The sequence below is a fragment of the Microcoleus sp. LAD1_D5 genome (assembly GCF_036702115.1).
Taxonomy (GTDB): Bacteria; Cyanobacteriota; Cyanobacteriia; order Cyanobacteriales; family Microcoleaceae; genus Microcoleus.
In genome coordinates, this window is the sequence record NZ_JAUBSA010000002.1 from 115,344 (window position 1) to 173,014 (window position 57,671).

At 47.0% G+C, this 57,671-nt stretch carries 46 protein-coding genes (1 of these 46 only partly in view); 22 read left to right on the forward strand and 24 right to left on the reverse strand.

What is annotated here, in order from left to right; all coding sequences use genetic code 11:
• On the reverse strand, nucleotides 1-223 hold the 5' end (the start) of the coding sequence (locus QUA70_RS01570; RefSeq protein WP_333335518.1) for a proton extrusion protein PcxA. It extends 1,142 nt beyond the left edge of the window; 223 of the gene's 1,365 nt are visible here — the first part of the coding sequence; it begins with the start codon at nucleotides 221-223; its stop codon lies beyond the left edge, outside the window.
• 52 nt (nucleotides 224-275) lie between these two features.
• Here QUA70_RS01570 and QUA70_RS01575 point away from each other — a divergent pair, with 52 nt between their 5' ends.
• From QUA70_RS01575 to QUA70_RS01585, 3 genes are all read left to right on the forward strand, one after another.
• On the forward strand, nucleotides 276-2,486 hold the full coding sequence (locus tag QUA70_RS01575; protein WP_333344844.1) for a recombinase family protein: 2,211 nt from the start codon (nucleotides 276-278) through the stop codon (nucleotides 2,484-2,486).
• Nucleotides 2,487-2,867: 381 nt separating this feature from the next.
• Complete coding sequence (locus QUA70_RS01580) at nucleotides 2,868-6,176, forward strand: Ig-like domain-containing protein (protein ID WP_333344846.1); 3,309 nt, start codon at nucleotides 2,868-2,870, stop codon at nucleotides 6,174-6,176.
• 34 nt (nucleotides 6,177-6,210) lie between these two features.
• The gene (locus tag QUA70_RS01585; protein WP_333344847.1) at nucleotides 6,211-9,306 is read left to right on the forward strand and encodes an Ig-like domain-containing protein; all 3,096 of its coding nucleotides are present in this window, start codon (nucleotides 6,211-6,213) and stop codon (nucleotides 9,304-9,306) included.
• A 250-nt stretch (nucleotides 9,307-9,556) separates the two neighbouring features.
• Here the strand turns inward: QUA70_RS01585 and QUA70_RS01590 are convergent, their stop codons facing one another.
• From QUA70_RS01590 to QUA70_RS01605, 4 genes are all read right to left on the reverse strand, one after another.
• Entirely contained in the window at nucleotides 9,557-10,261 is a 705-nt protein-coding gene (locus tag QUA70_RS01590; protein ID WP_333330790.1) for a rhomboid family intramembrane serine protease, read from the reverse strand.
• Between the two features lie 496 nt (nucleotides 10,262-10,757).
• Nucleotides 10,758-11,855 (reverse strand): DJ-1/PfpI/YhbO family deglycase/protease, encoded by a 1,098-nt coding sequence (locus QUA70_RS01595; RefSeq protein WP_333330793.1) that lies wholly within the window; start codon nucleotides 11,853-11,855, stop codon nucleotides 10,758-10,760.
• A 181-nt stretch (nucleotides 11,856-12,036) separates the two neighbouring features.
• Entirely contained in the window at nucleotides 12,037-12,795 is a 759-nt protein-coding gene (locus QUA70_RS01600) for an SDR family oxidoreductase (protein ID WP_333330796.1), read from the reverse strand.
• Nucleotides 12,796-13,053: 258 nt separating this feature from the next.
• A complete protein-coding gene (locus QUA70_RS01605; protein ID WP_333344849.1) occupies nucleotides 13,054-16,914 on the reverse strand; it encodes a PAS domain S-box protein in 3,861 nt (1,286 codons plus the stop codon).
• 241 nt (nucleotides 16,915-17,155) lie between these two features.
• On the opposite strand from QUA70_RS01605, the gene QUA70_RS01610 reads away from it, so the two are divergent.
• The 3 genes from QUA70_RS01610 to tatC all read left to right on the forward strand — a co-directional run bounded on the left by QUA70_RS01610 (nucleotide 17,156) and on the right by tatC (nucleotide 21,498).
• The gene (locus QUA70_RS01610) at nucleotides 17,156-19,330 is read left to right on the forward strand and encodes an EAL domain-containing protein (protein ID WP_333330801.1); all 2,175 of its coding nucleotides are present in this window, start codon (nucleotides 17,156-17,158) and stop codon (nucleotides 19,328-19,330) included.
• A gap of 177 nt (nucleotides 19,331-19,507) precedes the next feature.
• Nucleotides 19,508-20,452 (forward strand): NAD(P)-dependent alcohol dehydrogenase, encoded by a 945-nt coding sequence (locus QUA70_RS01615; protein WP_333330803.1) that lies wholly within the window; start codon nucleotides 19,508-19,510, stop codon nucleotides 20,450-20,452.
• 200 nt (nucleotides 20,453-20,652) lie between these two features.
• The gene (gene tatC / locus QUA70_RS01620) at nucleotides 20,653-21,498 is read left to right on the forward strand and encodes a twin-arginine translocase subunit TatC (protein ID WP_333330806.1); all 846 of its coding nucleotides are present in this window, start codon (nucleotides 20,653-20,655) and stop codon (nucleotides 21,496-21,498) included.
• Between the two features lie 117 nt (nucleotides 21,499-21,615).
• Here tatC and QUA70_RS01625 read toward each other — a convergent pair whose 3' ends face one another.
• The 3 genes from QUA70_RS01625 to QUA70_RS01635 all read right to left on the reverse strand — a co-directional run bounded on the left by QUA70_RS01625 (nucleotide 21,616) and on the right by QUA70_RS01635 (nucleotide 22,621).
• Complete coding sequence (locus QUA70_RS01625; protein WP_333158710.1) at nucleotides 21,616-21,924, reverse strand: carbon dioxide-concentrating mechanism protein CcmK; 309 nt, start codon at nucleotides 21,922-21,924, stop codon at nucleotides 21,616-21,618.
• Between the two features lie 84 nt (nucleotides 21,925-22,008).
• Nucleotides 22,009-22,245 carry a hypothetical protein gene (locus QUA70_RS01630; protein ID WP_333330809.1) on the reverse strand — a complete coding sequence of 79 codons (237 nt, stop codon included), beginning with the start codon at nucleotides 22,243-22,245 and terminating at the stop codon, nucleotides 22,009-22,011.
• Nucleotides 22,246-22,303: 58 nt separating this feature from the next.
• Complete coding sequence (locus tag QUA70_RS01635; RefSeq protein ID WP_190740162.1) at nucleotides 22,304-22,621, reverse strand: DUF3067 family protein; 318 nt, start codon at nucleotides 22,619-22,621, stop codon at nucleotides 22,304-22,306.
• A gap of 214 nt (nucleotides 22,622-22,835) precedes the next feature.
• Here QUA70_RS01635 and petC point away from each other — a divergent pair, with 214 nt between their 5' ends.
• From petC to QUA70_RS01665, 6 genes are all read left to right on the forward strand, one after another.
• Nucleotides 22,836-23,378 carry a cytochrome b6-f complex iron-sulfur subunit gene (gene petC / locus QUA70_RS01640; protein ID WP_333283247.1) on the forward strand — a complete coding sequence of 181 codons (543 nt, stop codon included), beginning with the start codon at nucleotides 22,836-22,838 and terminating at the stop codon, nucleotides 23,376-23,378.
• Between the two features lie 179 nt (nucleotides 23,379-23,557).
• A complete protein-coding gene (petA, locus tag QUA70_RS01645) occupies nucleotides 23,558-24,547 on the forward strand; it encodes a cytochrome f (protein ID WP_333330818.1) in 990 nt (329 codons plus the stop codon).
• A gap of 105 nt (nucleotides 24,548-24,652) precedes the next feature.
• Entirely contained in the window at nucleotides 24,653-25,504 is an 852-nt protein-coding gene (locus QUA70_RS01650; RefSeq protein WP_333330820.1) for an alpha/beta fold hydrolase, read from the forward strand.
• A gap of 111 nt (nucleotides 25,505-25,615) precedes the next feature.
• Nucleotides 25,616-26,059, forward strand: coding sequence for a photosystem II protein PsbQ (gene psbQ, locus QUA70_RS01655; RefSeq protein ID WP_333344851.1), 444 nt, complete (start codon nucleotides 25,616-25,618; stop codon nucleotides 26,057-26,059).
• 142 nt (nucleotides 26,060-26,201) lie between these two features.
• A complete protein-coding gene (locus QUA70_RS01660; protein WP_333344853.1) occupies nucleotides 26,202-27,254 on the forward strand; it encodes an FAD-dependent oxidoreductase in 1,053 nt (350 codons plus the stop codon).
• A 51-nt stretch (nucleotides 27,255-27,305) separates the two neighbouring features.
• Nucleotides 27,306-27,788, forward strand: a complete 483-nt coding sequence (locus tag QUA70_RS01665; protein ID WP_333344855.1) for a hypothetical protein — start codon at nucleotides 27,306-27,308, stop codon at nucleotides 27,786-27,788.
• 159 nt (nucleotides 27,789-27,947) lie between these two features.
• On the opposite strand, the gene QUA70_RS01670 is transcribed toward QUA70_RS01665, so the two are convergent.
• From QUA70_RS01670 to QUA70_RS01700, 7 genes are all read right to left on the reverse strand, one after another.
• Entirely contained in the window at nucleotides 27,948-29,090 is a 1,143-nt protein-coding gene (locus QUA70_RS01670; protein WP_333344857.1) for an IS4 family transposase, read from the reverse strand.
• A 110-nt stretch (nucleotides 29,091-29,200) separates the two neighbouring features.
• Nucleotides 29,201-29,482 carry a hypothetical protein gene (locus tag QUA70_RS01675; protein WP_333344859.1) on the reverse strand — a complete coding sequence of 94 codons (282 nt, stop codon included), beginning with the start codon at nucleotides 29,480-29,482 and terminating at the stop codon, nucleotides 29,201-29,203.
• Nucleotides 29,470-29,652, reverse strand: coding sequence for a hypothetical protein (locus QUA70_RS01680; RefSeq protein WP_333153339.1), 183 nt, complete (start codon nucleotides 29,650-29,652; stop codon nucleotides 29,470-29,472). Before QUA70_RS01680 ends, QUA70_RS01675 begins: the two co-directional genes overlap by 13 nt.
• 55 nt (nucleotides 29,653-29,707) lie before the next feature.
• Nucleotides 29,708-30,259 (reverse strand): hypothetical protein, encoded by a 552-nt coding sequence (locus QUA70_RS01685; protein ID WP_333344861.1) that lies wholly within the window; start codon nucleotides 30,257-30,259, stop codon nucleotides 29,708-29,710.
• Nucleotides 30,260-30,352: 93 nt separating this feature from the next.
• Complete coding sequence (locus QUA70_RS01690; protein ID WP_333344863.1) at nucleotides 30,353-35,119, reverse strand: phosphorylase family protein; 4,767 nt, start codon at nucleotides 35,117-35,119, stop codon at nucleotides 30,353-30,355.
• A 135-nt stretch (nucleotides 35,120-35,254) separates the two neighbouring features.
• The gene (locus tag QUA70_RS01695; protein ID WP_333344865.1) at nucleotides 35,255-35,671 is read right to left on the reverse strand and encodes an NUDIX hydrolase; all 417 of its coding nucleotides are present in this window, start codon (nucleotides 35,669-35,671) and stop codon (nucleotides 35,255-35,257) included.
• 288 nt (nucleotides 35,672-35,959) lie between these two features.
• A complete protein-coding gene (locus QUA70_RS01700) occupies nucleotides 35,960-38,590 on the reverse strand; it encodes a M1 family metallopeptidase (protein WP_333344867.1) in 2,631 nt (876 codons plus the stop codon).
• Between the two features lie 224 nt (nucleotides 38,591-38,814).
• Between QUA70_RS01700 and QUA70_RS01705 the strand changes: the two genes are divergently transcribed.
• Both QUA70_RS01705 and cas6 read left to right on the forward strand, forming a co-directional pair.
• Nucleotides 38,815-39,897 (forward strand): class I fructose-bisphosphate aldolase, encoded by a 1,083-nt coding sequence (locus tag QUA70_RS01705; RefSeq protein ID WP_333344868.1) that lies wholly within the window; start codon nucleotides 38,815-38,817, stop codon nucleotides 39,895-39,897.
• Between the two features lie 192 nt (nucleotides 39,898-40,089).
• On the forward strand, nucleotides 40,090-40,971 hold the full coding sequence (gene cas6, locus QUA70_RS01710; RefSeq protein ID WP_333330847.1) for a CRISPR-associated endoribonuclease Cas6: 882 nt from the start codon (nucleotides 40,090-40,092) through the stop codon (nucleotides 40,969-40,971).
• Here the strand turns inward: cas6 and QUA70_RS01715 are convergent, their stop codons facing one another.
• A complete protein-coding gene (locus QUA70_RS01715) occupies nucleotides 40,972-41,298 on the reverse strand; it encodes an antibiotic biosynthesis monooxygenase (RefSeq protein WP_333330851.1) in 327 nt (108 codons plus the stop codon). It abuts the gene before it with no gap.
• Between the two features lie 428 nt (nucleotides 41,299-41,726).
• Between QUA70_RS01715 and QUA70_RS01720 the strand changes: the two genes are divergently transcribed.
• Together QUA70_RS01720 and QUA70_RS01725 are read left to right on the forward strand one after the other, a co-directional pair.
• Nucleotides 41,727-42,194 (forward strand): response regulator, encoded by a 468-nt coding sequence (locus tag QUA70_RS01720; protein ID WP_333330854.1) that lies wholly within the window; start codon nucleotides 41,727-41,729, stop codon nucleotides 42,192-42,194.
• 250 nt (nucleotides 42,195-42,444) lie between these two features.
• Nucleotides 42,445-42,738 (forward strand): DUF2103 domain-containing protein, encoded by a 294-nt coding sequence (locus tag QUA70_RS01725; RefSeq protein ID WP_190732612.1) that lies wholly within the window; start codon nucleotides 42,445-42,447, stop codon nucleotides 42,736-42,738.
• Here QUA70_RS01725 and QUA70_RS01730 read toward each other — a convergent pair.
• Nucleotides 42,727-43,353 carry a HEAT repeat domain-containing protein gene (locus QUA70_RS01730; RefSeq protein WP_333330857.1) on the reverse strand — a complete coding sequence of 209 codons (627 nt, stop codon included), beginning with the start codon at nucleotides 43,351-43,353 and terminating at the stop codon, nucleotides 42,727-42,729. The genes QUA70_RS01725 and QUA70_RS01730 overlap by 12 nt on opposite strands.
• A gap of 70 nt (nucleotides 43,354-43,423) precedes the next feature.
• On the reverse strand, nucleotides 43,424-44,146 hold the full coding sequence (locus QUA70_RS01735; protein ID WP_333344870.1) for a LuxR C-terminal-related transcriptional regulator: 723 nt from the start codon (nucleotides 44,144-44,146) through the stop codon (nucleotides 43,424-43,426).
• A 92-nt stretch (nucleotides 44,147-44,238) separates the two neighbouring features.
• Here QUA70_RS01735 and QUA70_RS01740 point away from each other — a divergent pair, with 92 nt between their 5' ends.
• Entirely contained in the window at nucleotides 44,239-44,943 is a 705-nt protein-coding gene (locus QUA70_RS01740) for a DJ-1/PfpI family protein (RefSeq protein WP_333330861.1), read from the forward strand.
• 21 nt (nucleotides 44,944-44,964) lie between these two features.
• On the opposite strand, the gene QUA70_RS01745 is transcribed toward QUA70_RS01740, so the two are convergent.
• The 6 genes from QUA70_RS01745 to QUA70_RS01770 form a co-directional block, all read right to left on the reverse strand.
• Nucleotides 44,965-45,798 (reverse strand): HEAT repeat domain-containing protein, encoded by an 834-nt coding sequence (locus QUA70_RS01745; RefSeq protein ID WP_333330864.1) that lies wholly within the window; start codon nucleotides 45,796-45,798, stop codon nucleotides 44,965-44,967.
• 242 nt (nucleotides 45,799-46,040) lie between these two features.
• On the reverse strand, nucleotides 46,041-46,337 hold the full coding sequence (locus QUA70_RS01750; RefSeq protein WP_333044054.1) for a phycobilisome linker polypeptide: 297 nt from the start codon (nucleotides 46,335-46,337) through the stop codon (nucleotides 46,041-46,043).
• 115 nt (nucleotides 46,338-46,452) lie between these two features.
• On the reverse strand, nucleotides 46,453-47,322 hold the full coding sequence (locus QUA70_RS01755) for a phycobilisome linker polypeptide (RefSeq protein ID WP_333330868.1): 870 nt from the start codon (nucleotides 47,320-47,322) through the stop codon (nucleotides 46,453-46,455).
• A 217-nt stretch (nucleotides 47,323-47,539) separates the two neighbouring features.
• Nucleotides 47,540-48,355 carry a phycobilisome linker polypeptide gene (locus QUA70_RS01760; protein WP_333330871.1) on the reverse strand — a complete coding sequence of 272 codons (816 nt, stop codon included), beginning with the start codon at nucleotides 48,353-48,355 and terminating at the stop codon, nucleotides 47,540-47,542.
• Nucleotides 48,356-48,505: 150 nt separating this feature from the next.
• Entirely contained in the window at nucleotides 48,506-48,994 is a 489-nt protein-coding gene (cpcA, locus tag QUA70_RS01765; RefSeq protein WP_172185445.1) for a phycocyanin subunit alpha, read from the reverse strand.
• A gap of 102 nt (nucleotides 48,995-49,096) precedes the next feature.
• Nucleotides 49,097-49,615, reverse strand: a complete 519-nt coding sequence (locus tag QUA70_RS01770; RefSeq protein ID WP_333037001.1) for a phycocyanin subunit beta — start codon at nucleotides 49,613-49,615, stop codon at nucleotides 49,097-49,099.
• 393 nt (nucleotides 49,616-50,008) lie between these two features.
• Between QUA70_RS01770 and QUA70_RS01775 the strand changes: the two genes are divergently transcribed.
• The 5 genes from QUA70_RS01775 (at nucleotide 50,009) to QUA70_RS01795 (ending at nucleotide 57,553) form a co-directional block, all read left to right on the forward strand.
• Entirely contained in the window at nucleotides 50,009-50,347 is a 339-nt protein-coding gene (locus tag QUA70_RS01775; protein WP_333330875.1) for a hypothetical protein, read from the forward strand.
• A gap of 246 nt (nucleotides 50,348-50,593) precedes the next feature.
• Entirely contained in the window at nucleotides 50,594-53,416 is a 2,823-nt protein-coding gene (locus QUA70_RS01780) for a cation-transporting P-type ATPase (protein ID WP_333330878.1), read from the forward strand.
• Between the two features lie 242 nt (nucleotides 53,417-53,658).
• Nucleotides 53,659-54,912 (forward strand): DNA replication/repair protein RecF, encoded by a 1,254-nt coding sequence (locus QUA70_RS01785; RefSeq protein WP_333344872.1) that lies wholly within the window; start codon nucleotides 53,659-53,661, stop codon nucleotides 54,910-54,912.
• Between the two features lie 147 nt (nucleotides 54,913-55,059).
• Nucleotides 55,060-55,458 carry a photosystem II protein Psb27 gene (psb27, locus tag QUA70_RS01790; RefSeq protein ID WP_333330881.1) on the forward strand — a complete coding sequence of 133 codons (399 nt, stop codon included), beginning with the start codon at nucleotides 55,060-55,062 and terminating at the stop codon, nucleotides 55,456-55,458.
• 451 nt (nucleotides 55,459-55,909) lie between these two features.
• The gene (locus QUA70_RS01795; RefSeq protein ID WP_333344874.1) at nucleotides 55,910-57,553 is read left to right on the forward strand and encodes a family 10 glycosylhydrolase; all 1,644 of its coding nucleotides are present in this window, start codon (nucleotides 55,910-55,912) and stop codon (nucleotides 57,551-57,553) included.
• Nucleotides 57,554-57,671: the final 118 nt, after the last annotated feature.

A 57,671-nucleotide genomic window follows, 5' to 3' on the forward strand; every position in this document is an offset into this window, starting at 1 on the left:
TGAGGTATTTTTGCAGTTCGGATTTAAAGTAAGACAGGGTGCTTTGTCCGTAATCTCCCGATCGCTCAGAGATTCCTTGACCGCCAAAATGCTCGTCTTCGATCGCCTTAATTGCTAATGCAGCATCGTAAGCCTGTTCTAGGGCCCTCTCAGGCGTTTCTCGATACCATTGGTGAACGCTGTAGAGATATTTTACAATCCTGTCCCAGGGAGAAGTATTCATAGCTAAAGCTTGCTAGTTGGCTGTAAACATTATTGATTAAAGTATTCATGGTATGGTAACAAATTTACATAAATTGGGAACTGCCACCGAGGATTCAATTTGGATTGTCGGAGCCGCCCGCAGTGGCAAAACCGCTCGTTTAGTCGAGCAGTTCTGCATTTGGAGCCAAACTGTCAAGCCTCTACCCGCAACACTTTTAGGGATCGGGAGTTCCGGGCGGCGACGGGCTGGACAAACTGCCCCAGCAATTTTAGTCTTAGCAGCTAATGGAGACAACCGGCTAGAATTGGCCGATCGCATCGCCGTCGCTACCGAAGGAAAATATACCTTTCACTCCACAACGCCCTTCGGTTTTTTTGAGCAGGAGGTATTGTTATTTTGGCCCCTGCTAGTTCAGTCGCTGGATTTGAGAGCTCAATTTCCCCTACGGCTACAACCTGAAACAGAACTGGAACTTGCCACGAGACTCTGGCGTCGCGAACTAGACGAAGGGATTTTGCAACAAACAGGGGTAAGTCCAACTCGAATGGTGCGTCGAACTCTAGACTTATTACAACTTGCTGCTGTCAGCGGTACGCCCAGAGAAGAAATTCCCAGCATTCTACAACAGGGATTTGCTGGGGAAGGCGGCTCGAATAACCTGTGGACTAGCATGGGAGAGTTGCTGGAAAGGTGGCGGGAATGGTGCTTGACGCGGGGGTTTCTGACTTACGGGATTGTTTGCGAACTCTACTGGCGCTATTTGTTGCCGGATGCCACTTATCAGCAGCATTTGGCCTCTAGATACCAAGCTGTGATCGCAGACGATGTTGACGATTATCCGGCTATCAGCGGTCATTTGTTCGATCGAATGCTCGACCAAGGTGCAGCGGGGGCGTTCTCCTACAATCGGGATGGAGGAGTGCGTTTGGGCTTGGGGGCGGACACGGAATACCTGGCCCGACTCGAAAGCCGCTGTCAAAGCGTGGAAAATTTGGACGCAAAAGCAGGTTTAGCCCCAGAAATTGGGGATTTAGCGGTAAGTTTAGCAGTTAATTCTGAGGGTTTTTATCCTTTAGGCTTGAGTTTGCCCGGTAAAGTTCGATCGCTCCAAACCACTTCCCGCGCTCAACTTCTGCGAGAAACCGCCGAAATCATCGTGGATGCGGTGCAGTCACAAGCCGTGGAACCGCAGGAAATCGCCGTAATTGCTCCGGGGATGGATGCGATCGCCCGCTACAGTTTAACGGAAATTCTGGCGCGAGATGGTATCGCCGCCGTATCTCTCAACGATCAGCGTCCCCTCTCGACTACCCCAGAGATTCGAGCTTTGCTGACTTTGTTAGCCTTAGTTTATCCGGGACTCGGCCGTTTAGTCGATCGAGACGGCGCAGCCGAAATGCTGGTAGTGTTGGGCAGCCAGAAACACAGTTCATTGGAAACAGAAGATTCCAACTCCACGTTCAATCTAAAATCTCAAATCCAAAATCAAAAATCGATCGACCAAGTGAGAGCAGGTTTAATCGCCGATCACTGTTTTTGTCCAGATATCGATCGACCTCAATTGCTGCCAATTACAGCCTTTCCCCGGTGGGATAGACTGGGACACCGAGCAGCCAGGGCCTACGAGCACATTGTCGAGTGGATCGAACAACAGCGATCGCAACAGCAGGAGCGGCTGTTGCCGAGTCCAATTGCCCTGCTCGATCGAGCCATCCAGAAATTTCTCATGAACGACAGATACCTCCCCTACGATCGCCTAGCAGCCCTGCGCGAGTTAATGGAAACCGCCACCCACTATTGGGAAATCAACGGGCGAATGCAGCGCGTAGAACCAATAAATGGTGGCGACTCAGAAACGATCGCCCGGTTCATCCAGTTGTTGCGCCAAGGAACCGTCACTGCCAACCCCTTTCCAGTAAGTCCAGAAGGCCCAGCAGCCAGAGCCGTCACCCTCGCCAACATCTTCCAGTACCGCAGCAGTCGCCGCGCCCACAAATGGCACTTTTGGCTGGATGCCGGCTCGCCCCTGTGGCTCAGTGGTGGTGCGGCGACATTGTTTGGTGCTCCCTTATTTTTGCGATCGCAACAGGGGCGTCCCTGGGAAACCGAAGAGGAAACGGCTGCCGACCAACAGCGGCTGCGGCGAATTCTGTTAGATTTGTTAAGTCGCTGTTCCCTGCTTTACCTTTGCCACAGCGAACTATCCGTCAGTGGACAAGAACAAACCGGGCCGCTTCTGCCCCTAATTAACAGCTCTGTTTCTTGTCAGCAGTCAGCATAAGGCATTCGGCTTCGGCAGGCAAGAGGCACATCTGTATTCAGTATTCGACATTCGGAAAGAAAAAATTATGACAGCGAAGATTTTTATTTTTTCTGATTCTGGATAAATACACCAGGCTGACTCCAAGACCGACTTCTAGGTTCTATCGAAATGGCGCGATATTAAAGTATACCCAAGATAGGCAGCAAAACCTGCAATCATTAATATTTTGAGCTCAAAAGATGCCCAGCTTAAAAAATATCTCTAGCCGTTGCAGTTTTGATTTAGTATGTTAGAAATGATCGGGATTATTAATCAATTTTAAGCCAGATTTGTGGCAACAAACTGATACTAATCAGTTCTTAAAGTTAATCGGGATCGTCGTTTAAAGGAGCCAAAATAATGCCAAGTGCAGTGCCAGTAGTAATTATACCAACACCAACACCAACACCAGAACCAGAACCCACTCCAACACCAGAACCCACTCCAACACCAGAACCCACTCCAACACCAGAACCCACTCCAACACCAACTCCGACGCCGACGGGAACTCCAACTCCCTCCGGGGACGATACATTTGGCGGCATAGACGACACATTGGGCGGAGGCCAAGGTACGTCGCCCGCAATCATCGGCGGCGTAGTCCGCGGCACAGAAGCCAACGACTCCTTAGTTGGCAGTCCCGGCCCCGACGTGATTTCCGGGCTGCAAGGCAACGACAACCTGCAAGGAGCCGGCGGCGACGATTTAGTATTTGGCAACGACGATGACGACGTGCTGTTCGGCAATGAGGGCAACGACGTTCTTGATGGCGGTTCAGGACTCGATACCCTTTACGGAGGCAAAGACAACGACTGCCTCGACGGGGGAAATAACCCCGACCTGCTGTATGGCAATGACGGCAACGACACGGTAATCGGAGGCGAAGGCAGAGACACGGCTTACGGCGGCAAAGGCAGCGACAGCTTGCGCGGAGGCTCTGGCGACGATAGTATGTTGGGCGATCGAGGCGACGACATCGTGTGGGGCGACCAAGGTAACGACTCGCTCTTCGGTGGCGACGGCGAAGACTTGGTATTTGGCAACGAAGGAGGCGACTGGCTCTACGGCAACGCCGGCGGGGACACAATTTTTGCCGGCGACGGCGACGACATCGTATTCGGCGGTGACGGTGACGACATCATAGACGCCGGTGCTGGCAACGACGTTATTTGGGGCGAAGCAGGCAAAGACGTAGTGGCAGGAGGCGAAGGCAGAGATGTCTTCGTCATCGGTGCCTTCAGTTCCCCCAGTGGCAGCAGCAGCGACGGCACTAACGCGGCATTTCTCACCACAGGCGGCCCAGATCTCGCCGATGCCGACATTTTCACAGACTTTCGCCAAGGCGAAGATTTAATCGGGTTAAGTGGCGACCTCAAGTTTGAAGATTTGGTAATCTTCCAAAGCACTGAGACCAAAGCCGGCAGTACCATTATTCGCAACGGCGTCAGCGGCGACTTTTTAGCAGTATTGCCCGGAGTGGACAGCAGAACCCTAGGGCGAAGCTCATTTGTAATTGCCCCCACAGTTCCCGGCAGCGCAACTCCACTTCCCCTGCCGACGCCGACAGACAGTCCGACGCCGACGCCGACAGCAAGTCCGACACCAACGCCGACAGCAAGTCCGACACCGACGCCGACAGCAAGTCCGACACCGACGCCGACACCGACGCCGACACCGACGCCGACACCAACGCCGCCAGACGAGCCGGTGCCGACGTTCCCGACACCTACAGCAAATCCGACGCCGACGCCGACAGGAAGTCCGACGCCGACAGGAAGTCCGACGCCCATCCTTAACCAGCCTCCAAGAGCAGTTAACGACAACTTCACCACGGTTGCGGGTCAAGAACTCAGTTTCAACGTTCTGTTGAACGACACTGACGCGGAAAAAAGCGCTCTGACTGTCACGACTTTTACTCCAACAGGCAAGGGCAGCCTGCTTCCCGTGGGCGGCGGCGCATTCAAATACACGCCGAATCCGGGCTTCTCGGGTAGTGACAGCTTCAGCTACTCGATCTCAGATGGCAACGGCGGCACAAGTCAGGCGGTAGCAACCATCAACGTTAGCAACCCGCCACAGCTAGTAATTAACGACGGTGTGGTGGTTGCCAAAAGTGCTCCTATCCAGACAATTACTGCCGCCGATTTGTTAGTCACAGATCCTGACAACACCCCCCTGGAAATCGTTTACACGATTACTAAAGCCCCCGATGCTACCAGAGGTTTTGTCCAAAGGGGTAGCACCTTTCTCAACGTCGGCGGCAAATTCACGCAAGACGATATCAACAACAACATCGTCAAATACAACTTGCTGGCGACAGGTGGCAGCGACAGTTTCACGTTTACAGCCTCCGACGGATCTGCAACTCTCGGGCCGGCATCCTTCAGCATCACGGTGGTAGATAATATTGTCGATCGCAGCGCACTCCCGGCCAGCAGCTTTACAGGCAGCAACCTCAGTGACTTCATCCTCGGCGGGGCCGGCGACGATACCCTCGCTGGGGGCGAGGGCAACGATATCATGGACGGCAGTGGCGGCAACGACCTCCTATTCGGTGAAGCAGGCAACGACTCGCTGGTGGGTGCGATCGGCAACGACACCGTTGACGGCGGACTGGGCAACGACACCCTCGACGGCCAAGACGGCATAGACTCGCTGAGTGGCGGACTGGGCAACGACCTGATGTTCGGCGGCAATGACAATGACATCCTCTTGGGCGGTGACAACAACGACACCATTGACGGCGGAACAGGCAATGACTCGATATTGGGAGAATCCGGCGAGGACTCGATACTTGGTGGCGCCGGGATTGACACCTTACTTGGTGGCATTGGCGACGACTCCCTCGACGGCGGTGCAGGCGACGATATCCTCGACGGTGGACTGGGCAGAAACTTGCTCGACGGCGGTATCAATAACGATTCCATATCCGGCGGCGACAACGATGACACGATTTTGGGTGGACAAGGCAACGACACGGGACTCGGAGGTTCGGGCAATGACTACGTGTTGGGCGAGGCCGGCACCGACTCGCTGTTAGGCGAAGCGGGCGACGACACTCTCGACGGCGGTGCCGGCAGCGACTGTCTCAGCGGCGCCTTCGGCAATGACTTGGTATTAGGCGGCGATGACAACGACTCGCTTTCCGGCGGTGCAGGCAATGACATTTTGGGCGGTGGCAACGGTTCTGACTTGCTCACGGGCGATGCTGGCGATGATTTCTTCTACTACGAAACTCCCAGCGAAGGCGTGGACGTGATTGCTGACTTTAACGCTAACGGCAGCGAGACTGACAGATTTTTGTTCAGGTCGTCAAATTTCGCAGGTTTAACCAACTCAGGAACTACTCTCGATTTCACCAGTTTTATCGTCAGGAATATCGGGTCTAGTGGCGACAACATTAGCAAGCAATCAGTCATTTTGTTTGAATCTAAATTTGACAACGCTCAAGCAGTAAATGCAGTGTTGAAAAATCAAAACGGTTCGAGCAAAACGGGAGCTTTCTTCGTGTACCTGAACAATACTTTTAACAAGTACGTTCTCGGGTTTGACCCGAATGTGGCAGATGACAGTCTTCCAGCTTTCGATTTGGGAGTGTTGAATTCTATTCCTACAGTGCCCGGAGCGCTCAGCACCGTCATTACTGCATCTGACTTTAAGTTTATTTAGTAGTTTTTGAGTAGCGTCGCAAGGAGTCGGAACAATGGCAAGTGCAGTACCACTAATTTTTCTCGAAGGGCGGCTACCCGATGAGAACGGGGATAGTTTGGATAGCGGCACGGTGCCGTCGCCTACGCCGTCGCCGGAGACGGACCCGACGATGACGGGGACTTCGACAACGATGACGGGGACTTCGACAACGATGACGGGGACTTCGACAACGATGACGGGGACTTCGACAACAATGACGGGGACTTCGACAACAATGACGGGGACTTCGACAACGATGACGGGGACGGGCCCGGACATTTCGATCACCCCGGTGCCGCGGCCACCTCTGACAGTTCCCACGCCTCCCCCACAGCCACTTTTTGTCGATGGCTTAGTTGTCGCAAATGAGGGCAGTAACTATTTAATCGGCAGCTTGTTCAATGACACGATTTCCGGGGGTGCCGGCGACGACACGCTTCTGAGTCGGGACGGGGACGATATAGTCAAGGGCGAGGACGGTAACGATTCTCTCAACGGCGGCGCTGGTAAAGATATCGTTGAGGGTGGGCGCGGCAATGACACGGCGCGGGGCGGCAAAGACGATGACTTGGTTTCTGGTGACCAAGGCGATGACCTAGCTTTTGGCGACCAGGGCAATGATATTGTCTTGGGTTCTGAAGGCAACGACACGCTGTACGGCGGTAAAGGCAATGACTGTCTGCGCGGTGGTGGCGAGGACGACCTGATTTTTGGCGACAAGGGCAGTGACACCCTTTTTGGTGAGACGGGTAATGACTGCCTGATCGGTGGCGCTGGCAATGATATTTTGTTGGGCCAGGAGGGCGGGGATGTAATCACCGGCGGTGTGGGTAACGATACTGGTGATGGCGGCGAGGGTGATGACCTGATCTTCGGGGGCGACGGCAATGATTCTTTGTCTGGGGGGCCTGGGGATGATATTCTTTCGGGCGATCGCGGGTCTGATACTCTGACAGGAGGCGACGGATCGGATATCTTTGTTCTCGGTAGGGTGGGCACGTCGCCTGGTGGCAACGGGTTTCTCACTACTGGCGGCCGCGAAATCGGCGATGCTGATGTAATTAGAGATTTTAATGCGGGAGACTCGATCGGTCTGGCTGGAGGTTTGAACTTTACAGAGTTAGAAATTTTCCAGGGCCAAGGCTCAAATTCTAGCAACACGATTATTAGGGACAGGCAAACTGGGGAATTTTTGGCGGTGTTGATTGATGTTCGATCGAACTCGCTAGATGAATCTCGGTTCACTACAGCTCAAATACCGCGCGTAGACGACAATCCCTTCACCATTGAGGGGACAACCACGAGTCCCACAACGGGGACAACCACGAGTCCCACAACGGGGACAACCACGAGTCCCACAACGGGGACAACCACGAGTCCCACAACGGGAACAACCACGAGTCCCACAACGGGAACAACCACGAGTCCCACAACGGGAACAACCACGAGTCCCACAACGGGGACCACAACGAGTCCCACAACGGGAACAACCACGAGTCCCACAACGGGAACAACCACGAGTCCCACACCAGCGACCACAACTCCAACACCAGCGACCACAACTCCAACACCAGCAACCACAACTCCAACACCAGCGACCACAACTCCAACACCAGCGACCACAACTCCAACACCAGCGACCACAACTCCAACACCAGCGGGGACAACAACGAGTCCCACAACGGGGACAACAACGAGTCCCACAACGGGGACAACAACGAGTCCCACACCAACAACGGGCACATTGCCGACACAGGTTCCGAGTCCGAGTCCGACTCCGACTGCGGGCGGGACAATTCCGAGTCCCAGTCCTTCCATAGTCCCCACTCCAACTGCGGCGCCCCCAACTCCTCCGCCTTTGGGCGGGGGGCCGACTCCGCCGAGTTTTACATCTCCGACTCCTAACCAGCCGCCGATCGTGGAAGCTGGCAAGACGGTGACTGGTTTGCAGAATTTGCCTTTGTCTCTGAGCATTTCGGCGCCCAGCGACCCGGAGGGCCAGCCACTGTCGATCGCGGTAGTCGGACTTCCCAATCCTACTTTTGGTCAGGTAATTACCGGTACGAACCCCCTCACCGTGAACCAAAAGTTAACCGTTCAGGATTTACTCGGGCTGAAATTCCAACCTGGAACAAATGTGATCGGGCAAGCCGGTTCTTTCAGCTACAGCGTAGCTGACGACCAAGGCGGCACGGCAGCAGCCTCAGTGGCGATTAACATCAATTCTTTTGATACCTCCGTAACTGTTCCAACTATCCTGCCGCCGATTGCTGTGGAGGATGGCATCGTATTTACCAATACGAATAATTTGCTGCCGACTTTCATCGACGTACTGGCGAACGATTCCAGCCCGCAAAAAGGGACGCTCAACATTATCAATGTCAGCACACCGCAACTGGGGATAGCTGTAAATCTTGTCTCTCAAGTGCAATTCATCCCCGGCAACGTAGCGGGTACAACTGCTTTCACCTACAGCGTCAGCGACGGATTCGGGACAATTCCGGGCGTAGGTACTGTCACCGTTCAAATCTTGCCTGCAGATAGCGGGCCTAACAATTTGGTTGGGGGTTCTTTGCCGGACAATTTGAACGGTTTGGCGGGCAGCGATACTATTGATGGTCAAGGCGGCAACGATACGATTAACGGCGGTTTGGATAATGACGTGCTCGTAGGCGGCCTCGGTGCAGATACCATGACGGGGGGCGGCGGCAGTAATCAATTCCGCTATACCAGCCCTGCACAAGGTGGGCCGGCTTTTGATGCGGCTTCTTCGGCGGCGATCGAGGCTGCGATCGCGGCGGGCGGATACGATGTGATTACTGATTTTAGCGGTCTCGGTGTGCCGATCGCCGATCAGTTTAATTTTGCCCCCGGATTTGCCAATCTCAGCAATGGCAGTCAAGTTCTGCTGAATGTGCAGACAACTGTTTCTGCAAATATTCTGGGAGGAACTGCTTTCTTGTTTGCCTACGATTCCGGCGGCAATACTTACATCATTTATGACGGCAATGGCAATAACGTCACCGGTGCTGATTCTCGCATTTTGGCGAAGTTAAATGGTGTAACTGGGGTTTCTTCTCTTTCGGGATTTGACTTCACGTTTATCTAAAAAGATAAGAGGTTTGAAACCGCAGATTAACGCAGATAAACGCCGATTGTGTTGGCTTTATCTGCGTTAATTTGTGTGTAGCTGAGGTAAAATTAAATCTCATTCTTTTGAGGAAAAGTCCCAAAAAAGAGCCAAGTATAGCACCGAAATTTGAGAAAAATCAGAGGTTTGAAACCGCATAAAAACGCAGACAAATGCCGATTTATTGGCAGTTTATCTGCGTTTATTTTGGTTCATCTGCGGTGAAAAATTAAATCTGATTATCTTCAGAAAAAAGTCCCAACAAAGGGCCGAGAATAGCGCCGAAAACAAAGCCGCCGGCGTGGGCCCAGTAGGCAACTCCCCCGGATTCCATGCCGACACTTGCCGGGGCATTTAAGGAAGCCAAGCCACTCAATGCTTGCTGTGCAAACCAAAATCCTAGAAAGAAGAAAGCGGGGACTCTGACAGTGGTAATAAAGATTCCCAAGGGTAGCAGTGTCAGAACTTTGGCTTGGGGATATCTGAGAATGTAAGCTCCCATCACGCCTGCGATCGCGCCGCTAGCACCTAGGGACGGAATGGCAGATGCTGAGGAAAAAAACCACTGAGTTAGTGATGCTAAAACGCCGCAAGTAAGGTAAAATATTATAAACTTGACGTGTCCTAAACGGTCTTCTACGTTGTTGCCAAAAATCCACAAAAATAACATATTTCCCGCAATGTGGAGAAAGCCTGCGTGCAGGAATTGGGAGCTAATTAGTGTTGTCCATTCGGGGAATGGCGAAACTGGCAGAGCAACCTGACACATATTGCTTAACTGGCAAGGAATTACGGCCCAAGAGTAGAAGAATTGGGTTAATTGTCGATCGCCCAAACTGAGTTCGTACAAAAATACTAATATGTTTGCGGCAATCAGCCCGTAGGTGACGTAGGGAGTGATAGTAATGGGATTGTCATCGCGTAAGGGAACCACAGCCTTTTTTTCCTCATCAAAATATTGGCAACACAGTAGCGCATTTATTGCCCAGATGTCTCCTGTCTAAAGGAAGAGGGAACAAGTCAATCGATTTTAGATTTTAGATTTTAGATTAAAGAATTGAATAATTAAAGAATTAAATAATTGAATAATTGAATAATTGAATAATTGAATAAAGCGACTTGACGGATGTATCCGGGGGCTGCTTATCGGATACTATATTTTTTATTTGTGCACGGATGAATCCGGGGGCTTGTACCGCCCCCGGATGCCGCAAGGTTCCTTCAAGCCCCGTGTCCCGCTGAAACAAAAATAGAACCCATTAAATAAAACCCTCCACCTTGCAGTTAGTTGAATATCTGCTTTTTAGTGTTGGGTTTTATTTTACCGCAAAGGCGTGTATTGTAGGATTGCAGAGCAAGTTTGTAGTGGCGATATTGGTACGGGTTTTCACCTCTCAACAAAACTACAAACTTATTTATCCCCTTGCTAATTACATTTTTACAGCGGGGCTAGTCGAAGGTTTAGGCGACTTAATTTCCTGGGAAACTGCACGGGCGCGGAAGAGTTTAGCAACGACTTGCTCACACTTAGACAAATCCGATTCTATCTCTGTCAAAATGGCCGTAGATACAGGATCTGTGAACTTCACCCGCAGGTTGTTGATATCGACAACACCGGTTTGCAACTCACCTAGAGTGCTCCGCAGCAAGAACGTTTCATCGGTTCCTTGCATCGAGGTTTTTAATTTAGCGTATTTGTCAGCAATTTGGGCAGGAATTGAGGGTTTTTCACCAAAATCGTTGAGGCGACTTTCGAGAGCGATGATGTGGTGCTGTTTGTTTTGAATCATTTCTCTCAAGAGCGATCGCAAATCGCTGTCTTGGGTTTTTTCCGCATAATTTTGAAAGGCTTCGCAAGCATAGCGTTCCCCTGCGAGGGCGGTATTCAAACCTTTAACAATGTCGCCTTGTGTTGAACCTCCCCAACCATTAGCTAGTTTCCACCATTCTGCATTTGTGTCAGTTTCTTCTGGCAAACCGACTTCTTTTCCGCCGTAACCAAGTCGAGCCAGAATTGCGGTGGTAAATATTGCTAAATCTCCCGGTTGGCGGGAAGTGATCAAGTTGCCGTCAACTACCAAAGCTTCGTTGATGTAGTTAGCTCCGGCATTGCTCATGTCTTTTTTAATTGACAAGAAACCTGTGGCTTTTTTGTCTTTTAACAAGTCGGCTTCAATCAAAAGTTGCGGGCCGTGGCAAACAGCAGCGACGATTTTTCCTTGCTCAAATGCTTCTCGTACAAAACGTACTGTATTGGGATTAGTCCGCATCATATCAGGAGCCATACCGCCGGGAATTATCACTGCATCGAATTCTGCGGGTACTGCTTCTGTGGTAGTTCCGTCAGCCTGCTGGGCAACTTTTCCTTGTTTCCCTGCATACTTTTCGTTTGTCCGGGAACCGAGGACAACTACTTCAAATCCTGCTTGTTTTAAGGCGTTGTAAGGAACTAAAAATTCGGAATCTTCAACTCCATTTTCGATGAGTATGGCAACTCGTTTGGTTTGGGCTTTGTTATCGGCTGTCATAATCAGTTTCCCTTAATGTAGCATTTTTTATTAACCTAATTCATTTGTTGCTGTTTTCGCGTCTGGCTAAAGTGATAAATTAGTTGATAGCAAAATGTGTGCTGGTGAGTCTTTGGAGGTAGGCTTCTGTGCGTAATACTCACCCTACAATGAGAGGTTTTCTGCAAGTTGTGCGATCGCCTCAATGCACGTAAGAGGCTCCATTAATGTCGATCGTTGTCCCGGTAGCGTGTGACGCCAAGCCCGACGCTAAAAACGCGATAACATTGGCAACATCTTGAGGAGGAGCGATTTTGCCGATCGGGATATCGCGAATAATATCAGCTTCGCCGAACTCCTGAATAAACTTATCTGCCATTTCTGTACTGACAAATCCCGGTGCAACTGTAAAAGCCAAAATATTCTCAGCCGCAAACCCTCTAGCAATGCTGCGAGTTAAAGCAACAATAGCACCTTTTGACGCGGCGTAGTGCAGATAATTCGGGTCATCGCCACGAAAAGCAGCGCGACTTGCTATATTAATAATTGTACCGCCCTTGCGAGTTTTAAAATAAATAATTGCTTCCCGGCACAAATCAGCCACCGCAACTAAATTAACTTGTACAGTTTGCTGCCAAGCTGACGACCAAATATCGAACTCGTCCTCTATACCTGCTGACTGCATAATCCCCGCATTATTAACTAAAATATCAATATGACCCCGCCATTTTAAACCATCTCGCCACAAAGTCGAGGCCGCGTTTTCCACCATCAAATCTGCTGCCAATAAATAACAGCGATCGCGCGCAACACTTGCTGCGATCGCTTCAGCTTCTTTTTGACTGCGAAAGTAATGCAAAATCACCTCAGCCCCAGCATTAACCAGAGTCCGCACCGTCACTGCACCAATCCCTTTCGAGCCGCCAGTTACTAAAATTACCTTTCCGGTTAAATCAATCATTTCTGTCTCTCTTTTCTCTTTCTCTGTGGCCTCTGCGCCCTCTGCGGTTAATAAAAAAAATAAATCGCCTTTACACCAAAAATATAATTGCTATATGATACAGCACATTCCATCTAATGTGTATGCCATTGCCTCATGCTGATAGATATTTGCAACACATATCTCCAAAAACTTCCAAATCTTTTCCCAGGTTGGTTTCTCTTGGAAATATAGCCACTGCTGAAAGCACTATAGCTTCTTTGTCCTTAAACTCGATAGCTAAAGTGGATTCGGCAGCAGAGGTCGAATCAGCTCCATAATTCGATCAGAATTAAAATTATTGATATAATCCGTTAGTGCCTTGGATAAACCTGCTTGAGATTCGGGAATTTGTACAATTAATTCGTTCATAACTTCGGTATCGAGATAGTAAGCGGCGTGATACATTTGTTCTAACCACTGAGGGGGCATCATGGATATATCTTCTACAGAAAGCGTTTCAACCAATAGTTTTTGTGGAGTTTGTCCTAGGACTTCGTAGATATATTGCACTCCCAAATATTTAGCAAGTTTGTCAAAGATGTCTCTCTGCTGAAATGGCTTGCTTATAAAATCGTTACAGCCAGCCCTAAGAACTTTCTCTCGCTCTTCTTCCAAAACACTGGCAGTTAAAGCAATAATGACAGTTTCTTGGCTCTGAGGGCCTTCTCTAATATATTTAATAGCAGTGTAGCCATCCACGATCGGCATTCGCAAATCCATCAGAATCAGGTGCGGCTGCCAACTCTCCCACAGTGAGAGTGCCTCCACTCCCTGTTTTGCTTCTCTTACCTCAAAACCAACCGAGGTAAGGATCTCGACTAACAAGCGGCGATTTTCTTCTAAATCTTCAACAATCAGAATCCGGTAAGTTGGTTGTCCGGAAGCTAAACCAATTACTCTTTGATTACTTGATTCTGGGGGTACGGATTCTGCTTGAGGTAACTTTACAGGAATCTCAAAGGAAAAAGTGCTACCTCGGTGCAAAGTGCTTTTAACGCGAATTTTACCGCCCATGAGTTTGACGAGTTTTTGACTGATGGCTAAACCAAGCCCGCTGCCTTGACTCAAATTATTCCCAGCTTGGGATTGCACAAATACCTTAAATAAGCTATCAATTTCTGTGGGCGCAATTCCTACGCCTGTATCCTCAACTTCAAAACATAGGTGACAGGATGTTTTGTCTCTTTGTGTTGCTTTTACCCGTAGGGTGACGCTTCCTTGGTTGGTAAACTTAATCGCATTACCGAGCAGATTGACCAAGACTTGATAGAGTTTTTTCTCGTCGCTATGCACAAATTTAGGAAAGTCGGGAGCTAGCTCGAAAATTAGTTGTACTTCTTTAGATTGGACTTTAACTTGGAACATTTCTTCAATAGAAGCCAGCAAATTTGTCAAATCAAAGTCAGAAAGATTGAGTGTCATCCGTCCGCTCTCTATTTTGGATAAATCTAAAATATCGTTAATCAAGTCCAATAAATGTCTACCGCTACGATTCACAATCTGTAAACGTTCTTGAAGAGAAGGAGTCAGATTGCTCTCATAGCTCATCAATTGCGTGAATCCCAAAATTGAGTTGAGGGGGGTGCGGAGTTCGTGGCTCATATTGGCGAGGAAGACAGTCTTCGCTTGGTTTGCTTCATTTGCCTGCTGAAATTCCAACTCAGCTTGTTTGCGATCGCCAATGTCAATTAAATATCCCAAGATTTCTACTGGTGTACCTGAAGCATCTCGAATTAGCCTAAGCTGACCCAGCATCCAGCGATAAACCCCATCGGAGCGACGAAAACGGTATTCGTGGAAGTAAAAATCATTAACGAATAAATTTGCTAAGCCATTAAGCACGGGTTCTACATCATCGGGGTGTAAGTGATTCACCCAAAATTTAGAATCTTCTAAAAACTCCCTGCTTTCGTAGCCCAATACATCTTTGATATTTTCGCTGATGAACGTTGCGCTATAATCGCCAGCAGGTTTACTGCTAAAAATGACAACGGGGCTGTAGTTTAGAAGAAAGTTAAGGCGATTTGTGGTAGCTTGCAAGGCTTGCTCAGCCAGTTTTAGCTCTGTTGCGTCCTCCTGAACGGCAACATATACAGTTCCGTATTCAGGATGCTCAAACATGGATGTATGAACTCTGCACCAAAAGAGAGTTCCATCTTTCTTTATATTGTGGACTTCATATTTCGCTTCCCCGCTCTGTTCAATTTGAGTGAGGATATCTAGAACGGTTACCTCTGGTGTAACCTTTGTATCGACATAATTCAAGACACCAACGGATTGACCTATGAGTTCGCCCTCTGTGTAGGCAAACATAGCGTCAAAGGTAGGATTGGTGTAGACTATCGTGAGGTCTGAGGCTTTAATCAAACACACTCCTCCTCCCATGTTATTCATGATAACGCTTTGAATTTCTAGCGTTTTTTGAGCTTCTTTTCGAGCCGTAATTTCTTGAATTTGAGAAATAAAATGCAGTGGATTTCCCTGTCCATCTTGTACTAGCGATCCATTAAGAATAATCCAAATAATATGTCCTTGTTTATGGAAATACCGTTTTTCCAGTTGGTAAGTTGAAATTGTTCCTGCTAATAGTTGATGTGCATAACTAAGATCCCCGTCTAAATCGTCAGGATGGGTAATGTCTTGGAAAGTTAACGCTAACAACTCTTCTGAGGAGTAGCCAAGAATCTGACATAAGGCAGGATTGACTTTAATCCAGTGCCCATCAAGTGAAACGATCGCCATCCCGATAGAGGCATCTTCAAACGCATGGCGAAACTGCTCTTCACTGTTTCGTAAAGCCATCTCAATTTGTTTGCGATCGCTAATATCGCGCAGAATAACAGTAAATACCGTTTCCTCTCCCATTTCCAGCCTAGAAATAGAGGCTTCAGCCGAAAACTGCGTTCCATCTCGACGACGGCCCAAAATCTCGCCTCGTTCTCCCATTCTTCGCGCTCTGGTAGAAGAGTGTGCAAATTGTTTGATATGCTGCGGATGTGCATCTCTAAACTGTTCTGGCAGCAGTAAATTCAGTGGCTCCCCTAAAATATCCTCCATTTTATAGCCAAACATCTTTTCTGCCCCTTGATTAAACAGGGTAATGCGTTGAGTGCGATCGACTGAAATAATTGCATCATTGGCGATTTCTAGAATTCCCGCAAAACGAGCCTGCGATTTTTGTAAAGCATCTGTTCGTTCAGCCACAAGAATTTCTAAAGTTTCGTTAAGTTTTTTAATTTCTTTTTCCGCTTGTTGGCGCTTGTAATCTATCTGGTTCAAAAAGCGAGCCGTCCCCAAGATGAGAATTGAGAACGTGAAAACCATAACAGTTGAACGCAATGTATAGCCAAAATTAGCGTTATACCAGCCTAAATTTTGTCCCTGAAGAGTGAACCAGTTCACTGTCACTGGAAAGATTGTCCCCCAAGGCAGCAACCACCGAACCATTACTCCGCCGACCAGGGGACTGGTTACTACTTGCATTAATCCTTCCTTGGGGCGGAGCCATAAAATTCCTCCATAGAGGATGAAAAAGGTGACGATCGTGTCTAGGGGTTGAGTCGTCCTAATTGTGACCAACCCTTCAAGAATATCGACATTGAATAGGTGTGCAAATAAAGCTAGTAGAGAAATTAAAGCTGCAACACTACTAAAAATTTGAGCCAACCAAGTGTCCCGTTGGGAATTTTGCCCTAACAGTAACAGTGCTAGTCCCATCAGCACAAAATTGAGGGCGGTATTTACTCCCATTCTTCCCGGATAAGGAGTCGCTGAAGACACGAAATCTCGGAAAAGCCACTCATCAATACCCAGCTTCCAACCAAAAATATACTGGCTCAGCGTCAGCACACCGATGATAATTATGAATCCGGCCATCCCTTGAGCGATGCGATTGTGCAGTCGGGTTCTTTGGTACTGCAACAATCTCAAGGATACTCCAGCCAGCAAAAAGCAAAGTGCCGTGTTTGCTTTCATGGTCGAAGTCATACCGGGAAAACCACTTTTGAGTAGCCAGATGTCAAATTGCCAACCAAGCAGCACGAGACATCCGATAGCAATGACGAGTAGGCTTGCCATTTGAGAAATGCGCTTGTTCATAAATCGGCTGCTTGGGTTGAAACACTCTTCTGATGTTAGGCGAAGCCAAGAAGGGCAACCACGGGGGGACTGCCCCTACTCGAACAATTCACATTTGTAAAGCTGCGCCCCCTTGCCAGCCCACTATCTCGGGGATCGCAGAACTTCTTTCGGCGTAAAGTGACCTTTATAACGTAATAATTCAACTATACTATTTGTGCATAGGCTTATATTCCTCTAGCAGGAAACTAGGGAAATCTGTATGATTGTCGATAGAACTAGCGATAGGATTAGCGATCGAGCTACAAACTACCGAGGCAATATTTTAATTGTTGATGATTTGCCTGATAACCTGCGTCTTCTCAGGGATACTTTGAGGGCAGAGGGTTATAAAGTTCGCAGTGCTATAACAGGGGCAATGGCTATCCGAGCCGCCCAATTGCCATCGACGGAGCTAATTTTACTCGACATTAAATTGCCAGATATTGATGGCTATGAAGTGTGTAAACAATTAAAATCTGACCCTCGCACCGCCGACATTCCCATAATTTTTTTGAGTGCGCTAAATGAAACTTATAATAAGGTGCAAGGGCTTGCTGCGGGAGGGGTAGATTATATTGCTAAGCCATTTCAACTCGAAGAAGTATTAGCTCGTGTCGAAACCCACCTAACTATCGGAAGGCTGCAACAAAGACTCCAAAAGCAGAATTTACGTCTTTTGAGAGAAATTGAAGAACGGCAACGTCTCGAAGAGTCTCTCTTTGCCGAAAAGGAATTGGCTCAAGTGACACTGCAATCAATTGGTGATGGGGTTATCACTACAGATGCCCAAGGTAATGTGAGATATTTCAACCCTATAGCTGAGCGACTGACAGGCTGGCAAACTCATGAGGTTCAAGGACTTGCTTTCTCTAAATTATTCCTAATTGTTGATCAAGTAACGCGAGAGCCAGTAGAGAATCCTATAAACAAGGCTCTATTAGAGGAGCGAATTGTGACCTTAGCTAACAATACTATTCTGGTTGCTCATGATGGAACCGAGTATCCCATTGCTGACTCGGCTGCACCGATTCGAGACCGCCAAGGTCAAATTATTGGGGCAGTTATCGTCTTTCATGATGTTACTGAATCGCGCTATCTCACCCGTCAACTCTCTTGGGAAGCGAATCACGATGCCCTGACGGGGTTAATCAACCGTCGAAGATTTGAGCAGCAGCTAGTTGAGGCGATCGCCTCTGTTCAAGATAGCAATCACCAGCACGCTCTCTGTTATTTAGATTTAGATCAGTTCAAAGTCGTTAACGATACCGTCGGTCATATTGCTGGCGATGAGCTCCTGCGCCAAATCACCGCACTTATTCAACAGGGAGTCCGTGCTAGTGATATGCTGGCTCGCTTGGGAGGTGATGAATTTGGTATTTTGCTCACTCAATGTCCACTATCTCAAGCAGCTAAGATTGCGGAAAATCTCAAAGACCTAGTGCATCAGTTTCGGTTTATTTGGAATGGCAAAACCTTTATCATCGGAGTCAGCATTGGAGTTGTTGCTATTGACCAAAACAGCCAAGATTTGAGGGAGCTTCTGGGAGCGGCTGATGCCGCTTGTTATGCCGCCAAAGCTAGAGGCCGCAACTGTGTTCATATTTATAGTCTAGATGATAGCGAACTAATTAAACAACGTGGTGAGAGGCAGTTGATTTCCAAAATCAGCCGAGCGCTGGAAACCAATCGTTTTTGTCTCTATTACCAAAAGATTGTCTCTATTACCACTAAACCATTAGTAGAGCATTATGAGATTTTGCTCAGAATGCGGGACGAAAATGGAGAAGTAGTATCTCCCAATGAGTTTATTCCCGCCGCCGAGCGTTATGGCTTGATAACTGAGATCGATTGTTGGGTTATCGAAAAATTTTTCTCTAATTATCACAATTTACCGAAGAAAGATGTTGTTAATCAAGGCTTGTATACGATCAATCTTTCTGGGGCTAGCATTAGTAACAATCAGTTTATGAGGTTTTTAATCGAACAATTTTCTCGCTACCAAGTCCCCCCACAAACCATTGGTTTTGAAATCACGGAAACCGCAGCGATCGCAAACTTTGAGCAAGCCAGATATTTCATGAGCGAACTCAAAAAGATTGGCTGTTGCTTTGCTTTAGATGATTTTGGCAGTGGGTTGAGTTCGTTTGCTTATCTGATGAATTTACCAGTGGATTATCTAAAAATTGATGGTGCTTTTGTCAAGAATATTAGTCATAATTTGATTTCTCAAGCGCTGGTTGAAGGCTTTAATCGTATTGCCCATGCGATGAATCTGCAAACTATAGCTGAGTTTGTCGAAGACGAGGCGATCTTAGAAAAATTGCGGGAGATTGGAGTAGATTATGCTCAGGGTTATGGGATCGCTCGCCCTGTTCCTATTAACTTTAATCGCTAGCCATCGCACTCAGCCAGCGAACCCATTGCCTCACGCCTGCGCCCTGTCTGGAGGTCTCCAAGAGTCGATCGCCCGCTGCTACAAGGCTGGCTCAATTTACTGTGTCACATTTAGATCGAATGTGCTGTAATTGTAAAGGATTGAGTGTTCTATTGGAAATAAACCGGAAAATTTGCCATGAAAGCAGTTGCGTTCGATCGCTACGGTTCCGCCGAGGAGTTGCAGTACCGAGAATTGGAAAAGCCGATCGCCAAATCCAACGAATTGTTAGTGCGAGTTCGCGCTAGCAGCGTCAATCCCGTTGACTGGAAAATCCGGCAAGGACACCTGCAACTATTAACAGGATATAACTTTCCTCGAATAGTCGGTTCTGACATATCGGGAGTTGTCGTGGAAGTCGGCCGGGAAGTCACCAAATTTCAGCCAGGAGATGAAGTTTATACTTTCTTAAATCCCCTAACTGGCGGTGCTTGTGCCGAATACGCTGTCGTGCCAGAATCGAGTGCCGCAATTAAACCGAAAAACATCACTCATGCAGAAGCAGCAGCAGTACCGATCGCAGGTTTAACTGCTTTGCAATCGCTCAGGGATTTGGGTCAAATTCAAGCAGGAAACAAAGTATTGATTAACGGCGCTTCCGGCGGAGTTGGCACTTTTGCCGTGCAAGTTGCGAAAGCAATGAATGCGGAAGTAAGAGGAGTTTGCAGCGGTAAAAATAGAGAATTTGTCAAGAGTTTGGGAGCCGATTTTGTTCTGGATTACGCAGAAGTTGACTTTACTCAACAGCCCGAAAAATATGATATAATCTTGGATGCTGTCGGGACAAGAACATTTGCTGAATGCGAAAAAGTGCTGCAACCAGAGGGAATTTATATCTCGACTTTGCCGAGTTTAGAGAACCTCGCACCGATGTTAACAAGCTGGTTTATATCGGGTAAAAAAGCTAAATTAATTGTCGCCAATGCCAACAACAGCGATTTAAGGGCTTTGCGGGAGTTAATAGAATCCGATAAAGTTGAGCCGATTGTCGATCGCACTTACAGCTTAGCAGAAGTAGCAGCAGCCCACGTTTACAGCGAAACGGGCCGCGCGGTCGGCAAAATTGCGATCGGCATTGAATAATGAAGGCAATGCACGGATTTTGATACCCCTACACGGATTAATTATCGATCGTTCCTTCTGCTGCTGAAGTCAGAATGAAGAATGAAGAAGGAATTCGGAGCAATTATGAAATAACTATTCCCAATTACTAATTTCCAATTACCAATTTTCAATTACCCCTTCTCTCTTCCCAATTACCCCTTACCAATTACCCATTCCCTATGACTGCTCCCTCAAACTTGGAGACATCCGAACAAGGTTCCGACAACAACCTCGAAACAATTAGCCCGGAAAATAGCATTGCACCAATCGCAGGCGGTGCGATGGGTTCTCGCAACTTAGAAAACGAATTTCTCGACGAACTTCCCGACGAAGTTGAAATGTCTTTATTCGACCATTTAGAAGAATTGCGACAGCGACTTTTCTACTCGCTAATTGCAGTAGCAATCGCAGTAACCGGTTGCTTTTTCACAGTTAAACCCATCGTGCAACTGCTAGAAGTACCGGCCGGGCCCGTCAAGTTTCTGCAACTAGCTCCGGGCGAGTATTTCTTTGTTTCTATCGAAGTAGCGGGATACAGTGGCTTGCTCATCGCCAGTCCGTTTATTTTTTACCAGATAGCGCTGTTTGTTCTCCCCGGCTTGACTCGCAAAGAACGCAGGTTGCTGGGGCCGGTGTTTTTCGGTTCCAGTTTCCTATTTTTGGGCGGTTTAGTATTTGCTTACATCGCTCTGATTCCGGCGGCGCTTAACTTCTTTGTTACCTATGGAGCGGATGTTGTAGAGCAGTTGTGGTCGATCGACAAATACTTTAAATTTGTGCTGCTGTTAATGTTCAGCACGGGCTTAGCTTTTCAAATCCCGATTGTCCAAGTATTGCTCGGCGTTTTGGGCATAGTTTCTTCCAACCAAATGCTCTCCGGCTGGCGGTATGTAGTCTTGGGAGCGGCAGTTTTGGGAGCGGTGTTAACGCCTTCTACTGACCCTTTAACGCAAAGTCTTTTGGGAGGTGCGGTGCTGAGCTTGTATTTTGGTGGGGTTGGTTTGGTGAAGCTTTTAGGGCGCTAAAAACTCCACAGAAAGAGCGATCAACTCGCAGCCCAAAAAATATAGAGACGCGATCGCCCGCGCCTCTATAATTACTAAAAGTTAAAATTCCACACCAAAGTTTTGTCAAAACTTTGACTACATTCGGAACTGTTCTACTTCGGGAGTAAAGCCGATCGGCAAAACGTAATCCAGATTCTCGTGGGGACGAGCAATTATGTGATACGATAGCAACTTTCCGCCATCGACCTTTTTAACTGATTCAATTCCAGCAGCCACTGCTGCTTGCACTTCAGAAACATCTCCTCGCACTATAATTGTCCAGTAGGCGCGGGTTATTTTCTCATAGCGAACTAAAGTAACACTGGCTGCTTTCACCATTGAGTCCGCAACTTCTACTGCAGCGGGAAATCCTAAGACTTCAACCATTCCCAGTGCAACACCCATTACAACATTCTCCTAAATTTCACAAGATATCTGACACTCATTGTATGTGAAATTGTTGACAGAAATTGGTTCTGATGATTTTGGTCAGCGTCGCAAGTCCGATCGCCCAAAATTTAAAAAGCCCCACAAGCTGTTGCAGCATTTAAATCCCACAGCAGGGCCCGCGCCGGAAATCCCGCCACACAAGAGCTGGTTTAGCACATCACGATCGCTATAGTTTCCCAAAGCGAGGGGGGAGGCTCGCACTCCGGTATCATTCGGATGTAGCGCTTTGGTTTCCCTCGGCGCAGCCAAGGGGGGAGGCTCGCACTCCGGTATCATTCGGATGTAACTGGATTTGATATGACGGAGGACTGATGAGTGAGGACTGATGAGTGATTCAAAACTCGTCTAGCAACCACTCCGAGGCTCTTTCACCCAAATCTAGGGGAACGCTGACAGCTTTACCCAACCGCGGGCGATCGCGAGTAGTTACGATGTATTCTCTCACCTGTGCCGTGCTCCCCCAGCCGTTGAGGTAATTGGCCACCGCATCCAAATGCTCAAAATAATCAGCCTCCGTCATCGGAAAAGATGCCTGTTCTAGATATTTCCACATAACTTGCACAAAAATCTTGCCCCGCGTCCGCCGCAATCTGATATCGTAAGACTTTCCCCATTTTTCTAGGAGTAGCTGGTGTAAATCCTTGCCCGTCATGGTTGCTCCTGAGTTAATCCATTAAACAATAAAAGACAAAGTTCAAAAAATGTAATAATACTCTAATAAAGGCTGGAAGGCGCATTCTTAAAAGGAATTTTCGCGGCCTAAAATTTGTGCGAGCAGATTAACGGCAATTATCCTCCTTCCTCTGCACGTACAGGTTCGCTAACAGCTAACAAACAAACGTAACTTAAAACCGTAAAGGCAGGTCATGGCTCAATCTTCTGCTGGAAATCCCGATGTCCCCGATATGGGGCGTCGCCAATTTATGAATTTGCTGACGTTCGGTACAGTCACAGGTGTTGCACTCGGCGCACTCTATCCCGTTGTCCAATATTTTGTTCCTCCGTCGAGTGGGGCAGTTGGTGGCGGGGTGACGGCTAAAGATGCTTTGGGTAACGACATCATCGTTAGCGAATATTTGACTTCGCACCCTGCGGGCGATCGCACCTTAGCCCAAGGTCTCAAAGGCGACCCCACCTATGTTGTGGTGAAAGAAGACCAATCTATCGCCGACTACGGCATCAATGCAGTCTGCACTCACTTGGGTTGCGTCGTGCCTTGGAATGTTAGCGAAAACAAGTTTATCTGTCCTTGCCACGGTTCTCAATACAACAATGAGGGCAAAGTGGTGCGCGGCCCCGCGCCTTTGTCTCTGGCCCTGGCCCACGCCACTGTCGCAGATGACAAGATCGCTTTTACAACTTGGAAAGAAACTGATTTCCGCACCGGCGAAGCACCTTGGTGGTCTTAAACTATTTTGGATTTTAGATTTGAGATTTTAGATAGGGGGTGAATGGTGAAAACCACAGATAAGTGCATCCCTAAAGCAGTCTAATAATCCAAAATCCAAAATCCAAAATCCAAAATCCAAAATCCAAAATCCAAAATCCAAAATCCAAAATTGTCTGACCTTTGAGATTGAATACTCTAATGCCACAAACTAATTTATCTGCGATATTTCGCCGCAGTGCCAGGACGATCGCGAAAACAGCCTTAATTGCGATCGTAGCCGCAGGATTTTTCCTCACCAGCGACATCGCACTTCCCCAAGCAGCATTTGCTTACCCTTTCTGGGCTCAGCAAACAGCACCCGCTACTCCCCGCGAAGCAACAGGTCGCATTGTTTGCGCTAACTGTCACCTCGGTGCAAAACCGACTCAAGTTGAAGTGCCGCAATCTGTTTTACCTGACACAGTGTTTGAAGCTATTGTCAAGATTCCCTACGATACTAGCGTGCAACAAGTTGTCGGCGACGGCAGCAAAGGTGGCTTGAATGTCGGCGCAGTTGTGATGTTGCCCGAAGGTTTCAAGATTGCTCCCGCTGACAGAATTCCCGAAGAAATGAAGGAAAAAGTCGGCGATCTTTACTTCCAACCTTACAGCGAAACCCAAGAAAATATTGTTTTAGTGGGCCCAGTACCGGGAGAACAGTACAAAGAATTGGTATTCCCAGTTTTGTCGCCGAATCCGGAAACTGACAAGTCGGTTCACTACGGCAAATACCAAATTTATGTTGGTGGCAACCGCGGTCGCGGTCAGGTTTATCCTACTGGCGAAAAGAGCAATAATACTGTTTACAATGCTTCGGTAGCTGGCACCATTTCTAAGATTGCTCAACAGGAAGATGGCGGTTATCAAGTGACAATTCAACCTGCAGAAGGTGCAGCCGTTGTTGATACGATTCCCGCAGGCCCAGAACTGATTGTTACCGAAGGACAAACAGTTGCAGCAGGCGAACTTTTGACGAACAATCCTAATGTGGGCGGCTTCGGTCAAAAAGACGTAGAGATTGTGCTGCAAAGTGCCGATCGAGTTAAAGGATTGATGGCTTTCGTAGCTTTGACCATGCTGGCTCAAATTATGCTGGTTCTCAAGAAGAAACAGGTCGAAAAAGTTCAAGCTGCTGAAATGAATTTCTAAACGCGGCTGTAATTAGTTGGGTAAGGTGATCTGTGCACACCCAACTATTAGGTAAGTAGGGCGGGTATTCCCCGCCTTATTCTTTGATAAATAACCAGTAAAATAATGTTAATTGATGAGAAAATAGTTGAAGTAGGCCCGCTGCAATGGTTTTATCGGGAAACAAATCCGGTTAACGAAACTGGTAAACCCCCCGTACTGCTGCTGCACGGTTTGCCGTCCCAGAGTTTTACCTGGACTGTAATGATGCCGGATTTGGCGGCCCAGGGATTTAGATCGATCGCCCCCGATTGGGTGGGTTACGGGCGATCGACAAAACCAGACAAGCGCGACTTTGCCTACACTCCCGATGCTTTTATTGACGCCCTCGCTGGCTTTATTCAAGCTATAGAATTAGACCGATTTTACCTCGTTGTCCAAGGATTTTTAGCTTCAGCCGGGATTCAATACGCTTTACGCAATCCCGATAAAATTGAGCGTTTAGCTGTTATAAATACACCGGTTTCAGCAGATATCAAGTTGCCTTGGAAAATGCAGCAGTTGGGGCTGCCTTTTATTGGCGACATGATGACGCAAGACCCGCTATTGGTTGACAGAACTCTCGAAGGTGGCAGCCGCCAGACAATATCAGACAAGGATTTAGATGTTTACCGCCGCCCGTTTTTGAAGAGTTCGGATGCAGGTCGATCGCTGATGAATACTGTCCGCAATATTCAATTGCCGCAGTCAATGGCAGAAATTGAATCCGGCTTGAAAGGATGGACTCGACCAACTTTATTTGTCTGGGGTTTGACCGATCCTTGGCTGAGTGTTGAACCTGTTCAAAAGCTAGTCGGTTCCCTGCAAAATGCAGAGTTAGTCACACTGGAACAAGCGGGGCATTATCCTCAAGAACATTGGTCAGAAAAAGTTGGCAATGCTGTGATCACTTTTCTGCGTCGCCAGGAGGTAAAATAATATTTTGTACATAACTCTCGGTGCTAGGTCAGTGAACCAGCTCCTCGCCGAGCTGCATTCCCAGGCAGAGCCTGAGAACGAGAAATCTAAAATCTAAAATCTAAAATCGATATGACTCGTCCCCGTTCAATTTTTGCCTTGATGATGGCGTTTTTGATGGCATTTCTGGTTAGTTGCAGCAGTGTCGAAGCAAAAGTTCCAACGACTTACACAGCAGCCCAGACCCAGCAAATTCAGCGCTATGTTCCTACCCTGACAGAGTTGCGATCGCGCATGGATAGACTGGGAACCCTAATTCAAAAACGGAATTGGGTTGATACCCGAACTTACATTCACGGGCCTCTAGGCGACTTGCGGAACACGATGAAAACCGTCTCTGCGAGTTTGTTGCCTAGTTCTCAACAACAAGCTGTTGATTTAACTAAGAGTTTGTTTACCGAGTTGGTTAACATTGATCTGGCTGCTAAAGAGCTTGACTATGCAAAAGTCACGACCAGCTATCAAAAAGCTGTCAATGATTTCGATACCTTTTTGCAGCTAATTCCTAAAGCTTAATAGCTTGAGGGCTTGGAATAGGGTACACACGGCTCACCGAGAAGATAATGTGCTCCGTGTGTACCCTACGAAAAACTACCAGAAACGTCTATAAAATCTAAAATCTAAAATCTAAAATCTAAAATCTAAAATCTAAAATTGAATGATTCGCGTTGCAATTATTGGTTGCGGTATTATTGGGGCTTCGATCGCCTTTGAACTAAGTCAATTTCCCGAACTGAAAGTTACTGGGTTCGACAAACAGCCGCCGGCACAAGGTTCTACTGGCGCTGCACTCGGTGTTTTGATGGGAGTTATCAGCCACAAAACTAAGGGTAGAAATTGGCAGTTGAGGGAAACCAGCCTTCAGCGCTACGAAACTTTGATTCCAGAATTGGAAGCAGTTACGGGGCGAAAAATTCCTTTTAACCAACAAGGAATTTTAATGCTTTGTTCGGAGGGAGAGGATTTAAGTAAGTGGGAAAAGTTGATAGCCACTCGCCAGTCTCAAGGTTGGCAATTGGAACTTTGGGATGTGGAACGAGTGCGCGAACTCTGTCCTCATCTCTCTTTAAATGATCAGATTATTGCTGCGATTTATTCGCCTCAAGACCGGCAAGTCGATCCGACGGCGCTAACTTTGGCTTTGGTTGATGCTGCTGAACGAAAGGGGGCGATTTTTGAGTTTGGCGTGCCCGTTGAAGCAGCGGCGATTGCTGCTAGTTTGGAGTTCGATCGAGTAATTGTGGCGGCTGGTTTGGGTTCTGCTGCTGTGACTGCATCCTTAAATCAGTTGGTTGACATTCGCCCGGTGTTGGGACAAGCGCTGCATTTGCGATCGGCCAAGCCTTTAGGAAACCCAGATTTTAGGCCGGTAATTACTTGCGATGACGTTCACATTGTGCCTTTGGAAAATCAGGAATATTGGGTGGGGGCGACGTTGGAGTTTTCAGAAAATGGCGGGGAAATTCAGGCGAAGGCTGATATGTTGGCGCAAGTGATGGCGAGGGCGATCGCACTTTGTCCGGCCTTAGCAGAAGCTGAAATTATCAGGAAATGGTCGGGATTGCGCCCGCGACCGGAAGGGCGGCCGGCCCCAATTATCGAGACGCTTCCCGGTAACGATCGCGTTCTCATCGCCAGTGGCCACTATCGCAACGGTGTTCTGCTGGCCCCTGCAACAGCGCGATCGATTCGAGAAATGATTTTGCAATAATTAACAAATGTTAATACAATCAAGATAGCCATTCATATCTTACATCTAAATATGTCCGACAAACCTTTAGGTAAACCCCGCTCTTTGTGGCGACTAATTTTGCTGTCGGGAGTCAGCTTGCTGCTATATTACGGATGGTACAAATGGATTATTCAAGAAGAATTGCGTCGCTATAACGGCAGCGGTTGGTCGGGAACCCTTTGCTTGCTTCCTTTTGTTTTAGGAGTAGCCGTCCCCCAAGCTTTGCGGATATTCGACCCTGACGTTCCCGGATGGTTTGGTTGGTTTTCCTTGCTCGGTATTGCTTGGATTTACATCGTGCAGTTCAAACTTTACAACACAGTTAACGAATTGTACCGCCAAGAAGGAATCAAAGAACCGCTAACAGTTTGGTGGATTTTTGTACCCGGTTTAAATTTAGTTGTCGGCTTGCGGCAAATTCACTTTTTGAGCCAGTTTTGGGCAAAAAAACAGGGAATTGAAGTTAAGGATAACTTAGCCGAAAGCATTCCTTTTCTGTCAGCTAACGCTTAAATAAATTAAGCTCCAATCGCTTGGCGCTGCGAGTAAATTTCTTCTATAAGCAGGTCACGCAGTTCATCAGCAATGTCCGTGGCAGGGTTGCCTGCGAGGGCGCGTCCAATCAGCCGTTCTGCTTCCCGGAGTTTGGCACTTCAGGGGGCGACAATGAGGCTATAATGCTTGCCCTATAAGCTTTATGGCTCTCAGCCCCTTCCGATAAAATGACTTTTTATTGCGAACTAAACTCAGCATCGACTCTACCCACTCCTGACAGGAGTCAACAGCAATTAACCAATTTTCGCCATATAAACCAATCCAAAACTTGCTATGTCTTCTTCTATTTCTATCTGGCTCTTGAGGACGACATACATATTTTTCTTGTCCTTGAAGCTGAGTTCTTTTCCCTTTTAACCACGCCGAAGTCATCGCTAAGGCGATTAAAATCATTAAAACAATCAATTTATCAGGTGATGCTTGAGAACCCTCTAGGTTATATCCTCCGGTTTTACAGTCTTTAAACATTGCTTCGATACCGTAACGTTTGCTATAAACTCCGACCGCACTTTTCCAATCCGGCAGATTAGTTAACAGATACCAAGGTTCATCTTCTTGTTTGCCTCGATATTTCCTCTTCCAATAAGCAGCTAAGTTAAATCGAGAAAAGCCTTTCTTTTGAGTGAAACCAACTTTCGGATAGAAAAAATGAATTCCTGGTTGAACGGGAATGGTATCTAGGGATTGAAATGGTTGTTTTTTTTCTCGGAAAGTCGTACTGCATTTTTGACGGAGGACAAAACTCAAACGCTGACGGTGTAACCATTGTGCTAGCTCTATGCTATGAAATTCGCGATCGCCAACAATGACTAATTTATATCTTTTTAACAGCCGAATTACTGGGCGTAATACTTGTTGCTGTTCGACCAAATTAGACGCCCCACGTTTATCTAACAACGTCCAGAATATAGGAAACGCCCTTTTTTGAACGATCGCACTTACCATTAAAACGTTATATTCTTTCCATTGGGTTCTATCTAATGCAATGACTAATTGACTTGCGGCCTTGAGCTGACGGGATATCACCTCTTTGATGATCGGGAACCACAGCACAAGTATGCTGAGCGCTTTAATCTTTAGAAATCGTTGTATGTGACGGCGGCGACTACTTTGTAAGATCGGCAATTGCAGGGTGGCCGCTAATCGTTCTATTCTGACTTCTTTTTGAGTCTGTAACAACCATACCAACATTTGAAGAGTAAGTAATTGTGTTGGGCTTAGGTATTTTTCCAGTAGGTCGTGATAGAATGAGGGTAACATTTTATTAATTGGGGTCTTGTGGTATTAGCGAGACCCTTCTTTTTTATCACAACTGGGTACTTTTTCACTCTTGAGATTATTTTGTCAATAAGCCGAAAATTTTTTGAATTCTATGATCGCGCGAAAACAGACCACTGTAAAGGTTCAGGGGCGCTTGTCGCCCCCTGAAGTTTGGCACACTCAATGGCAAGTACGGCGGCGCTGCGATGCAGTATAGAACGAGTAGGCTCAAAATCCCATTCGTTTGCTACTAAATCTGCTGCCGCCCGTTCTTTCGCAAAGGCGGCTCTGGTGAGTGCAGTCACTTGGTCGATATCACCGCACTGACGGGCGAGAACTGCTCGATCGACCAGTTCCATTGCTTCATGGTGAAGGGCTTCTACGGTCTGCATTTTTTGACGATCCGTGCTTTGGGAGTACCGAACTCAATTACAGATACATAGCCAGGAGCTACGTCATCTGAAGGGCGGATTTGTTCTAATTTAATGTTAACTCTGGCTTGAATAATGCTGTCAGAACCTTTACGAATCCCGGAGACTTCTAAGCGGGCTTTACAAGGCATCTGGACTTTTTGCTGCAATTTCTCTGGGATTTGCAGCCATCGCCAGTCAATGGATTTATCGCCCCTTTGCCAAGTCAGCGTAGACGATGATTTCCCAACCCAAGATCAGCAGGAGGAGTAGCTCAACTCCACCCAAAATATTGATAGCTAAAGGTGTGCCAGGTACTAAGACCCAGAAGGAAATCAGGGTAATGATTCCTGACACGACGAAGGTAATTTCATCAACAATAAGTTGCTCGATTTTGCGGCGCGATCGGTGGCGATCGCTGCGGTGGGCAATTTCCCAACCAAATAGAGATTCTACGTCTGGGTGTCCGGTCTTTTCTTTCACCTTTTCGACCAAGGTAAGCCGAATGTAGCGCCCGATCGCACTTATCTTTTCATCGTTTACTAGGTAAGTCCAGCCGAGAATCAAGGAAGCCCAGGGGAGGATTAGAAAGGCGTAGTAGTTGGCGGAGTTGGAAGCTGCAAAGGACACGATTGTACCGAACAAACCCAAGGTGACGTAGAGGAGGTTGTCTCGGAAACCAATCCGCTGGGTTTGCTCGGCTTTGAGTTTGTCGTATTCTAGCAACCAGATTTTCAGGATGGGGTCTTCTTCAGTCATTTTGTTCTTGGAGTGGGTTTTACTGTCATTGTCCCTGATTTCACCTATTCTGGAGGTCTGAGTGAGGAGAAATGCTTTTGTGGTCAATCGCATTCAATGATGGTCGGTGCGGCGGCTACGCAACCTTCTTCTGGGAGCGATGTATAAACCAAATCGATTCGGTTTTCGGTCGAGTGTTTCCAATGCAGAGCGAGTTTCTCTGAGATTTAAGGCAAGTAGATCCTCGAATATCTGTAAACCCATGTCGCGATATAGGGGCTGACGATGTAGTTGAATGGCAATTGTCGTTAAACTTTCTGCGATGAATGCTGTTGCTGGTGCTGGATTGGTGAGGTCTGCAAAAATGCTAATCAAACTCTGACAAACTTTAACCACAATCTCAGGATTGTTGTCCACTAAATTCTTTGTTTCAATAATTTCAGTCAGATCGTTGGCCGCTGCCAAAAGTGCGCCCCGGTTCTTGCAGATTGCTTCAACGATCTTCAACATTCCAGGATTCAGTTGAAAGCGATCGCGACTCCAGCGGAAAACGCTTGCTACAGCGTGCTGGATAGATTCGCTAGAAGAAGAAGCAAGGGTATAGAGAATCTCTGCTGCGATCGCCCGACATCTTTGTTGAACCCATAGATGACTTGCTGCGTGAGCGAGTCCGCAAAGAATTGCTTCATTGTCTTGAGTGGCAAGGTGATGGCGAATCCTCTCAACTGACCATTCATCCTGATATTGAAAGTATTGAATTAGTAGCAATTCACCATAGGCTTGTTGAGAAAAGTTGGAGTTATTAGCCCGAAGCATTTCCAGCCAACTCTGTACAGTTTCTTTGGGTTCAAACCATCCAACTGTGTGTGCAATGAAATAGAGTGCAAATTGATATTGCAAAACCTCTGGGTAGTTGTGGATAACAGTGTCAAACAATTCTGTAGCTTGTGCGCGATCGCCATTCAACAAGGGCTGCATTTGCCTTAATATATAAACCCATACTGCTGGGTGAGGTTCTACACCCAATTGCGAGCGGATAAATTTTTCCCAACCTTCTAAATTTGGGGGATTTTGCCTGAGATACCCTTCGGCGATCGCTCGTACAATATTGCCTCGACCACCGGGTAAGATATGAGAGCCTCCCAAGCCGAATAGGATGGGTGATTTTAAATCGGAGTGACGCTCATCTTTGCTCTGGTAATACTCCAATTCTGGTTTGGTATGCGTAGGTAGCCAACTTTCTAGAAGGGCTAGGACTGGTAATGGCAATCCTTGATTGGGCTCGGCGATTTTTTCCAGCGCACCGGCAGCATAATCACGAAAATATTCCGAACTAAAGCCGCGTTGATTAAGTTCTTCGACAATTTGAATCAATTTGCTAGCTGGAAACTCTATTTCGGAAAGATTAACTATGGCATTTCCCGCATAACTTTCATGGCGCTGTGGCTGAAGTTGAGGCAAAATCCGCAGACAGCGATCGGGATCGTTCTTGACAAGCTTACCAAATTCAGATGATTGTTCAATGGCACCTCCACCCCTTGAGATATCTTTGGCCCATACCGACAGGGAACGATCCCACCTAGTTTGGTCGGATAATTCATCAAACAGATTCAGTAATTCCGAATCGCTGGCACGGCTCATTTCCTCTTTAGTCATGCGTGGTCCGACAATTTGAGCTGCGGTCACAGTGGGGTATCGATCTTCTGCAACTTCCGAAGGAAAAGCACGAATTTCTTCATCTCTGAGCCTCTTGCCTGCCGGACTCAAGCATTCATCAGGAAATGCAAGTAAGAGTTGAAGCCGATATATACGGTTGTATTGCAAAAGATCGAATCGATCGTCAGGTTCATAGTTCTCCCAGGGATGGCAGTAATCAAATTGATGAATGGCATTTTCGATTTTTTCTCTGTCATCAGGTGATAAGTGTGGACAAATAGAAGAAATAAGGCGTTTTGTATCACAGTGATTTCCGTTTATGCTATCTCCCAGACATAAACGTCTTCCATCGCTAACCAAATAATTCAATATAAATTGTGGTTCTTGACTGGCTATCTTTTCCAATCCACGAGCAAGCAATCTATGAACTAGAATTAAATCTGATTGCAAATTTTGAGTTACAAACGTCAAAAAAGCTTGTCTATCTTGCCGAGCTAATTCTAAAATAGCTGACAGCAGTGCATCAATTATTTTTCCTGACTCGATATCTGGCTCTCGATCTAGGCTGACTAAAAAATCTTCACGATAGCTTGGGCTATTAAGGTTGAACTCTCTTGAAATCCGATCGACCAAATTCGTGAACCACCACCAGATTGATTCTAGAAAAGCTTTTGGATTTGCTTGAGCAAATTTCTCCAATTCATAGAAATCTCTTTCGCTTTTTAGTAAATGCTCCAGAGGCCTTCTTGGGTCATACTTGTATTCATGAGCATAACGTTGTACTTCATCAGCATCAGGCGGTAATTCAGGTGGAGAGATTTGGCTCTCAGAGATCGCCTGTGCCAACCGCTGCTCCAAATGGGCGTGAATAACCCTTGCAGCATGGCTGGGTAGAGTCTCAGCAATTCTTTCAGTGATCGCAGCCACATTATTCCAATCAATTTTTGAACGTTGTATAACCTGTTGCGTCAACCAAACCCTTTCGGGAGTCCACTGACCAATATTGAATAGCACTCGAATGCTTAAAAAGTCATAGGTTCGATCGTTCAACCAATATTCCTCTAACAAACTCCAGACATCTTCGGCGGCGAAACTTGCTGCTGCCGTCAGGAGGGGACAACAGTAAACTGCTTGCTCTACTGGTTTCTCTAACCACTGTAGGAATTCGGGGCGATCGCGCAACGTTCTAAACCAACCTGGACTTCCCATCATTGAGTCTAAAACCTTGATTGCCTCTTCTGAATTCAGCAAGGGAACGAGCAGCCTTGCCTCAGTGGGATTGGGATTAGACTGTGCCCCGACAAACTCGATCACCAAGGTACGAATATGCGATCTAACTTGTTGTTTGAAGGTGTTGAGTAAAGCTTGTATTTCTCCTTGGTACTTCTGGCAGGCTGTGCCACGCAAATAGTTGAGGTTCCTCAGCAAAATAGGTCGAATGAAAAGACCATCCTGGCGCTCCAATACGAAGTCAGCAAGCGATTTGGAGTCACGGGCAAAAGAACGAGCCAGTGTATGGTCGTATAAAGTTTGATGGCAGAAACCAAGCGTTGAGTTGTCCTGGTTAGTAATCAAAATTCCCGATTGCTCCAGACTACGACAGATTTCAGGACTCTCATCAGCAATTGTGGCCGACAGCCACAGGACTTCTTTCTCAGTCATGCGTTCAGCCAGTTTCGTCAGAAAAGCAATAGATTGTGCGGCTTCAGGCTCCTCAAGAATACGTTTTTTCCACAACTGATCCAGCAAATTTGGAAAGGATTCAAAAACTTGACCCGGTTTAGCGATTTCCAGAAAGATTTTCAAATGAAATGGATTTCGCAGCAGTTCCCGCAATGGTTCTCCCATACTGTGCGGATTGTGCTTCTCTTTTTCCAAAATTGGAGATATCTGTTCCCATGTTGGTAACTGAAGATCTAACCGTGGAAAACAATCCAGACGAGCAAATTGAGTGCCGTGACGAAACTCGAATTCGCGGCAAGTCGCCACAATGTGAACATTTTTAGTTTCAGATAGGGATTGGATGAATGACAGCAACATATTCAATCGTCCGGGCTGACGATCGAGCAATTCTGAGACAGCATCGAGTTGGTCTATCAAGAGAATAACTTTCTCTGTATTGGCGATCGCTTTAACCGCTTCTTTTGGATGCCTGCTTATCTGAATATCCTGCTGTAAATCTTCAATTGTGTTAACTGTATTGCTGAGATAGTCAGCTTTAATTGCCAGCAGCACATATTTTGCTTCTACCGCCGAATGTCCCAGAGTTGCCATTAGCGCCGATTTTCCACAGCCAGGCTCACCCAGAACAATGGTGCTAGAAAAAGTTTCTGTTTCAATGCGATCGATCAGTTGCTCTAATTCAGGACGAGTAATCTGTTGGTTGTCGCCGAGCGTCCGCTTCGACTTCAACAAGCCTTTTGAAGCATTCAGGAACTCTTCCTTCAAACTGCTTTGACTGATAGTAATGGTGTTAGACGGTTTACCTGTTGATTGAAACTTGGCCAGCAGCTCAAATGCGAAAGCACTAGCGTGACGGGCAGCAATTTCTTGATAGCCTGTCTTATCCACCTTAGCCTTGTTATCAATCAAATCAGAAATTCCTCGAATAACCATCGCAGACACCTGCTGATTGGCACGCGCTGTATCCAGGAAACCAAATCCTTCCATTTCAACAGCAACGGCATCCCCATAGTTCGATCGCAAAAATTGAAAAACCTCCGATTTCGTGGAGGAAATTACCTTCTCACCCGCTGCGATCGGCGCAACAAAAACGCGAGGGATTGGTTCAGTTACAGACAGTCTTTTTAACCAGTCATTTCTCCTGGCTTCCGCTCTGGCTCGATGCTCCAGGCTATAGGCAGACAAGCCGATTTCAGGTCTAGGCTTGAAGGTGTGTTCTGCTTTGCCTGACTCATACCCATAGACTTTAGTAGAAGCGACGACATCACCAAGAGCTACATCTTTAATTCCCCCAGCCACTCCAACAAAGAGAATAACATCAGGATTGAAATGGGCGATCGCTCTTTCTGCCTCCATTGCTGAACGGGGATTGCGGGCTCCTATTTCGACGATACCCACATCCCACACAGTATTAGGCTCGCTGAACTTCCCCCGCTCATAAATCGTCCCCTGCGGATGAATCTCTTCTTGAAGATCGGACAGATGGGAACGAACGGCAAGGTACTCAACCGAGAGAGCAGTCAGAATAACAGCACAGGGCATAAGGATTTATATAGAGAAGCTTTTTGTCTATTATGACAATTTTTTTGGTACTTGGGGATTAAAGATGTCATTTCGATTTGCGATCGACCAATTAGATTCCCGACTTCTTGAAGAAGTCGGAAATCTGGGTATTATTCACCAGAACCGATTCGGCAAATCCGCAAAAATGAGTTTGAGTTCCGGTTCATTAACCCGCTTAATTGCTTTAGGAATACTTACCCACTGCCGCTTTCTCCTGCCAGCTTCCGGCCAAATTTCTAGAACTGCTTGCACTTGCATTAAAAATACTTCTACCTGACAAGTATAGCCGGACTTTTGATACTCGTAAGTTCCCAGCAAATCCGGGAACACTTTACCCAACAAACCTGCTTCTTCCCAAGCTTCCTTGGCAGCGGAATCTTGGGGAGTCATGTCAGGTTCAATTAATCCTTTGGGAATAACCCAGCGCTTGCTAGCCGAAGAAGTAATCAGCATTACTTCAATTTTTCCGTCTTGAATGCGATAGGGAATTACCCCCGATTGCTCAACCAGTAAAGCGATTTTTATACTCATGATTTCTGCAATATTTGTGGCTACAAAAGCTGCTGTAACCTCATGAACGGTTTACAACTAAAAAATAAAAACAGCATCCTGATTCTCGACACTTCCCAAGTTGAGACAGCAATAAAGTGGAGAATAAACATATTTGGCTTTTCCTGTCTGTCGAAAATAGGAAATTCCCATGCACTCCCACTGAACAATAATATTATTATAATAACCGCGCGAAATCCTCTACCGACAAGCAGATAAAAGCCGATCGCCAATATCTGCCTTTATCTGCGCCGGTATGGGGTTTTACACCTAATCTTTCTTCGCCTTAGCCTCCAAATTTTCCATCCGACTCCTCAAATCTTGATTCTCCTTTTTCACCTGGTCTAATTCCTCCCGCAACTGCTTTACCGCTGCATCAGAACCAGCATTTTTCTGCACTCTTTGCACAGCTTCATCAGCCATGCGGCGAACGCGACCATCGGGAGTTTGGTCAGCTAAAGAACGCAAAATGCGAATTGCTTTGCGAGTTTGCATTTGTCCTAATCCCGCTACTACAGAGACTTGAGTCAAGAAAAACGTCTCTTTAGATAATTCTGCCAATCGCTGCAAAATCCGTTCTAAATTGACCTTCGTTTGACCAGTCGAAATTGTGCCCAACGATCGAATTGCAGCTAAGCGCAAAGCTTGCGGAGTACCGACGGCTGTGTATTTCAAAATTAAATTCAGCGCATCTTCAGAAGTTTTCATTTGCGCCAAACCGGAGATCGCACCCGATCGCACTACCTCATTCCAGCCCTGACGCTCTTTCAGCACCAATTTTAACTCTTTCAGTACCTGTTCGTCGCTCGGTTTTTCGTCGGGGTTAGCCCCTGCAATGGAGCCCATAGCTGTCGCTGCTGCTGCTTCTACATAATAGCTGTCGTCGCCTTTTTCGACGATCGATCTCAGCGCTTTATAAGTTTCGTGAGTTTGGATTTTACCCAGCGCATTCACCACAGCGCGACGAACACGAGCATCTTTATCTTTTAAACCACTTACTAAACCTTCAAAAACTTGGTCGAGTTTAATTTCAACTAACTGACCGGCAACTTCGGCCCGTACTGCCCAGAACGGCTCTTTCTTGAGAACTTCTGACAGCGTTTTCACAGCTTCCAGTCCTCCCTTTTTCGCCAAAGCTTGGGCAGCGTAAATCCGGGAAACCGGGTCTGGATCGAATTGCAACTGAGCTTTTAGTTCTGCAACTCCATACTCTAACGCAACAGTTTTTAAGTATTTATTGCCGACATCAAAACTGATAAATGCAGGCTTCTCTTCGAGAGGAAAATAGAAGCTTTGCTCGCGTTCGTACACTCGCACTGTGAAAGTTTTTAGGTTCGGGGTTGAACGTGCAGAACTTTCATCGTCTGCCTCTTTTTCCGGCTTGTAACCGAAGCCGATCGGAATTTTCAGATCGAATACATCTTTGCTGTTGCCGTTGTCATTTTTGCTATCTTTTACCTGAGTTTGTGTTACAGTAACTTTTGCTAATTTGTTATCTCCGTCCCAAGAATAAGCAACCTTATAATCGGGATGGCCGCCGCGATAAACGTACTGGTCAAACAAAAACATGAGATTGCGACCGGTAGCCTTTTCTATCGCCCTGAGCAAATCGATGGTTTCTACAGTTTTGTGAGCGTTATCCCGCACAAAAGTGTGAATTGCTTTGTAAAATAATTCGTCGCCCAACTCGGCGCGAATCATGTGATAGACGCAAGCACCTTTTTCGTACAAGTGGCGATCGTACAATTCAATGGCTTCGCGGTAAACGTGAGTAACAATGGGGCGACGGTAGCGGGAACTATCTTCAGCTAAATAATTGCGGGCTTCATTTAACATATAGTAAGCCGCGTCTTCTTTGCCGTATTCTTTGTCAGTCCACAGCACCTCGGAATAAGAAGCCATGCCTTCTTTTAGCCAAGCATGAGACCAATGTTTAATTACTACTAAATCCCCGAACCACTGGTGAGCCAATTCGTGGGCAACTAAGCTTTCAGTGCCTCGATTGTCGAGGGTGGCGCGTTCGTCTAACAAGCACCTATCTGTCAGCAAAGTTGTCGAAGTATTTTCCATACCGCCGAAGATGAAATCATCGACGCAGACTTGAGCGTATTTGGGAAAAGGGTAAGGATAGCCAAATGCTTCAGAGAAGAATTGAATCATTTGAGGCGTTTTGCCCATGCTGCGCTTAGCGTCTGCTTCGCGGCTTCTTTCCACGTAATAATTAACTGGTTTGCCGTTCCATTCGTCTTTAATTTCGGCAAAATCTCCGACTGCTAAGGTCATTAAGTACGTCGGGTGTACCTGGGTTTGGGACCAGTGATAAATTTTATCGTCGCCTTCGTTTTTTGTACTAATTAATTCGCCGTTGGAAATAGCAAATAGTTGTCTCGGAACTTGCACTCGAATTTCCGAAGTAGCGAGTTGTCCAGGATAGTCGAAACAGGGAAACCAGAAGCGGGAATCTTCGTCTTCGCCTTGAGTCCAAACTTGTGTTGGTTTGTCTGGATAGTGTTTGTCCGGGCCGACGAAATAGAGGCCGCGCTGGGGTTTTTCGACCGAGTATTCGATCGCAATTGTAATTGGTTGGTAAGCTTCTGTTAATTCGTGTAGTTGAATTTGCAGCACTTCGCCATCGCTGTCGAAATTTTGCTCAATTTCGCCGACTTTTACTGATTTGATATTCAGGTTGACAGCATCTAAGGTTAATTTGTCAATACCGCTGCGGACTGGATTGATGCGGATGCTACAAGTGCCACGAAAGCTTTGTTTGGGAATATTCAGCACTAAGTCGAGGAAAATGTGCTCTACTTGACCAGGGCGATCGGGGTTGTAGTGGGGCCTGGCACCGGGCATCTCGAAGGATTTGTGACCGTTTTCAGAATCAAAGTAAGTGTGTGACATTGTGATGGCAAAGTTGTGAGTCGATCGGCGATCGCTGGCAGCGCAGATCCGGCTGAACTGCCAGCTTATTATAGAGTAGCGCGTCCTAGTTGCTGTTGTCGCTAACTTCTTAAAAACTGGGTCGAGCGTTGACGGGATGGAAAAAATGATTTTTTCGCTACAATATCAGCAAGGTTAATGTCTGCAATCATCAGCCTGCAATTGAAATTGAGAGGGAAATCTGTATGACAGCTACACTATCAGTTCCCAGTTCGATCGAATCTTGGCTTGGCGACGAAGCCAAAGACTTGCTCACCCATCAAGCAAAAGTTTCTAAAGATTTGTTGCACCTGCCGGGGCCGGATTGGGTCGATCGCATTTTTGCTCAAACCGATCGATCTCCCCAAGTTTTGCGATCGCTTCAGCAACTCTATTCTAGCGGACGCTTGGCGAATACTGGCTATTTATCCATCCTGCCAGTAGACCAAGGAATCGAACACTCAGCGGCCGCTTCTTTTGCACCAAATCCCATCTATTTTGACAGCGAAAACATCATCAAACTAGCAATCTCTGCTGGCTGCAATGCTGTCGCGACAACCCTGGGAGTTTTGGGAAGCGTATCTCGCAAATACGCGCATAAAATCCCTTTTATTGTCAAGCTCAATCACAACGAGTTGCTAACTTATCCCAATCAATTCGACCAAATAATGTTTGCTTCAGTGGAGCAAGCTTGGAATTTGGGAGCGGTTGCAGTCGGAGCAACAATTTATTTTGGTTCTCCCGAATCGACGCGACAAATCCAAGAAGTCAGTCAGGCTTTTGCCCACGCTCACGAATACGGAATGGCGACAATTTTGTGGTGCTATCTCCGCAACGATATCTTTAAACAAGACAAAGATTATCACGTTGCAGCCGATTTAACCGGGCAAGCAAATCACTTGGGAGTGACAATTCAAGCTGACATTATTAAGCAGAAGTTGCCCGAGTGCAATAACGGTTACGAAGCTGTGGCTAAAGCTAGTGGCCACAGTTACGGCAAAACAGACAAGCGCGTTTATTCGGATTTGACAACGGATCACCCGATCGATCTAACTCGCTATCAAGTGCTCAACTCTTATGCGGGAAGGATGGGTTTAATCAACTCCGGCGGTGCTTCCGGGAAAAGCGATTTTGCAGAAGCAATTCGCACGGCGGTAATCAACAAGCGCGCTGGCGGCTGCGGCTTAATTTCCGGACGCAAAACTTTTCAACGTCCCTTTGAAGAAGGTGTAAAATTGTTCCACGCCATCCAAGACGTTTATTTGTCGCCCGAAATCTCGATCGCCTAAAAATTTACCGCAGAGAGATTTGCCTCAATATCACAACCTAAACGTAGGTGTAGACGACCCACAAATGGTCGTAAACGTAGGGTGCACACTGTGCACCTTACGTAATTAAAATTCCTTAATCTAAGTTGCAACTTAGCTATACTATTAATAGTAGCTGAAAATATATAGAGACACAGTATATATAATTTTAAAATGCCCCACAGCCTTGTTTTAAACCTGCGACCAGTTGCACCAATTCCATCCCAGTTTTTAACGGGACGGCACCTCCACGCCTTATTTTTGAACCTTGTGAGTGCTGTAGACAGCGATTTGAGCGCGTACCTGCACGACCAATCTCATGAAAAAGCTTTCACTTTAAGCCCTTTTCAAGTAAGCAGAAAAGAGGCTTACAAAAGCAGCACGCCCCAGCCACAAAAGAGAGTTTTGCCTCCGGCTTCCCGCACAATTTCGCAGGCTGTACAGTGGGAACACAAGCAAGCAATTCAGGAAAATACGCCGATTTGGTGGCGAATTTCTCTGCTGGATGACGGTTTGTTCGATCGCCTAACTCAACTTTGGCAGCAACTTAATTTCGAGATCCCTTGTCATCTCGGCCCGACAAATATATACATTACTAATATTTTGAGCGAACCGCAATCAGACCAGCCTTGGGTAAACTTTTGTACTTACGGCGAATTGTTTGAGAGAGCTTCGGAAACTGAGCGCCAAATTGCTTTTACTTTTTACACTCCTACTAATTTTCGGCAAGGTGTATATGATAGTGCTATGCCCACTCGTGAAAGTATTTTCGGCAGTTTAGCGAATCGCTGGAACAAGTACAGCAGCCTTGCGATCGAATCTACTTTCACAGAAGCTATTTTCCCGAGTTTCTTCGAGATCCGAACCGAAGTTAGTACGGATTCTCGCAGTAAATTTATTGGCTGCGTCGGCGATATTAGTTACCGAATTATGGGAGATATAGCTCCTGCTACTATCAAGCAAATTAACACTTTAGCAGATTTTGCGCTTTACAGCGGAGTCGGGCGAAAGACGCCGATGGGTATGGGAATGACGCGCCGATTGCAGGTTTTTTAATTATTCAGTTGTCGGCTGAATTTCACTGACAATTTCATACACATCAGTGTCTGGTATTTTCGCAAACAAAGGCGTCATCTGCTTCAATATTTCCTGATAAGCTTCGTTTTGATTGGCTGCCATATCTTCTACGCTTTCCCAAAAAATGATGGCAATACCTTTGTCTGTATTGGGCAATTGCAGCAGGTATGCTCCCTTAAAACCTGTGGCATAAGTTGCAACGGCTTTTTCAAAAAGCTGTTCTGCAGCTTCAAATTTTCCTGGTTTAAATTCGCCAATGGCAACGTAGGCAAACTGATGTCTGAGAAAGTCGAGAAATTCTGACATATCTTTTTCCTCACTTAATAGCGCTACACCAAGTTATATTTTACCCGATCGCCCGAAATTTGTGAACTTCACAGCTTGGAGTTTCGCGCTTAGCTCATCGGCGGATTTATTAATTACACGTAACTGCGATCGCCACTCAAATACAAACTTTTTGAGTCAGGCGGCTGGAATCTCTCTTAAATAAACTGTTGAATCCCGGATTTTAGACGTTCACAATCCTAGGTACGCCGGAGCGACTTCTACCGCTACTACAGAAGGTAAAGCTGCTGATAACTCAAGTCTTGTGTGTAACTTCGAGCATACACAAAGCCGTAAAAAGTTGCCATTCAAAAGCGGTTTTTTGCAATAACCCTATTGAATTATTTAAAAATAACCTGTAACAATAATAACAGAGCAATAAAAATAAAGTAAAGAGCTACCTCAAACAAATGAAAAAAATATTAGTAATTGAAGACGATCACTTAATCAGAGAAACGGTATTAGAACTTCTGGAATCGCGCGGTTTTGAAGCTGTCGGTGCCGAAAATGGAAAAGTTGGTATCGAGTTAGCTGCCCAAATTCCCGATTTAATTTTGTCTGATGTCATGATGCCCGAACTCGACGGTTTTGAAGTATTCGCAGCCGTGCGATCGCACCCTGCAACCGCCAGCATTCCGTTTATTTTTATGACAGCCTCCGAAATGGAAAAAGCCCTGGAACTTAAAGCAGACGGCTATCTCAAGAAACCTTGCAGTGTCGCAGCAATGATCGGGGCGATCGCAACTCAACTAGAAAAATCGATAGTTACCAACCCACAACATCAAAAAGTACAGGACAATTCTGCGCCATCAAATCTTAGCTTGCGCGCCAGGAATCAAAAATGTCGGTTTGAGATTGCCTCGGTTTGCTGGCAATGACCTTCATCATCCAGGATACAAGCCCCCGGATTCATCCGTCCAGAAATAAAAAACTTGTATCCGATGAAACTTGCCCCCCGAATTTATCCGTGGGGTCAATGCTTCAATTCTTTAATCTAAAATCTAAAATCGCGCAATCGATTGACACGCACAGTACAGTAACGTTATTGATACATAAGTTGAGGGAATTTCAAATTGGTTCCATCCAGGGGTGGCTTAGACTGGGTATGTTGAATTTGGTTAAATATTTATGAACGCACAACCCAAAGGCCGCCTAGTTTGGAATCACTCTACCCACCTTCCCGGTTTGATACCAATTTTAGAGCGCCTCACCCTAAAAATCGGCATTCAAACTGTCACTCCGGGCGTCATCAACAAAGTTAAAGGACACATCCCCCGCATGACATTAAGAGTGTCAGTACCCATCCGCGGGGGATTTAAAATCATCGCCAGACAGGGCAAAACCGTACAAGAAGTCTTTATATTAACCACTCTCAGTCAAGGGGACTTGGAAGAGACGATCGCCCAAACCCTAGCCAAGTAACAATTTTTCCTTAGCAAGCAAAGCCCGGGCCCTAACCGAAGTAGTTTCATCGGTTTGGGTGATTTCCTCAAGTCTGGCCGAAACTTCGGCTAACCAATCAGGTTTAACAGTCGCAGCACCCGCCAAAGCTTGCAAACCCCCCGCTGCTGCGTAGCGAACCACCCATTCTGGATCACGGGACGCTTGCAGTAGCGTTTTCACAGCGCGAAGTTGAGCATCGGCAATTTGTTGTGCCGGCATCAGTTCCCAGCAAATCGTCCCCAAACCCCTAGCGGCCGCCCGCCGCACGCTCAAAGCAAAGTCATTCGCTGCTGCATCAAGCAAAATCTCCAAACCCCTGGGATCGCCAATTCCCGCCAAAGCCCGAACAGCCCAAGCTCTCGCCCCGTAATTGTAGCCGTCAAGCTGTTCTAGAAGCGGCAGCACCGCAGGTTCTCCGAGTTGAATTAGCCCGTCCACGGCGGCAACAGCGGCGCCTGGGTTGTTGTAACCGAGCACTGTAATTAAGGTAGGAATTGCTTGTTTTGAGGAAGCTGCCGCCAGTGCTTTGACTGCGTTTAACAAGCCCTCGGAAGAATCTGCTTGTTCGACAGCCTGAATTAGTTCTAATGCCATTTACTTATAGTATTTACAACAGGTTTACAAACAATTTGAGATTTTAGATTGCTAATTTTAACAATATTTCCTATGAACCTAAAATCCCTTGAAGTTGCGCTATCATCTCGGTGCGAGAACAAACATTCAGTTTGCGGAACATCCGTTTAAGAGCTTGCTTGACAGAATTCTGCGTAATCCACAGCGCTGCACCAATCTCAGCATTCGTTAGTCCTTGTGCTACCAGTTCCGCAATTTGTACCTCTCGCGGTGTCAAACGACTCGCTAACGGCGAAATGAATCTTGCCTCCGGCACCTGTAACTTTCCCAGACGGGCTGACAAGTGAAGACATAGCGCGCTCAAGCGAGCAACTTCCTCACCACCAAATGCAGGTGTATCACCAACGCGGGCTAAATTAACTGTACCAATAAGACGGCCGTCGCCTACAATTGGCCCAGTTATTATGTGTTCGTGATCGTAGTAGGCGCAACAGCGCTGATAAAGTTCGCAATGCTTCCAACCTCCCAGAGGTAGCACCATTTCTTCGTGAGCGGGAGCATGGCAGTCAAGCACGTAGCGCAACACCGGATCGACGGCTCGACCAACTTTTTCGTAGCGCTCTACAAAAGCACTAACATTGGGTATCCCGCGAACATCAATCTCGGCAATGCCGGAGTGTTCGCCAAAGAAATAGATTCCCCAGCGCTGTACTCCAAAATGCTCGCCAACTGCATCCATAAACCGCAGTCGAAGTTCGCGCTCGTCGCGAGCAGAGGCGATCGCGTCAAATAGGGCATAAAGAGAATTAGTCATTGATGGGTTCAAAGTGTACTCACTTGGGGACTATGCCATTTTGAGATTACTTCCTACCATAATCTCTAGCAAAGGTTCCAATAATTTGAAAAATGACAACTCAAGCAAAATATTACATTGGTCTGGTGATTTTTCCTGGCATGACTCAACTCGATATGACTGGCCCTTACCAAGTATTTTCCATGATGCCTGACACTCGTGTTCTGCTGTTGTGGAAGACTCTCGAACCAGTGACGAGTAGCGAGGGGATGACGATTTTACCTACCGCCACCTTCAATGACTGTCCGTCTTTAGATGTTTTGTGCGTTCCCGGTGGCGCGATCGGGCAGGTGGAAATGATGCAGGATGCGGAGGTACTGGAATTTCTGCGCCAACAGGGAAAAACAGCAAAATATATCACCTCGGTTTGTACGGGTTCTTTGATTTTAGCTGCTGCTGGACTCCTTCAAGGATACCGCGCTGCTTGCCATTGGGCATTTCGCGACCATTTAGCAATGCTGGGTGTTGAAGTTGGGACTCAAAGAGTGGTTGTCGATCGAAATCGCATCACAGGCGGTGGCGTAACTGCTGGTATCGATTTTGGATTGGTGGTTGTTGGCACACTCTGCGGCGAGGAAACTGCCAAAATGATTCAGTTACTTCTAGAGTATAATCCCGCACCACCTTTTAATGCTGGTTCTCCCGAAAGTGCTGGAGAGATTTTAGTTGAGCAAGTGAAGAAATTTGGCGAACAGCTAATAGAGGCATCCCTCGCAGCAACGAAGCAAACAGCGCTCGGATTGGGTATTAATCATTAAGTTAATAGTTACCTGCGCTATTTACAAAAGGCTATCCATTAAGTTCATAACTTGGATAGATTCATCTGATAAAGATAGTGATTCTTGTTGATTGAGGTGATGCTCCAAAACTCCTTTGAGCGCAATCAATTTCAGGCTATTTTCTGCTAAAGTTTCAGAAATAGCTTGTGCTCCCGGCAAATAGCCGATCGCCCCCAAGTCCATCAAAGCCGATCGCCTCAACTGCAAATTATCCCCATTCAAAGCTCTTACCAACCGCTCTCCGTAAATCCGCTCACCAGTTAACTGATACATCGCCCGCGCCGCAGCGTACTGCACTCGCTCCACAGAATGTTCTAAAAAAGGTGAAATTAGCGGTATTGCTTCTGTCGCTTTCAGCGTTCCCAAAGCTTCAATTACCGAGTCGTAAGGTTGCACGAGGTGCGATTTTCCGGGCACTCGCACAGCCACAGCTACGCCCCCATCCAATAGCTTCATTAGCGGCTCAATAGAATCGCGATCACCCAGCATTTCTAGAGCTTGAGCCGCCGCTTCTCGCACGTAATAATCCGCGCATTCCAAACAGCGAATCAGCGCTGGTAAGGCTTGTTTGTCGCCCAATTTACCTAGAGCCCGCGCCGCATTTCGTAATAGGGAATAGTCGCCGATTTTTGTTTGTTCTGACTCTTCTTCCAATGCGGCAATTAAAGCTGCAATAGCTGCCGGTTCCTTGACTCGAAATCTACCAATCCACCAAGCAGCATAATATCGGAGACTGTCATCTTGGGAGTGCAAATTTGCGATCGCCTGTTCAACTGTTAAAGACTCGCCCTCAGCTACACCCGCCGGCGGTGAGTCGGATTCGTAATAATCCATAGTTATTAGTTATTAGTTATTAGTTATTCGGCGATTGAAATCGCTGCTACACAGACAAAACCCCCCTGGGCGGGTTGGGGAAACTCGGCGATTAAAATCGCTACTAACTAAACAGACAAAACCCGCTTGCGCGGGTTGCATTAACTCTTAGTCCGCCTAGGCGGACTTCATTTGTGTAGGAGCGATTTCCATCGCCCCTTCTAGCTTGTGTAGGAGCGATTTTCATCGCCCCTTCAACCAAACTATTGGTGCTCACCCGATGATTCATGGGATGATTCATGGGATGACTCATGGGATGATTCTGCACCCGCGCTTAAAGGATGAATGCTGACAATTTTCCCGCCCATGCGAGTAATCCGCTGCATTTCTTGATTCATCCGATTGTAAGGCACGTTGATAAATGTACTCGCGCTCGATCGAATCGAATAATCCACATTATTTGTTTCATCGCTTTGGCGCAAGCCCACAACTTCATACCGAAAGCAGCGACCAGCCGAAGCTGTATTGCCACTTTTTCCACCTACAATTTGACCCAACATAAGCTTCTTGGTAATTGGTAATTCGGACTGTTGACTGTTGACTGTTGACTGTTGACTGTTGACTGTTGACTAAAAGCTACTAACTGCCAACTGCCAACTGCCAACTGCCAACTGACTAAATTGCAGTAATGCTGGCGATTTTGCCGCCCAGGCGTTGAAATTTCTGGATTTGCGACGACAAATCCTCAACAGGTACGATGAAAGCCTTGCTGCTGCGGCGCACGCTGGGATAGCCGCCCGTGCGAATGCCCGAAACTTCCACGCGCAACAGCCGCCCTTCTTTGCCGTAAGCTGCCGCGCCGCCGAAAGTGCTGCTGGGAGTTACGTTTCTGGCAGAAGGCCGATATGCCCAACCTTCGTTACCGCCGGAGGGACCGACTACAGGCGTAGCGGTGTTAGTGCCGAGTTCGACCGCTAAGCGAGAGTTATTGCCTTCTAGTTGAGATGTATCGCTGTTTGCATAGCCCCGATAGAGGCGAAACATCCGGGTAAAACCGACGGTTTTTTGACCGCGCTGGGTGTTAAAGCCGCGGTAGTAAGGCACGATACTTTCGCCGAAGTTTTCTTGATACTCTACTGAATCGATGTAAGAATCAATATCAGCGTCGTAGCCTTGTGTTTGATACAAATCTAAGTGCTCAACTACTTCAGATTCGTCGTAGGGAGCGCGACCGAGCAAGTGTTTGTAGTTTAGTTCGATCGTCCGAGTTTGGAAACTGTTGTAGAAAAACTTGGTTTTGTACAGTTCTGACTTAGCTACAGCGCGTACAAATTCTCGTACAGTCAAACTGCCATCTCGCAGCAAAGACTCGGAACTTGTAAGTCGCTCGGATTTCATTAAATAGTCGTTGCCCAGCACCTGACGGTAAACCGCACGAATCACAGTTTCAACGTCGTCTTTGCTGTAGTTCGGGCGCAATTCTACCTTCGGCGCATCGCTCAATGCGGAAGTTCCCAGTCTGGACGCTGCTGTCGTAATCGCCACCAGATTTTCTCCTAAATTAATGACAAAAGTTTAATGCTTTGTTGCACTTGAGATTTTTAGGACTAAGGCTAATATTTCTCAAACTAGGGTGCGCTGGGCGCGCCTGCTCAAAGTAGGGTGTGCACTGCACACCTTACCTATACACATAAAATTGAAGAATTTTTTAGCCTTAGTCCTAACTTGCTAAAGACGTTTCAAAAAAACGTCTTTACAAACTTTAAGCTGTGGTAATACTTACCACTTTGCCGCCACGTTTGTTGATTTGCTGCAAGCGGCTCGAAAGTTGCTCGTAAGGCACGAGATATTCGGTAGTAGTCCGCCGCACTTGAGGCGAAAACTTAGCCGAACCTTGCATTGCGGTGACTCGGTAGAGTTGGTCGCGAGAACCGCCGGAAGTCCCACCAAGGGCTTTTCCGGTGGAGGCCGTGTGTATCGGGGAAGCCATATTTCTCGCTACTTCCCAAGTCAGCCGGGCTTGGGTTTGGTTTTGCGATCGATCGCTAGAAGCAAAACCCCGGTACAATTGAAACATCCGGTTAAAACCGACCGTTTTTTGACCTCTTTGGGTCGCGAAACCGCGATAGAAAGGCACTATACTGTCGCCAAAATTTTCTTCATACTCAACTGAGTCAATGTAAGAATTGATTTCAGCTTCGTAGCCTTCTGCATTGTACAAATCAACGTGGAAAGCAATTTCCGACTCGTCGTAAGGAGCGCGGCCCAACAAATGCTTGTAATTAAGCTCAATTAACCGTGTTTGCGAGTTCGGATAAAAAAACTTTTTCCGATAAGTTTCGGAATGTGCAATTGACCGCACAAAATCTTTCACTGAAATCTGCCCTTGCAGCAGCAGAGATTCAGCACTGGTAAGTCGTTCGCTCGACATTAAATACTCGTTGCCGAAAACTTGGCTGTAAGCGGCACGAATTACTGCTTTCGCATCGTCTTGCGTCCAGTGGGGACGCAGTTCTACCCGTCCCGCTTCTTCAAATGCTTTTATTCCCAACCGTTCTGCTGCACCTAATCCCGCCATCTTCGCTTCTCCCTTTTTTGCTTTAAAAACTGATAACTGCTTAAAAAAAAGTATTTGCAAAACTAGGCTTTGATCGCAGATGCCCGGAATTCTAAACAACCGCTAACAATCAAGCTAACAGTAGCTTACAATTCCGGGCATCACGCAAATCTAGCTCAGAGCGTTGATTGCGTAGTCGATGTAGGAAGTCGCTTCAGTTGCAGCGTCGCCACTCAGACCGTGGTTGGCTTTGATGTACTTGAGAGCTTCAACGTACCAGCTAGGAGACAATTCAAATGTCCGGTTGATTTCGTCAACACCTGCAATCAGGTACTCGTCCATCGGACCGGTGCCGCCTGCAACTAAGCAGTAGGTGACCATGCGGAGGTAGTAGCCGATGTCGCGAGCGCACTTAGCTTTACCTGTTGGGGTAGAAGCGTAGTTCGGGCCTTGCATTTGTTGGGTGTACGGGAATTTGTTGTACACAGCTTGAGCTGCACCGTCGATCAAGCGCTGAGAGTTGGCGGTCAACGCTTTGGCTGCTTCCAAACCTGCTGCTGCTTGGCGGAAACGGCCGAAGGCTACTTGCAGTTCAGTGCTGCTCAGGAAACGGCCTTGAGAATCGGCTGCTGTTACTGCTTCAGTCAAAGGGGTTTTCATTGTTCTGGTTTCTCCCTAATGTTGTGTTGTTTTTGTACAAAAATGATTGTTTGCAAAAATGCGATGCTCGCTTCTTTACAAGAAATGTTCGCTTGGCTATTTTTAGCCGACTGCATTAGCTGCGCGGTCGAAGTAGCTGCCGATTTCAGACATCAGCGAGCTGCAATCACCACGGGTAACACCGTTGGGGTCGTTAGCGATCGCGATTGCTGCTTCCTTCATTTTTTGCACGCCGGCTGCAACTGAGCCACCGGGAACTCCCAGAGCTTGGTATGTTTCACGCAGACCGTTCAAGCAGCGGTCGTCCAAAACGCTGGCGTCGCCTGCAAATGTTGCATAGGTGACGTAGCGCAAGATGATTTCCATATCGCGCAAGCAAGCTGCCATGCGGCGGTTGGTGTAAGCATTGCCACCAGGAGCGATCAGTTGTGGCTGTTCAGCGAACAGGGTGCGAGCTGCATTGGCTACGATGCTGGATGCGTTGCCGGTGATGCGGTTTACTGCGTCAATCCGCTTGTTGGCGTCGGAAACCATGCTGCTGAGAGCATCGAGTTGGCCCTGAGCTAGAAATTCGCCCCGAGCGTCAGATTGGGAAACCACTTTTGTAAATGCGTCAAACATGAAAGAACTCTCCTATTTGAGTTAATTGAGTTTGGTTGCGGTATAAAACCGTTAAGTTAAATTTGTTCAGGCTACGAGAGCCTGCAAGGGTTGAAATTTGATGCCAGCTAATCTGCTGCTTCGATCGATCTCTCCCTTTCCGCTACCTGCACTATTGTTACATTGCAACGGAGGTTTAAGAAACCTTAGAAAATTTTACACCTTTTATGAGATGCGACAAACCTTGTCAATCAGTGTTTTTGTTAACTTTGGCCTGTCGTTTCAACCCTCTGATAACTTTATACAATGCTCGCCCGCGTTTGTTTATTACAAATTATTACAGGAACTTATCTCTCTTAGAAGGTAAATTCTGGTTGGGCGAGTGGGGGCAAATCTCATTCCTGCGGTAGATGCGTGAATGCAGCTGGAAACTCCAAGTCGGGTTCTGTAACCGTGCTGTGGCGGTGGAACCGCCCCAAACCATCAAGTCGGGCATCGCCTCTGTTGGCTTTCCTACGGAAAACCGAATTGTTAAGAAGAGTTAAGGAAATTAACGTTTGGCTAAAACAAGGCACGGGAATAGGGAAAAAACCAAAAATTCTGCCCCAGCCAGGATGCAGGCAGAATTCGGTAGGTAAAATCCAATCTTATTGTGACCCCGATCGCCACAGCTACAACTTTTGCCCGAAATATCACCATTTAAAGACTAAACTCAGCCGTTGGGCCTTGGGTAAAAGCCGAAGAAATTGCTAATTTTTAGTTAAGGTGGATAAGTGCTAGGAGCGGTAGGTCTACAAACGGCGCGATAGATCCGCCAGACGCAGTGAAGTTAAAAGCTTCCTGCCTTCCCGGCATCGAACCGCCGCATACGAGTCCCAAGTTAAACAGTTTTTGATTCAGAACTCAAAACTTAAAAGTCTCTGACTGTAATCAGCCACATCCATCGGCTGTATCTGTCCGGCCGCAGTCCCCTAATTGCCCCATGCTCGATCGTAATTTATGTCTTCAACTTCTCCCTCTTCTTGGCACACCGTAGCAATTGACCAAACTCTCAAGCAGCTAAGCAGCAACAAAGACGCTGGCTTGAGCAGCCAACAGGTGTCAGAACGCTTGCAGCAATACGGCCCCAACGAACTAGAAGAAACAGGAGGCCGCAGTCCGTGGTCGATTTTTGTCGATCAGTTCACCAACATCATGTTGTTGATGCTGATGGGTGTGGCCGTGATTTCGGCTTTTTTGGACATTCGGTCGAATACTTTTCCCAAAGATGCGATCGCCATTTTTGCGATCGTCATACTCAACGGCATTCTCGGCTATTTCCAAGAAAGCAGCGCCGAAAAAGCCCTCGCAGCACTCAAAAACCTCGCTTCTCCCCTAGTCAGAGTCCTGCGGGACGGCAAAACTTCGGAAATAGCAGCCAAAGAACTCGTACCCGGAGACGTGATGCTATTGGAGGCTGGGGTAAAAATAGCAGCAGACGCACGCTTGATCGAAACATCAAATCTGCAAGTCAGAGAATCTGCTTTGACAGGAGAAGCTTTACCAGTTACCAAGCAAGCCGATCTAGAACTTGCCGAAGATGCTTCGTTGGGCGATCGACTCAACCTGATTTTTCAAGGGACAGAAGTTGTTCAGGGACGAGCAAAGGCGATTGTTACCAACACCGCAATGCAAACTGAACTGGGCAAAATTGCCACCATGCTTCAGTCAGTAGAAAACGAACCGACTCCCCTGCAACAGCGGATGAGCCAGTTGGGAAATGTTCTAGTCTCCGGTGCCCTAGCCTTAGTCGCAATTGTCGTCATCGGCGGCATGATTACCTTCCAAAACGGCGGCATCGGTTTCGATACCAGCAGGTTTGAAGAGTTGTTAGAAGTTTCTCTAAGCATGGCTGTGGCTGTGGTTCCCGAAGGACTCGCAGCAGTCGTGACAGTTACTCTGGCACTCGGAACTAGACGGATGGTGAAACGAAACGCCCTGATTCGCAAACTACCTGCGGTAGAAACTTTGGGTTCAGTAACAACCATTTGTTCCGACAAAACAGGTACTCTGACTCAAAATAAAATGGTAGTTCAGCTAGTCTCTACGGGCGACTGCACAGTCGCCGTCGCAGGATCCGGCTATGCCCCGATCGGAGATTTTACCGATCGCCATACATCGACCCAAATTAATAATTTAGAGGAATATCCAGAACTCGAATCTTTATTAATTGCCTGTGCAGTTTGCAATGACGCAGTGTTGCAACAAGAACAGCAAGAATGGCAGATTTTAGGCGACCCCACAGAAGGAGCTCTGCTGTGTGTAGCAGGAAAAGCAGGCATTTATAAGGAAAAACAGTCTCAATTACTGCCGCGGACGGCGGAATTTCCTTTTTCTTCCGAACGCAAGCGGATGAGCGTGATTTGCGAAGTGCCCGGCCGATCGGGACATTCGGGATTTCCGGCAAAAGAAGGACAGCAGCCGAATTATTTGATGCTGACCAAAGGTTCTCCAGAGTTGACTTTGGAGCGCTGCAAAGGCATTATAGTCGGCGATCGAGTACAACCTTTAAATCAGGAAATGCGCGATCGCATCCTCGCCGAAAACAACAACATGGCAAGCGGCGGTTTGCGAGTCCTGGGGTTTGCGTACAAACTCTGGGAAAACGTGCCACCCGAAGGTTCTGAGGAAACCAGCGAACAAGAAATGATTTGGCTGGGACTCGTCAGTATGCTGGACGCCCCGCGCCCGGAAGTGCGCGAAGCAGTGGTCAAGTGCCGCGATGCAGGCATTCGGGTGGTGATGATTACAGGAGACCACCAATTGACAGCAAAGGCGATCGCCTACGATTTAGGTATTGCTAAAGAGGGCGATCGAGTGCTCACTGGTCAAGAATTAGAAAAGCTTAGCCAAGAAGAACTCAAACAACAAGTCGAACAGGTTAGCGTTTACGCCCGCGTCTCCCCCGAACACAAATTGCGAATAGTCCAAGCTTTGCAAAGTTGGGGCAAATTTGTCGCGATGACCGGCGATGGCGTTAATGACGCCCCCGCTTTGAAACAAGCCGATATCGGCATCGCCATGGGGATTACCGGCACCGATGTCAGCAAAGAAGCTAGCGATATGGTGCTCCTAGACGACAACTTCGCAACTATTGTCGCCGCCGCTGAAGAAGGGCGAGTAGTTTATAGCAATATTCGCCGCTTTATTAAATACATTTTGGGCAGCAACATCGGCGAAGTTTTGACAATTGCCGCCGCACCTTTAATCGGTTTGGGAGGAGTGCCGCTGACCCCGCTGCAAATTTTGTGGATGAACTTAGTAACAGACGGCGTTCCGGCTTTGGCCTTGGCTGTGGAACCGGGGGAACCGAACGTGATGAAAAAGCCTCCTTTCAGTCCGCGAGAAAATATTTTTGCGCGGGGTTTGGGTTCTTACATAATTCGGATCGGGATTATTTTTGCAATTTTGACGATCGCGATGATGTCTTGGGCTTACGGATATACCACCAACCCTAACCATGTTGGAGATCCCGAGGCTTGGAAAACAATGGTGTTTACAACTCTTTGTTTGGCGCAAATGGGTCACGCGATCGCAATTCGGTCTAACACTCAGCTAACTATCGAGTTAAACCCCTTCACTAATCTTTTTGTGTGGGGGGCTGTGATTGTTACTACTGCTTTGCAATTGATGCTAATTTACGTTCCGCCACTGAGAGCATTTTTCGGCACTCATTATTTAACGGGGTTTGAGTTGCTGGTTTGCTTCGGTTTCAGCGCTCTGATGTTTGTCTGGATTGAAATGGAAAAACTGTTTGTGCGCTTTTACAAATCTAGAAAATAGTGTTAATGGCTAACGGATAATGAGCGATGCTTCATTATTCGTTAGACTGCTCGCATTTAACCAGATTCTCAACACTATAAAGTCATTGCAAGCGCAACGATCCGCAAAAACTGCAATTCCACAGATTCGCCATTGAATGGGTAAGGTACGCAATGGGCACCCTACGATAACTTTACTGCCAATTCCGAATTCCGAATTTCCAATTCCCGATTCCCGATTCCCGATTCCCGATTCCCAATATTATGTATTTGAAAACGCTGCACTTACGGCAGTTTCGGAACTACTTCGATCAAAAGGTGGCGTTTGACGCTCCCAAAACTATTTTAGTAGGAAATAACGCTCAAGGAAAATCTAACTTGTTAGAAGCGGTAGAGTTGCTTTCTACATTAAAAAGCCACAGGGTAGGGCGCGATCGCGATTTAATACTCGACTCAAAGCCGATCGGGCAAATTGATGCTACACTCGAACGTCAAACCGGAGCGATCGACTTAGCTTTAACTCTTCGTTCTCAGGCGCGTCGCACACTGAAGCTCAACGGTGAACCGCTGCGCCGCCATTTAGACTTTTTGAGCGTTTTAAATGTAGTGCAATTTTCTTGTTTGGATTTGGACTTAGTGCGCGGCGGACCCGAAGGAAGGCGCAATTGGATCGATCGCCTAGTCATCCAGTTAGAACCGATTTACGCTCACATTTTGCACCAGTATAATCAAATTTTGCGCCAGCGAAACGCTCTGTTGAAACGTTCTAAAGCAATCAGGAAAGCCGAATTTTCCGAAGGTTTTGACAAAATGCGATTTATCGGATCTGAAACTCCCGAAGACCAAAATATCGCAGAATTCCCAATGCCCAATGCCCCATTCCCAATGCCCCATTCCCAATCCCCCATTCCCAGTTCAGAATTAGCTTTGTGGGACGCGCAGTTGGCGACAGCGGGGGCTCGCGTGATCCGCAGGCGCGATCGAATTTTGGAGCGTTTGATGCCTTTAGCTCGAAATTGGCACCGGTCAATTAGCGGTTCAGCAGAAGTTTTAGATGTGAAATACGATGCTAATATTGAAGTAAGTTCGGAATTAATCGCTAAAGACAATCTTGAAGGAGTGCGGCAAGCATTTTTAGAGAAAATTCAAAAAAGGGCGATCGCAGAACAGTTTCAAGGAACCACTTTAGTCGGCCCCCACCGCGACGACATTACATTTACCATTAACAATACCCCAGCTCGTCAATACGCATCCCAAGGTCAGCAGCGAACTCTGGTATTAGCATTAAAATTAGCCGAATTGCAGCTTATTGAAGAAGTCGTCGGCGAAGCGCCTTTACTGTTGCTCGACGACGTACTTGCAGAACTCGATCTGAGCCGCCAAAATCAACTTTTAGAAACTATTCAAGAACGATTTCAAACTCTGATTACTACAACTCACCTAGGCGCTTTTGATGCTCAGTGGCTGCGACAAACCCAAATTCTCTCCGTCGTTGCTGGACAAATCAATCGATTTTAGATTTTAGATTTTAGATTTTAGATTGACAAATTTTCTGTTTCATGGTATTAATGCAAAAATTTTGAAAAATTGGCATTATTACCTCAATTCGAGATAGGATAAAGGTTAATTTTGATTGTCGCTTTCCCTGCCATTTTTCTAAACCTTATGAAGCATTACATTTCGCGTCTGTTAGCCCTGGTATTAGTTGTTGTCATCGGCGTAGCGGGCTGTACCAATGTTCCAGCCACTCTGAGTGGAGATTATGGTCAAGACACATTAGCATTAGTGAAGAGCTTGAGAACAGCGCTCACTTTGCCAGAGGGCGCGCCCGAAAAAGCCGCCGCTCAAGCCGCTGCTCGCACCAGTATCAACGATTTTTTTGCTGAATACCGCCGCGATCCCGCTCTTACCAAGCTGGCCTCTTTCACGACAATGCGGACGGCATTAAACTCTTTGGCAGGACATTACAGTTCCTATCCCAACCGTCCCGTTCCTGAAAAATTGAAAAAGCGTCTTGAGTCAGAATTTCAGCAGATTGAAGCTGCTCTTAACAGAGGAGCTTAATCTCAAAATTTAGGATCAAGGATAAATTTTAACCATTCATCTTTCATCCTTGATATTGGAGTGTTAACAATTTTTAGTAGAAATATCAACTGCTTTTAGCGCCCACTATATCCAGGCGCTTTTTTATGCAGAATTTAGGGGAAAAAATACTGAAACATTGAACTGGATATGATTTCAAGTCCTGGCTTTTTACCCATTTTATTCTTTAGTATGTTATAGAGGGACTTCGTTTGTAGAATAGCGGTTTCAAGTGGCGAGTCTTATCTTTCCTGCCGTTATTCGATCGCACATAATATAAATAGTCGCCAGACAGAATTTGCATTGTGCGATCGACTTGTGCCATAACTAAGTCAACCGAAAAAAGTAGAAAATTTGTAGCTGCTTGTTGAGCGCGATCCAGAAAATGCGATCGCCAGCCAATTTAAACTAGAAAACCCCATTCAACTCTCCCATGAAAATTGCACCAACCCGCATCGCGAATTTTCAACACCAGCGACGCTTTTTCAGTGCGGTAACTGCTGTTTTAACCAGTAGCTTCATCAGCCAGCTTGTTTGGCCCTTTATCGGAAATCAACCAGCTTTTGGCCAAACATCAGCCTATTGCCAATTATCCAAAGAACAGGTCAATCAAAAAGAAGACTTGCGCCGCGCCGCCCTGTCGGGAAAACGGGAATCTCAGCAAGCATATTTTGCTGTTTTGAACAAACACGCGCGGGAAATAGCAGAATGTCGCCAAAAAACTTGGCCCGAAACCCAAGCAGTTTGGCTGCGTTTGTATCCCTGCGATGTCAGACCCGGAGAACTCGATCGAGTATTAGACAAAGTTGTGAATAAAGGCTACAACCAAGTCTATGTCGAAGTGTTTTACGATGGTCAAGTGCTTCTCCCAGCAGCCGACAATCCTACGGCTTGGCCTTCTGTTGTGAGAAATCGCGGTTACGAGAAATACGACTTGTTAGAAAAGGCGATCGCCAAAGGCAAACAACGAGGTTTAAAAGTATACGCCTGGTTATTTACCATGAACTTTGGCTATAGCTATGCTCAGCGTCCAGACAGACAGCAAACCCTCGCTATCAACGGTAAAAATCAGACAAGTTTAACAGTAAGCGAATACGCAGCAATTAACGAGGACTTCGGAGAAGTTCCGGGCAATCAAGCCTTTATCGATCCGTACAACCCACAAGCACGGCAAGACTATACTTTGTTAGTAAATCAAATAGTCAAGCGCAAGCCACAAGGAATGTTATTCGACTACATTCGCTATCTAAGGGGCATCGGGCCCGCTTCAGTTGCTACCAAAGTTCAAGACTTGTGGATTTACGGCCCAGCATCGCAGCAAGTTCTTTTGCAGCGGGCTAACAATCAGCAAGGGCGAGATTTAATTCAGCGGTATTTGACTAAAGGATTTATCAATCCTAATGATGTTCAAGCAGTAGTCAAACAGTATCCAACTGAGCGAGAACCTCTTTGGCAGGGCCGAATTCCGCAGGCGATGTCAGTAGCAACTCCACCTTCTAGAAGAGACAATGCCACATCCAGATCAGCCTCAACAACTCCCGCCGCTAACAAGCCAAACCCTGCAACTCCCACACCAAAACCAACACTGCGGCTTCCCGATACCGGCACTCTGCAAAAAGACCTCTGGAAACTGAGTGTTGCTCACGCAGTCCAAGGCATTTTAGATTTTTTGGGAATAGCAATTCAACCCGCTCAAAGGATGGGAATTCCTGTAGGAGCGGTATTTTTTCCCACTGCAAATCAAGCGATAAATCAAGGGGGATATGATTCGAGATTGCAGCCTTGGGACACCTTTCCGCCTGCCGTGGAATTCCACGCCATGTCTTACGGAAATTGCGGCGATGTAAGCTGCATTGTGCCACAGGTGCAGCGGACTGTAAGTTTAGCACCTGCGGGGGCAAAAATCATTCCTGCCATTGCTGGAGATTGGGGAAAACCTCTCAAAAATCGGCCGTCTTTGGAGATTCAAATGCGGGCAATTCGCGCCGCAACTCCCCAAATTAATGCGGTGAGTCATTTTGCTTTTGGGTGGCAAGAACCGGAGGATGAAAGGGCACGGCAAACTTGCAGATTGTAGATATATTCCTGGACGAAAAGGGTGTCATTACCTTGTTTTATGGTTGCCGCAAGAGCATGAAAGCGTAGATTTTTGAGCAATAAACCGGGTTTTTATATGGGAATCAGCGGCGAATCAC

Bases quoted from the DNA above. Each gene is read 5' to 3' on its own strand.
- QUA70_RS01575 (WP_333344844.1), top strand. From the start codon at position 276: ATGGTAACAAATTTACATAAATTGGGAACTGCCACCGAGGATTCAATT.
- QUA70_RS01580 (WP_333344846.1), top strand. From the start codon at position 2,868: ATGCCAAGTGCAGTGCCAGTAGTAATTATACCAACACCAACACCAACA.
- QUA70_RS01585 (WP_333344847.1), top strand. From the start codon at position 6,211: ATGGCAAGTGCAGTACCACTAATTTTTCTCGAAGGGCGGCTACCCGAT.
- QUA70_RS01595 (WP_333330793.1), bottom strand. From the start codon at position 11,855: ATGACAGCCGATAACAAAGCCCAAACCAAACGAGTTGCCATACTCATC.
- QUA70_RS01600 (WP_333330796.1), bottom strand. From the start codon at position 12,795: ATGATTGATTTAACCGGAAAGGTAATTTTAGTAACTGGCGGCTCGAAA.
- QUA70_RS01605 (WP_333344849.1), bottom strand. From the start codon at position 16,914: ATGAACAAGCGCATTTCTCAAATGGCAAGCCTACTCGTCATTGCTATC.
- QUA70_RS01610 (WP_333330801.1), top strand. From the start codon at position 17,156: ATGATTGTCGATAGAACTAGCGATAGGATTAGCGATCGAGCTACAAAC.
- QUA70_RS01615 (WP_333330803.1), top strand. From the start codon at position 19,508: ATGAAAGCAGTTGCGTTCGATCGCTACGGTTCCGCCGAGGAGTTGCAG.
- tatC (WP_333330806.1), top strand. From the start codon at position 20,653: ATGACTGCTCCCTCAAACTTGGAGACATCCGAACAAGGTTCCGACAAC.
- QUA70_RS01625 (WP_333158710.1), bottom strand. From the start codon at position 21,924: ATGGGTGTTGCACTGGGAATGGTTGAAGTCTTAGGATTTCCCGCTGCA.
- QUA70_RS01630 (WP_333330809.1), bottom strand. From the start codon at position 22,245: ATGATACCGGAGTGCGAGCCTCCCCCCTTGGCTGCGCCGAGGGAAACC.
- QUA70_RS01635 (WP_190740162.1), bottom strand. From the start codon at position 22,621: ATGACGGGCAAGGATTTACACCAGCTACTCCTAGAAAAATGGGGAAAG.
- petC (WP_333283247.1), top strand. From the start codon at position 22,836: ATGGCTCAATCTTCTGCTGGAAATCCCGATGTCCCCGATATGGGGCGT.
- petA (WP_333330818.1), top strand. From the start codon at position 23,558: ATGCCACAAACTAATTTATCTGCGATATTTCGCCGCAGTGCCAGGACG.
- QUA70_RS01650 (WP_333330820.1), top strand. From the start codon at position 24,653: ATGTTAATTGATGAGAAAATAGTTGAAGTAGGCCCGCTGCAATGGTTT.
- psbQ (WP_333344851.1), top strand. From the start codon at position 25,616: ATGACTCGTCCCCGTTCAATTTTTGCCTTGATGATGGCGTTTTTGATG.
- QUA70_RS01660 (WP_333344853.1), top strand. From the start codon at position 26,202: ATGATTCGCGTTGCAATTATTGGTTGCGGTATTATTGGGGCTTCGATC.
- QUA70_RS01665 (WP_333344855.1), top strand. From the start codon at position 27,306: ATGTCCGACAAACCTTTAGGTAAACCCCGCTCTTTGTGGCGACTAATT.
- QUA70_RS01670 (WP_333344857.1), bottom strand. From the start codon at position 29,090: ATGTTACCCTCATTCTATCACGACCTACTGGAAAAATACCTAAGCCCA.
- QUA70_RS01675 (WP_333344859.1), bottom strand. From the start codon at position 29,482: ATGCAGACCGTAGAAGCCCTTCACCATGAAGCAATGGAACTGGTCGAT.
- QUA70_RS01680 (WP_333153339.1), bottom strand. From the start codon at position 29,652: ATGCCTTGTAAAGCCCGCTTAGAAGTCTCCGGGATTCGTAAAGGTTCT.
- QUA70_RS01685 (WP_333344861.1), bottom strand. From the start codon at position 30,259: ATGACTGAAGAAGACCCCATCCTGAAAATCTGGTTGCTAGAATACGAC.
- QUA70_RS01690 (WP_333344863.1), bottom strand. From the start codon at position 35,119: ATGCCCTGTGCTGTTATTCTGACTGCTCTCTCGGTTGAGTACCTTGCC.
- QUA70_RS01695 (WP_333344865.1), bottom strand. From the start codon at position 35,671: ATGAGTATAAAAATCGCTTTACTGGTTGAGCAATCGGGGGTAATTCCC.
- QUA70_RS01700 (WP_333344867.1), bottom strand. From the start codon at position 38,590: ATGTCACACACTTACTTTGATTCTGAAAACGGTCACAAATCCTTCGAG.
- QUA70_RS01705 (WP_333344868.1), top strand. From the start codon at position 38,815: ATGACAGCTACACTATCAGTTCCCAGTTCGATCGAATCTTGGCTTGGC.
- cas6 (WP_333330847.1), top strand. From the start codon at position 40,090: ATGCCCCACAGCCTTGTTTTAAACCTGCGACCAGTTGCACCAATTCCA.
- QUA70_RS01715 (WP_333330851.1), bottom strand. From the start codon at position 41,298: ATGTCAGAATTTCTCGACTTTCTCAGACATCAGTTTGCCTACGTTGCC.
- QUA70_RS01720 (WP_333330854.1), top strand. From the start codon at position 41,727: ATGAAAAAAATATTAGTAATTGAAGACGATCACTTAATCAGAGAAACG.
- QUA70_RS01725 (WP_190732612.1), top strand. From the start codon at position 42,445: ATGAACGCACAACCCAAAGGCCGCCTAGTTTGGAATCACTCTACCCAC.
- QUA70_RS01730 (WP_333330857.1), bottom strand. From the start codon at position 43,353: ATGGCATTAGAACTAATTCAGGCTGTCGAACAAGCAGATTCTTCCGAG.
- QUA70_RS01735 (WP_333344870.1), bottom strand. From the start codon at position 44,146: ATGACTAATTCTCTTTATGCCCTATTTGACGCGATCGCCTCTGCTCGC.
- QUA70_RS01740 (WP_333330861.1), top strand. From the start codon at position 44,239: ATGACAACTCAAGCAAAATATTACATTGGTCTGGTGATTTTTCCTGGC.
- QUA70_RS01745 (WP_333330864.1), bottom strand. From the start codon at position 45,798: ATGGATTATTACGAATCCGACTCACCGCCGGCGGGTGTAGCTGAGGGC.
- QUA70_RS01750 (WP_333044054.1), bottom strand. From the start codon at position 46,337: ATGTTGGGTCAAATTGTAGGTGGAAAAAGTGGCAATACAGCTTCGGCT.
- QUA70_RS01760 (WP_333330871.1), bottom strand. From the start codon at position 48,355: ATGGCGGGATTAGGTGCAGCAGAACGGTTGGGAATAAAAGCATTTGAA.
- cpcA (WP_172185445.1), bottom strand. From the start codon at position 48,994: ATGAAAACCCCTTTGACTGAAGCAGTAACAGCAGCCGATTCTCAAGGC.
- QUA70_RS01770 (WP_333037001.1), bottom strand. From the start codon at position 49,615: ATGTTTGACGCATTTACAAAAGTGGTTTCCCAATCTGACGCTCGGGGC.
- QUA70_RS01780 (WP_333330878.1), top strand. From the start codon at position 50,594: ATGTCTTCAACTTCTCCCTCTTCTTGGCACACCGTAGCAATTGACCAA.
- QUA70_RS01785 (WP_333344872.1), top strand. From the start codon at position 53,659: ATGTATTTGAAAACGCTGCACTTACGGCAGTTTCGGAACTACTTCGAT.
- psb27 (WP_333330881.1), top strand. From the start codon at position 55,060: ATGAAGCATTACATTTCGCGTCTGTTAGCCCTGGTATTAGTTGTTGTC.
- QUA70_RS01795 (WP_333344874.1), top strand. From the start codon at position 55,910: ATGAAAATTGCACCAACCCGCATCGCGAATTTTCAACACCAGCGACGC.